This window comes from Nocardiopsis sp. N85, assembly GCF_028882275.1.
Classification (GTDB): Bacteria; Actinomycetota; Actinomycetes; order Streptosporangiales; family Streptosporangiaceae; genus Nocardiopsis; species Nocardiopsis lambiniae.
The window spans coordinates 213436-269651 of record NZ_JARBUT010000008.1 but is presented as its reverse complement, the minus strand read 5'-3'; the positions used below and the strand labels follow the sequence as shown (position 1 = coordinate 269651).

53 protein-coding genes and 1 riboswitch (2 of these 54 only partly in view) are annotated in these 56216 nt (G+C 72.3%); of the genes, 28 read left to right on the top strand and 25 right to left on the bottom strand.

What is annotated here, in order from left to right:
• From PWG71_RS14210 to PWG71_RS14185, 6 genes are all read left to right on the top strand, one after another.
• On the top strand, positions 1-1494 hold the 3' portion of the coding sequence (locus PWG71_RS14210; protein ID WP_274810162.1) for a protein phosphatase 2C domain-containing protein. The gene continues 105 nt to the left of window position 1, outside the view; only the last 1494 of its 1599 coding nucleotides appear in the window; its start codon lies off the left edge, out of view; it ends in the stop codon at positions 1492-1494.
• The gene (locus PWG71_RS14205; RefSeq protein ID WP_274810161.1) at positions 1478-2818 is read left to right on the top strand and encodes a vWA domain-containing protein; all 1341 of its coding nucleotides are present in this window, start codon (positions 1478-1480) and stop codon (positions 2816-2818) included. The genes PWG71_RS14210 and PWG71_RS14205 overlap by 17 nt, the downstream gene beginning before the upstream one ends.
• Before the next feature lie 9 nt (positions 2819-2827).
• Positions 2828-3562, top strand: a complete 735-nt coding sequence (locus PWG71_RS14200) for an FHA domain-containing protein (protein ID WP_274810160.1) — start codon at positions 2828-2830, stop codon at positions 3560-3562.
• A gap of 231 nt (positions 3563-3793) precedes the next feature.
• Positions 3794-5146 carry a hypothetical protein gene (locus PWG71_RS14195; RefSeq protein WP_274810187.1) on the top strand — a complete coding sequence of 451 codons (1353 nt, stop codon included), beginning with the start codon at positions 3794-3796 and terminating at the stop codon, positions 5144-5146.
• Between the two features lie 26 nt (positions 5147-5172).
• Positions 5173-6012: a glutamate ABC transporter substrate-binding protein gene (locus tag PWG71_RS14190; RefSeq protein WP_274810159.1), complete on the top strand. Its 840-nt coding sequence runs from the start codon at positions 5173-5175 to the stop codon at positions 6010-6012.
• 152 nt (positions 6013-6164) lie between these two features.
• Positions 6165-6479, top strand: a complete 315-nt coding sequence (locus PWG71_RS14185) for a DUF6221 family protein (RefSeq protein ID WP_274810158.1) — start codon at positions 6165-6167, stop codon at positions 6477-6479.
• A gap of 17 nt (positions 6480-6496) precedes the next feature.
• Here PWG71_RS14185 and PWG71_RS14180 read toward each other — a convergent pair whose 3' ends face one another.
• Positions 6497-7192, bottom strand: coding sequence for an HAD family hydrolase (locus PWG71_RS14180; protein WP_274810157.1), 696 nt, complete (start codon positions 7190-7192; stop codon positions 6497-6499).
• Positions 7193-7285: 93 nt separating this feature from the next.
• Entirely contained in the window at positions 7286-7828 is a 543-nt protein-coding gene (gene idi / locus PWG71_RS14175; RefSeq protein ID WP_274810156.1) for an isopentenyl-diphosphate Delta-isomerase, read from the bottom strand.
• Between the two features lie 142 nt (positions 7829-7970).
• Here idi and PWG71_RS14170 point away from each other — a divergent pair, with 142 nt between their 5' ends.
• Positions 7971-9434 (top strand): SDR family oxidoreductase, encoded by a 1464-nt coding sequence (locus PWG71_RS14170; RefSeq protein WP_274810155.1) that lies wholly within the window; start codon positions 7971-7973, stop codon positions 9432-9434.
• A 278-nt stretch (positions 9435-9712) separates the two neighbouring features.
• Here PWG71_RS14170 and PWG71_RS14165 read toward each other — a convergent pair whose 3' ends face one another.
• Positions 9713-10363 (bottom strand): response regulator, encoded by a 651-nt coding sequence (locus tag PWG71_RS14165; protein ID WP_274810154.1) that lies wholly within the window; start codon positions 10361-10363, stop codon positions 9713-9715.
• 52 nt (positions 10364-10415) lie between these two features.
• On the bottom strand, positions 10416-11606 hold the full coding sequence (locus PWG71_RS14160) for a sensor histidine kinase (RefSeq protein WP_274810153.1): 1191 nt from the start codon (positions 11604-11606) through the stop codon (positions 10416-10418).
• A gap of 167 nt (positions 11607-11773) precedes the next feature.
• On the opposite strand from PWG71_RS14160, the gene PWG71_RS14155 reads away from it, so the two are divergent.
• Complete coding sequence (locus tag PWG71_RS14155) at positions 11774-12937, top strand: DUF418 domain-containing protein (protein ID WP_274810152.1); 1164 nt, start codon at positions 11774-11776, stop codon at positions 12935-12937.
• Between the two features lie 329 nt (positions 12938-13266).
• Here the strand turns inward: PWG71_RS14155 and PWG71_RS14150 are convergent, their stop codons facing one another.
• Positions 13267-13551 (bottom strand): ubiquitin-like small modifier protein 1, encoded by a 285-nt coding sequence (locus PWG71_RS14150; RefSeq protein WP_274810151.1) that lies wholly within the window; start codon positions 13549-13551, stop codon positions 13267-13269.
• A gap of 1 nt (position 13552) precedes the next feature.
• A complete protein-coding gene (locus PWG71_RS14145; protein ID WP_274810150.1) occupies positions 13553-14653 on the bottom strand; it encodes a WD40/YVTN/BNR-like repeat-containing protein in 1101 nt (366 codons plus the stop codon).
• 449 nt (positions 14654-15102) lie between these two features.
• Between PWG71_RS14145 and PWG71_RS14140 the strand changes: the two genes are divergently transcribed.
• Positions 15103-15705 carry a TetR/AcrR family transcriptional regulator gene (locus tag PWG71_RS14140; RefSeq protein ID WP_274810149.1) on the top strand — a complete coding sequence of 201 codons (603 nt, stop codon included), beginning with the start codon at positions 15103-15105 and terminating at the stop codon, positions 15703-15705.
• Positions 15706-15949: 244 nt separating this feature from the next.
• Here PWG71_RS14140 and PWG71_RS14135 read toward each other — a convergent pair whose 3' ends face one another.
• The gene (locus PWG71_RS14135; RefSeq protein ID WP_342455974.1) at positions 15950-16879 is read right to left on the bottom strand and encodes an MFS transporter; all 930 of its coding nucleotides are present in this window, start codon (positions 16877-16879) and stop codon (positions 15950-15952) included.
• A gap of 205 nt (positions 16880-17084) precedes the next feature.
• A riboswitch (cobalamin riboswitch) is annotated at positions 17085-17269 on the top strand.
• Positions 17270-17475: 206 nt separating this feature from the next.
• Between PWG71_RS14135 and PWG71_RS14130 the strand changes: the two genes are divergently transcribed.
• From PWG71_RS14130 to mmsB, 4 genes are read left to right on the top strand one after another with little or no spacing between them, the layout of a single operon-like run.
• Complete coding sequence (locus PWG71_RS14130) at positions 17476-18975, top strand: CoA-acylating methylmalonate-semialdehyde dehydrogenase (RefSeq protein WP_274810148.1); 1500 nt, start codon at positions 17476-17478, stop codon at positions 18973-18975.
• 5 nt (positions 18976-18980) lie between these two features.
• On the top strand, positions 18981-20120 hold the full coding sequence (locus PWG71_RS14125) for an acyl-CoA dehydrogenase family protein (protein WP_274810147.1): 1140 nt from the start codon (positions 18981-18983) through the stop codon (positions 20118-20120).
• A complete protein-coding gene (locus PWG71_RS14120; protein ID WP_274810146.1) occupies positions 20120-21199 on the top strand; it encodes an enoyl-CoA hydratase/isomerase family protein in 1080 nt (359 codons plus the stop codon). The genes PWG71_RS14125 and PWG71_RS14120 overlap by 1 nt, the downstream gene beginning before the upstream one ends.
• Positions 21196-22113 carry a 3-hydroxyisobutyrate dehydrogenase gene (gene mmsB, locus PWG71_RS14115; protein ID WP_274810145.1) on the top strand — a complete coding sequence of 306 codons (918 nt, stop codon included), beginning with the start codon at positions 21196-21198 and terminating at the stop codon, positions 22111-22113. Before PWG71_RS14120 ends, mmsB begins: the two co-directional genes overlap by 4 nt.
• A gap of 101 nt (positions 22114-22214) precedes the next feature.
• Here the strand turns inward: mmsB and PWG71_RS14110 are convergent, their stop codons facing one another.
• Complete coding sequence (locus tag PWG71_RS14110; RefSeq protein ID WP_274810144.1) at positions 22215-23399, bottom strand: beta-1,3-glucanase family protein; 1185 nt, start codon at positions 23397-23399, stop codon at positions 22215-22217.
• A gap of 252 nt (positions 23400-23651) precedes the next feature.
• Between PWG71_RS14110 and PWG71_RS14105 the strand changes: the two genes are divergently transcribed.
• From PWG71_RS14105 to PWG71_RS14090, 4 genes are all read left to right on the top strand, one after another.
• Positions 23652-24395, top strand: coding sequence for a dienelactone hydrolase family protein (locus PWG71_RS14105; RefSeq protein ID WP_274810143.1), 744 nt, complete (start codon positions 23652-23654; stop codon positions 24393-24395).
• A gap of 131 nt (positions 24396-24526) precedes the next feature.
• Positions 24527-25210, top strand: a complete 684-nt coding sequence (locus tag PWG71_RS14100) for a hypothetical protein (protein WP_274810142.1) — start codon at positions 24527-24529, stop codon at positions 25208-25210.
• Positions 25211-25591: 381 nt separating this feature from the next.
• Complete coding sequence (locus PWG71_RS14095; protein ID WP_274810141.1) at positions 25592-26524, top strand: ABC transporter ATP-binding protein; 933 nt, start codon at positions 25592-25594, stop codon at positions 26522-26524.
• Positions 26521-27303: an ABC transporter gene (locus PWG71_RS14090; RefSeq protein WP_274810140.1), complete on the top strand. Its 783-nt coding sequence runs from the start codon at positions 26521-26523 to the stop codon at positions 27301-27303. Before PWG71_RS14095 ends, PWG71_RS14090 begins: the two co-directional genes overlap by 4 nt.
• A gap of 37 nt (positions 27304-27340) precedes the next feature.
• Here the strand turns inward: PWG71_RS14090 and PWG71_RS14085 are convergent, their stop codons facing one another.
• From PWG71_RS14085 to PWG71_RS14075, 3 genes are all read right to left on the bottom strand, one after another.
• Positions 27341-27949, bottom strand: a complete 609-nt coding sequence (locus PWG71_RS14085) for a response regulator transcription factor (protein ID WP_274810139.1) — start codon at positions 27947-27949, stop codon at positions 27341-27343.
• Positions 27946-29037, bottom strand: coding sequence for a sensor histidine kinase (locus tag PWG71_RS14080; RefSeq protein WP_274810138.1), 1092 nt, complete (start codon positions 29035-29037; stop codon positions 27946-27948). The genes PWG71_RS14085 and PWG71_RS14080 overlap by 4 nt, the downstream gene beginning before the upstream one ends.
• Before the next feature lie 257 nt (positions 29038-29294).
• The gene (locus PWG71_RS14075) at positions 29295-29783 is read right to left on the bottom strand and encodes a GreA/GreB family elongation factor (protein ID WP_274810137.1); all 489 of its coding nucleotides are present in this window, start codon (positions 29781-29783) and stop codon (positions 29295-29297) included.
• A gap of 189 nt (positions 29784-29972) precedes the next feature.
• Here PWG71_RS14075 and PWG71_RS14070 point away from each other — a divergent pair, with 189 nt between their 5' ends.
• The gene (locus PWG71_RS14070) at positions 29973-31499 is read left to right on the top strand and encodes a PucR family transcriptional regulator (RefSeq protein WP_274810136.1); all 1527 of its coding nucleotides are present in this window, start codon (positions 29973-29975) and stop codon (positions 31497-31499) included.
• Between the two features lie 18 nt (positions 31500-31517).
• Here PWG71_RS14070 and PWG71_RS14065 read toward each other — a convergent pair whose 3' ends face one another.
• The gene (locus tag PWG71_RS14065; protein ID WP_274810135.1) at positions 31518-32126 is read right to left on the bottom strand and encodes a hypothetical protein; all 609 of its coding nucleotides are present in this window, start codon (positions 32124-32126) and stop codon (positions 31518-31520) included.
• Positions 32127-32430: 304 nt separating this feature from the next.
• Here PWG71_RS14065 and PWG71_RS14060 point away from each other — a divergent pair, with 304 nt between their 5' ends.
• From PWG71_RS14060 to PWG71_RS14050, 3 genes are all read left to right on the top strand, one after another.
• On the top strand, positions 32431-33717 hold the full coding sequence (locus PWG71_RS14060) for a GAF domain-containing protein (protein WP_274810134.1): 1287 nt from the start codon (positions 32431-32433) through the stop codon (positions 33715-33717).
• 136 nt (positions 33718-33853) lie between these two features.
• Positions 33854-35377 carry an acetaldehyde dehydrogenase ExaC gene (exaC, locus tag PWG71_RS14055; RefSeq protein ID WP_274810133.1) on the top strand — a complete coding sequence of 508 codons (1524 nt, stop codon included), beginning with the start codon at positions 33854-33856 and terminating at the stop codon, positions 35375-35377.
• Positions 35377-35766, top strand: a complete 390-nt coding sequence (locus PWG71_RS14050) for a DUF779 domain-containing protein (RefSeq protein ID WP_274810132.1) — start codon at positions 35377-35379, stop codon at positions 35764-35766. Before exaC ends, PWG71_RS14050 begins: the two co-directional genes overlap by 1 nt.
• 119 nt (positions 35767-35885) lie before the next feature.
• Here the strand turns inward: PWG71_RS14050 and mnhG are convergent, their stop codons facing one another.
• Genes mnhG through PWG71_RS14020 form a run of 6 tightly spaced genes read right to left on the bottom strand, consistent with a single transcriptional unit; the run spans position 35886 to position 42642 of the window.
• On the bottom strand, positions 35886-36272 hold the full coding sequence (mnhG, locus tag PWG71_RS14045; protein WP_274810131.1) for a monovalent cation/H(+) antiporter subunit G: 387 nt from the start codon (positions 36270-36272) through the stop codon (positions 35886-35888).
• Entirely contained in the window at positions 36269-36604 is a 336-nt protein-coding gene (locus PWG71_RS14040) for a monovalent cation/H+ antiporter complex subunit F (protein WP_274810130.1), read from the bottom strand. Before PWG71_RS14040 ends, mnhG begins: the two co-directional genes overlap by 4 nt.
• Positions 36601-37209: a Na+/H+ antiporter subunit E gene (locus tag PWG71_RS14035; protein WP_274810129.1), complete on the bottom strand. Its 609-nt coding sequence runs from the start codon at positions 37207-37209 to the stop codon at positions 36601-36603. The genes PWG71_RS14040 and PWG71_RS14035 overlap by 4 nt, the downstream gene beginning before the upstream one ends.
• Positions 37206-38864 carry a Na+/H+ antiporter subunit D gene (locus PWG71_RS14030; RefSeq protein ID WP_274810128.1) on the bottom strand — a complete coding sequence of 553 codons (1659 nt, stop codon included), beginning with the start codon at positions 38862-38864 and terminating at the stop codon, positions 37206-37208. Before PWG71_RS14030 ends, PWG71_RS14035 begins: the two co-directional genes overlap by 4 nt.
• 2 nt (positions 38865-38866) lie before the next feature.
• A complete protein-coding gene (locus PWG71_RS14025; RefSeq protein WP_274810127.1) occupies positions 38867-39697 on the bottom strand; it encodes a Na(+)/H(+) antiporter subunit C in 831 nt (276 codons plus the stop codon).
• Positions 39694-42642 carry a Na+/H+ antiporter subunit A gene (locus PWG71_RS14020; RefSeq protein WP_274810186.1) on the bottom strand — a complete coding sequence of 983 codons (2949 nt, stop codon included), beginning with the start codon at positions 42640-42642 and terminating at the stop codon, positions 39694-39696. Before PWG71_RS14020 ends, PWG71_RS14025 begins: the two co-directional genes overlap by 4 nt.
• A gap of 252 nt (positions 42643-42894) precedes the next feature.
• Between PWG71_RS14020 and PWG71_RS14015 the strand changes: the two genes are divergently transcribed.
• The 3 genes from PWG71_RS14015 to PWG71_RS14005 all read left to right on the top strand — a co-directional run bounded on the left by PWG71_RS14015 (position 42895) and on the right by PWG71_RS14005 (position 44852).
• Complete coding sequence (locus PWG71_RS14015) at positions 42895-43386, top strand: MarR family winged helix-turn-helix transcriptional regulator (RefSeq protein ID WP_274810126.1); 492 nt, start codon at positions 42895-42897, stop codon at positions 43384-43386.
• Between the two features lie 201 nt (positions 43387-43587).
• On the top strand, positions 43588-44250 hold the full coding sequence (locus PWG71_RS14010; RefSeq protein ID WP_446725028.1) for a ClpP family protease: 663 nt from the start codon (positions 43588-43590) through the stop codon (positions 44248-44250).
• Positions 44247-44852, top strand: a complete 606-nt coding sequence (locus PWG71_RS14005) for an ATP-dependent Clp protease proteolytic subunit (protein WP_274810124.1) — start codon at positions 44247-44249, stop codon at positions 44850-44852. Before PWG71_RS14010 ends, PWG71_RS14005 begins: the two co-directional genes overlap by 4 nt.
• A 135-nt stretch (positions 44853-44987) precedes the next feature.
• On the opposite strand, the gene PWG71_RS14000 is transcribed toward PWG71_RS14005, so the two are convergent.
• The gene (locus PWG71_RS14000; RefSeq protein ID WP_274810123.1) at positions 44988-45377 is read right to left on the bottom strand and encodes a helix-turn-helix domain-containing protein; all 390 of its coding nucleotides are present in this window, start codon (positions 45375-45377) and stop codon (positions 44988-44990) included.
• Between the two features lie 224 nt (positions 45378-45601).
• Between PWG71_RS14000 and PWG71_RS13995 the strand changes: the two genes are divergently transcribed.
• Together PWG71_RS13995 and PWG71_RS13990 are read left to right on the top strand one after the other, a co-directional pair.
• Complete coding sequence (locus tag PWG71_RS13995; protein WP_274810122.1) at positions 45602-46240, top strand: hypothetical protein; 639 nt, start codon at positions 45602-45604, stop codon at positions 46238-46240.
• A 128-nt stretch (positions 46241-46368) separates the two neighbouring features.
• A complete protein-coding gene (locus PWG71_RS13990) occupies positions 46369-46635 on the top strand; it encodes a GlsB/YeaQ/YmgE family stress response membrane protein (protein ID WP_274810121.1) in 267 nt (88 codons plus the stop codon).
• 23 nt (positions 46636-46658) lie between these two features.
• Here the strand turns inward: PWG71_RS13990 and PWG71_RS13985 are convergent, their stop codons facing one another.
• The 4 genes from PWG71_RS13985 to PWG71_RS13970 all read right to left on the bottom strand — a co-directional run bounded on the left by PWG71_RS13985 (position 46659) and on the right by PWG71_RS13970 (position 50925).
• The gene (locus PWG71_RS13985; RefSeq protein WP_274810120.1) at positions 46659-47588 is read right to left on the bottom strand and encodes a Gfo/Idh/MocA family protein; all 930 of its coding nucleotides are present in this window, start codon (positions 47586-47588) and stop codon (positions 46659-46661) included.
• Between the two features lie 255 nt (positions 47589-47843).
• Positions 47844-48968 carry a galactokinase gene (galK, locus tag PWG71_RS13980; protein ID WP_274810185.1) on the bottom strand — a complete coding sequence of 375 codons (1125 nt, stop codon included), beginning with the start codon at positions 48966-48968 and terminating at the stop codon, positions 47844-47846.
• Between the two features lie 53 nt (positions 48969-49021).
• A complete protein-coding gene (gene galT / locus PWG71_RS13975; RefSeq protein WP_274810184.1) occupies positions 49022-50107 on the bottom strand; it encodes a galactose-1-phosphate uridylyltransferase in 1086 nt (361 codons plus the stop codon).
• 20 nt (positions 50108-50127) lie between these two features.
• Positions 50128-50925, bottom strand: a complete 798-nt coding sequence (locus tag PWG71_RS13970) for a DeoR/GlpR family DNA-binding transcription regulator (protein WP_274810119.1) — start codon at positions 50923-50925, stop codon at positions 50128-50130.
• A gap of 161 nt (positions 50926-51086) precedes the next feature.
• Here PWG71_RS13970 and PWG71_RS13965 point away from each other — a divergent pair, with 161 nt between their 5' ends.
• Entirely contained in the window at positions 51087-53306 is a 2220-nt protein-coding gene (locus tag PWG71_RS13965) for an alpha-galactosidase (protein WP_446725024.1), read from the top strand.
• Positions 53307-53343: 37 nt separating this feature from the next.
• On the opposite strand, the gene thiD is transcribed toward PWG71_RS13965, so the two are convergent.
• Together thiD and PWG71_RS13955 are read right to left on the bottom strand one after the other, a co-directional pair.
• Positions 53344-54144, bottom strand: a complete 801-nt coding sequence (gene thiD / locus PWG71_RS13960; protein ID WP_274810117.1) for a bifunctional hydroxymethylpyrimidine kinase/phosphomethylpyrimidine kinase — start codon at positions 54142-54144, stop codon at positions 53344-53346.
• Between the two features lie 136 nt (positions 54145-54280).
• Positions 54281-55540 carry a flavin monoamine oxidase family protein gene (locus PWG71_RS13955; RefSeq protein WP_274810116.1) on the bottom strand — a complete coding sequence of 420 codons (1260 nt, stop codon included), beginning with the start codon at positions 55538-55540 and terminating at the stop codon, positions 54281-54283.
• Positions 55541-55675: 135 nt separating this feature from the next.
• Here PWG71_RS13955 and PWG71_RS13950 point away from each other — a divergent pair, with 135 nt between their 5' ends.
• Positions 55676-56216 carry the start of a hypothetical protein gene (locus tag PWG71_RS13950; RefSeq protein WP_274810115.1) on the top strand. 629 nt of this gene lie beyond the right edge of the window, so only the first 541 of its 1170 coding nucleotides appear in the window; its start codon is at positions 55676-55678; its stop codon lies beyond the right edge, outside the window.

Here is a 56216-nt window from a genome sequence, read left to right as displayed (position 1 = left end):
CCGGCCGAACGCCCCGACACGGTGCCGACCACCCCTCAGGAGAGCCTGGCGTCCGAAGGGGCGCGGCCCGATCTGATCGCGCCCGACGGCGGGCCCACGGCACCCCAGGTGAGCCTGTACGGCACCGATCGGTACGGGGGGTCGTCCCGGGACGCGACATCGTCGGGGGCGACCGCGCGGGAGGAGAGCGATCCTCAGGGCGTCTACCGCACCGTGAACCCGGCCGACGTCACGGTCGCGGGGGTCATCCCCTCGGACGCCACCCCCCGCACGGGCACGCCTTCGGGCGAAGGTCGTACGGGTGCGCCTTCGGGTTCCACGGCGCCTGCCGGCTCGCGCACGGGCACGCCTTCCGGGGCCACCGCGCCCTCGGGGGCGCCCGTGCCGGGCGCGCCGCCCGCCGACGCCCCCCGGGCCGGCGGCCGCTCCCTCACCGAGAGCCTCGCCGTGGACGACGACTGGAACGTCATCGACTCGCTGGTCACCCAGCCCGTGCGCCGCGATCCACCGCCCCCCGCCCCCGCGCCGGGGCCCGCCCGCGAGAAGGTCGTCCCCGACTGGCCCCCGCCCTCCGGTGCCGGACCCGTCCAACCCACCAATCCCGACCTGTGCGTGTGGTGTCCGGGCCGGGTCCTGGACGGGTACTGCGAGAAGTGCGGTTTCCTCCAGCCCACCGGACGCGATCACGTCGAGGTGCGCGCCCGGACCGTCGTCGGGGTCAGCGACCGCGGCCTGAGACATCGGCGCAACGAGGACGCCATGGCCATCCGGGTCGTCCCCGACGACTCACCGCACGCCCCCGGCGTCGTGTGCGCCGTGGTCTGCGACGGCGTCTCCAGTTCGCCCCGCTCCGACGAGGCCTCCCGGATCACCGCCGAGACCGGCGCCACCGTCCTGGTCGAGCAGGTGCGGCGCGGCGTCGACGCCCGCGAGGCCACCGGCGTGGCCATGACCCGGGCCGCCGAGGCCGTCGCCGCCATCGCCGAGTCCCCGAGTTCGGCACCGGCGTGCACCTTCGTCTCCGCCGTGGTCGACCCCGTGGCGGGCACCGTCACCGTCGGCTGGGTCGGCGACAGCCGCGCCTACTGGCTCTCCGGTGGTCCCTCCTCCAGCGCCTCCGCCCTGCTCACACGGGACGACTCCTGGAGCGAGGCGATGGTGCAGATGGGCGCGCTGTCCCGGGAGGAGGCGATGCGCTCGGCCAACGCGCACGCCCTCATCGCGTGGATGGGCGCCGACTCCGGTGAGATCGACGCGCACATCTCCACCGTCACGCCCACCGGCCCCGGGACCGTCCTGCTGTGCAGCGACGGCCTGTGGAACTACTACCCCGAGGCGAGGGCCCTGACCGAGGTGGTGCCCGGGGCGGGCACCAGACCGCTGGAAGCGGCCCGTACCTACGTCCGCCTCGCCCTCGAAGGGGGCGGAAAGGACAACATCACCGTCGTCGTCGTTCCCGTGACAGCAGGGGGTCCCCGTGCCGGACAGGGCTGAGCACGTCGCAGAGCCGGAATTCCGGGTGGAGGTCGACCAGAACCGGTTCCTTCCCCTGGGCGGAAGAGAGGTGCACGCGGTCGTCGGTGTCACCTCCAGCGGCCCCGTGCTCGTCGGTTCGGACGTCCAGGCCTCCCAGGTGATCATCATCGACACCTCCGGCTCCATGTACGGGGAGAAGATCAACGCGGCCAAGAAGGCGGCCCGCGCGGCCATCGAGGCCCTGCGCGACGGCGTGCGCTTCGCGGTGATCGCCGGACACCGACAGGCCGAGATGATCTATCCCCCGGGGGACTTCCTGGCCACGGTCGACCCGACCACCCGCGCCGAGGCGCTGGACGCGGTCGGCCGGCTGCGCGCCGACGGCGGTACCCGGATGGGCGCCTGGCTCACCAGGGCCGCCGCACTGTTCGCCACCGTCGAAGGCGGTGTCAAACACGCCATCCTGCTCACCGACGGACAGAACAACGAGGTCGCCGCCGAATTCGAGCGGGTCCTGGCGGGCGTCTCGGGAAGGTTCGTCTGCGACTGCCGGGGTGTGGGCACCGACTGGAAGGTCGACGAACTGCGCAAGATCGACTCCGCCCTGCTCGGCGGTGGCCCCGGCATCATCGCCGACCCCGCCGACATGGTCGCGGACTTCCGGGAGATGACGCGGGCCTCCATGGGCAAGGCCGTGGCCGACGTGGCGCTGCGTCTGTGGACCCCGCAGAACGCCGTGGTGCGCTACGTCAAACAGGTCGCCCCCACCGTCCTGGACCTCACCGATCGCGGTGTGGAACGCGTGCCCCAGGCGAAGGATCACCCCACCGGCTCCTGGGGTACGGAGAGCCGCGACTACCACGTCTGCGTGGAGGTCTCCTCGGGCGATCCCGGACGCCAACTGCGCGCCGGCTGGGTGCGTGTGGTCCTCCCCGGCGTCGACGGGGCCCCGGACAGGGTCCTGGCCTCCGGTAACATCCTCGCGGAGTGGACCTCGGACGAGAACCGGGCCACGGAGATCAACCCTCGCGTGGCCCACTACACGGGTCAGGTGGAACTGGCCCGGGCCATCCAGGACGGGCTGGAGGCCCGTCGCGCGGGTGACGAGGACACCGCGACGACGCGGTTGGGCCGCGCCGTGGCGCTCGCCGACGAGTCGGGCAACGAGGAGACCGCGAAACTTCTGAGGAAGGTGGTCGACGTCCTCGATCCGGTCACCGGTACCGTTCGGCTCAAGCCCGGGGTCGACAAGATCGACGAGATGACACTGGACACCAACTCGACCCGAACCGTGCGGACCCGGCCCTCGGGGCCGGACGACGGCGCCCCCGGACCCGGGTAGGAGGGAACCATGCCGAGTTGCCCTTCCGGGCACCATTCCGTGGCGATCGATTTCTGTGACGTCTGCGGGCTGCGCCTCCAGGTGTACGAACCCGCACCGCCACCCTGGTCGCAGCGGCCGTCGACTTCGCACACGCCGCCGACGGCCGACATCCCCCAGCCGAACCGGCCGCCGCGGCAGGCCCCTCCACCGCCGCCGCGCCGGTCCTCCGGCGCGCCCAGGGGAGGACCGTGCCCGGAGTGCTCGACCCCCAGGACCGGGCGGTTCTGTGAGGAGTGCGGATACGATTTCGCCTCCCATCAGCGCCAGGACCCCGCGAGCGGGCCGGCGGCGATCAGGGTGGGCTGGCGGGCCACCGTCACGGCCGACCCCGCGTACTACCAGTACATGGTGAACCAGGGCATGCTCGATCCCACCCGGATCCCCTTCCCCTCCAGTATCCGACCGCGCAGGGTGGACCTCCGAGGAGAACGGGTGCACATCGGGCGGGCCAGCGCCTCCCGCGGGTTCACCCCCGAGATCGACCTGGGCGGCCCCGGCGGGGACCCCGCGATCTCCCACGTCCACGCGATCCTGGTCTCCCGCCCCGGCGGCTCCTGGGTGCTGGTCGACCCGGGGTCGACCAACGGGACCACGGTCAACGGGACCGACAACCCCGTCGCCCCCAACGTGGAGGTCCCGCTCAACGACAACGATCGGATCTATGTCGGTGCATGGACCGTCATCATCCTCCAGAAGGGGTGAGCCCCGTTGATTCCCTCCCATCCCGACCGGGCCCGGCGCGGACCCGGCACGCCGCCGGGACCGAGCACCGGGCCGGTCGCACCGGGCGACGGCACCGGACCGCCCCGGGGTGTCCCCGCCGGCAAGGGCGGTCGCACCGGCACCTACGCCCGCGACGGGTGGTCCCGGCTTCGCCGCTGGTCGACCACCACCCCCGCGCGGGTGTGGACTTTGAGCGTCCTGTGCGCCGCGATGATCGTCGGACTGTTCGCCTCGGCCACCTCGACCCTCGACCAGGCCCGTAACGGCTTGGACGTGCTCGGACGCGGGGCCGGCCCCCAGGCGATGGCGACCACCGAGCTGTACCTGGCTCTGGCCGACATGGACGCGCGCGTCGCCGACGTACTCCTCATGGGCACCGACCACGACCTCGGGTCGGGTCGTGAGGACGCACTCGCCCAGTACGAGGCCAGCCGGGAACAGGCCAACGAGGTGCTTTTGCAGGCGGCGTCGCTCACCGAGGGCGACACCGTGGAAGAGCGCAACGTCCAGGAGGTCCTGGACGGCCTGGGAGTCTACGAACGGCTCGTCACCGAGGCCCTGTTGCGCAACGACGAGGCCCAGGCCCCGCCCGGTGAGGCGGACGAGCGGGCGCTGGGGTCGTACCGGTCGGCGACCCTGATGATGCACACCGAACTGCTGCCCAAGGCGTTCAACCTCGGGTTGGACTCCTCGGCGATCGTGCGCGCCAACCACGAGGACGGCCAGGCGTCCGTCGCCCTGGGCCTGGCGTGGGTCGGCGGTGTCGGGGTGGCCGTGCTCGTGGCGCTGTTCGCCTTGCAGGTGTACCTGCGGGTGCGGTTCCGCCGCCGGTTCAACCTGCCCCTGATCGGCGCCTCGGTGCTCACCGTGGGACTCACCCTCGGGGTCGTCCTGGCGCTGGTCAGCAGTGGCGGGCACCAGCGGGACGCCAAGGAGGAGGGGCTGGACGCGGCGATGTCGCTGGCGCGGGGCGGGGCCATCGCCACCGACATGCAGGCCGACCAGAGCCGCTACCTGCTCGACCCGGAGCAGGCCGACAACCACCAGCAGGTGTACCTGGAGCGGGCACAGCAGGTCCTGTTCCGCCCGGTGAACAACCTGGCCGACTACTACGAGGCCATCGACGGGGTCACCGCCGCCTATCCCGAACTCCCCGGTGCGGACGGCTCGGACCCCGACGACCCCGGCACCCTCGGCTACCTGGGGGAGCGGGCGCACGACGCCCTGTTGCCCGGGCAGGAGGACCGGTTGGCGCAGGTGCTGACGGCCTACAACGAGCTCCAGGCCCAGGACCGGGAACTGCGCGAGGCGGTGCGGGAGGGCGACGTCGAGGCCGCGATCTCGATCCGTATGAACATCGCCCACTCCGAGGACGGCGCCTTCGTCACCTATGAGCGGGCGCTCGACGGTCTCACCGAGGACCACGAGGAGGAGTTCACCCGGGGCATCGGGCGCGGTGACGCGGTCCTGGCCCCGTGGACGTGGCTGCTGCCGGTCGGTTCGCTCCTGCTGCTCCTGCTCGTCGCGCTCGGGGTGCGTCCCCGGCTGGCCGAGTACCGCTGATCCCCCGAGAGACAAGGAACAGGTCGATGAGGTTTCGACACCGTCGCGTCGCCGCGGCGGCGGCCCTGGCCACCGCCGCGGTGGTCGGGTTGCCCGCCTGTTCGGCGGTGCTGGACGGAGAGGAATCGCTGGTCGACGCCGACTCGCTCGTCGTGGGCGTCAAGGCGGACCAGCCCGGGTTGGGGCTGGAGACGGAGAACGGCGGGTTCGAGGGCTTCGACGTCGACGTGGCCCTGTACATCGCCGACCGTCTCGGCATCCCCGGGGAGAACGTGGAGTTCGTGGGGGTCACCTCCGCCGAACGCGAGGAGAAACTGCTGAACGGCGAGGTGGACATGGTCGTGGCGACCTACTCCATCACCCCGGGGCGCAAGACCCAGGTGACCTTCGGCGGCCCCTACTACGTCGCCAAACAGGACGTTCTGGTGCGCGCGGAGGACACCGACATCCAAGGCGTGCGCGACCTGGACGGGATGTCGGTGTGCCAGGGCGCCGGATCCAACTCGGCGGCGCGCATCACCGAGGGCCTGGGCATTCCGGTGGAGCGGGTGGAGGGGGAGACCTACAGCGACTGCATCGCGCAGTTGCGCGACGGACGGGTGGACGCGGTCTCCACCGACAACCTCATCCTGGCCGGCTTCCTCGCCGAGGACCCCGGCGCGTTCCGGTTCGTCAACAACCCCTTCACCGACGAGAAGTACGGCGTCGGTCTCCCCTACGGGGACATCGAGGCCTGTGAGGCGGTCAACAAGGCCATCAGCCGCATGTACCAGGAGGGGGAGGCGACAGGGATGCTGGACCGCTGGTTCGGCAACACCGACCTGGAGATGGTGCACAGCGTCCCCCAGTTCGAGGGGTGCGACTGATCCCCGGTGCGTTCGGTGGGAGCGGGTGGTGCCGCTCCCACCGGTGTGTTCGGCGTGACCGAGGGCGGCCCGCATGCGGTGGCCCGCGCGGGGGATATGGCAGATACTGAACCTTGTGTAAGGCTTTGGGGGCCCAGGATGGGAGTTGTCCGTTGACCATCGTCGAGTTCCTGAGCGCGCGCCTGGACGAGGACGAACGCGCGTCGAAGGCCGTACCCGTGGGAGCACGCGGCCGGGACCGGGCGTTGGCCGAGGTCGCCGCCAAGCGCAAGATCGTCGGAGGGTATCTGCGCGCCCACCACGCCAGCATGCGCAGCCTCCAGCCGACGCTCGCCGGGGCGCCCTCCGTCCCCCCGCGCCAGGGGGAGGACCCCTGGTCCGAGCTGCTGGCCTGGCGGTTGGCCGTGAAGTATCTGGCCGCCGTCTATCGCGCTCACCCCCAGTACGACCACTCCTGGGAGGAATGAGGGCGAGGGGCGGGGGCTCAGGGACCCGGGGTCGCCAGCAGCGCCGCCACGGTCTCGGCCAGATCGCCTCCGGTCGCGTCCGGGGCGCCGAACACCGCCGGGAACCTTCCCTCCAGGTGCGCCGACCAGCCCGTGACCCACCCCGCGCGGGCCGCCCCGGCCACATCCCACCCGTGCGCCGTCACCAGCGCGATCCGTCCCGGGGCCACGCCCAGGGAACGCGTCGCCCCGAGATAGGCCTCCGGGGCGGGCTTCCAGACCCGGTCCGGGCCGCCGTCCCCGAGGTGCTCCAACAGCCCCTCCAGGCCGGCCCGATCCACCAACGCGGCGGTCGTGGCCGGATCCGTGTTGCCGAGGGCCACCGCCCGCGGCCCCGCCTCGCGCACCGCCGTCAACGCCGCCGCGGCCTCCCGACGCGGCTCCAACGAGGACAGCCCGTCGAAGATCGCGTCCTCCGCGCCCGGGGCGATCTGATGACCGGTGATGTCGCGCAAGGATCCCCGCACCACGTCCTCGAACGACCGGTCGCCCCCGACCAGGGCCAGGGCGAACACGTCGCGGCTCAGATGATCGGCCCACCGGCCCATCAGGACCCGGGGGATGCCCGCCTCACGGAACCGCCACTCCAACGGGGCCAAGGGGAAAAGGGTGTCGAGGACATCGAAGACGACGACGGCCGGACGCGCGGACCGACCCGGGGGGTGAGTGGACATCGGGGCGACTCCAGGGGGAGGCGGAACCAGGGACAGGGGGCCTGTCGCCCGGATTCCTACCCCGATCCGGCGGTCACCCCGCCCCTGGCCGGGTCACGTCGACAACCGGGCCAGCAGGGGGATCTGCTCCACCGCCCACGGGCTGAACGCCCACGGGGTGTGTTCGGCGGCCACCACCAGATCGGACCACTCCGCCCACACGAACTGGGCCACCTCGGCCGGGTCCGGGTCCGGGACGTCGTCGGTGCGCGCCCAGAACACCGGGCAGAACTCGTTCTCCACGAGCCCCTCGGCCGACACCGCGCGGTACCGGAAGTCCGGCAGGGCGGGCAGCACCTCCGTGAGGGTCAGCCCCAACTCCTGGCCCACCCGGCGGCGCACCGCCTCCTCCAACCCCTCACCCGGGGCCGGGTGTCCGCAACAACTGTTGGTCCACACCCCCGGCCAGGTGGTCTTGTCCAAGGCCCGGCGGGTCATCAGGACCCGCCCGGCACCGTCCCGGACGTAGCAGGAGAACGCCAGGTGGAGCGGGGTGTCGGCGGTGTGCACGGTCGCCTTGTCCGCCGAACCCACCGGGCGGTGGTCGTCGTCGAGCAGGACCACGAACTCGCGCTCCGCGGTCGTCGGTCGGGTCACCGGTCATCCCCCTTGGCGCGGCAGGGCCCGCGCGTCGTATGTCTCCCCGGCGTTCACCGTACCCGGGTACCGGGCCGGTGCGCATAAGGTTCCTGTTGGCCGAGAGTCGGGCCGACGGGACATCTCAGTGGAGTGAACGGTGATGACGGAGACGAACACGGCGACCGCCCCGGAGGAGGCGGGCGCGATCGATGTCGAGGACATGCGCGTGTGCCTGGAGGTGATCGCCCGGGTCGGCTCCCTGCCCAGTGACCACCCCGACTCCCTCAACCTCCAGCGGGCCTGCTCCAAGCTCTTCAAGGCGGTCAAGGAGAACCGCCGCAGAGAGCGCCGGAAGGCCCGCAAGGACCACGACGAAGCCGTGTTCGCCGCGACCGCGACCGCCGCCCCCGACCGCATCGACGACGAGACCAACGGGCGGGCCCTCACCGGCGGTGGCGCCCCCGGGGAACTCGCCGGTGTGCTGCGCAAGGCGCGCGCCTGCTACGTCTGCAAGCAGAGGTACCGCGAGGTCGACTCCTTCTATCACCAGCTGTGCCCGACCTGCGCCGCCTTCAACAGGGAACGCCGTCACGCCCGCACCGACCTCACCGGCCGGCGGGCCCTGCTCACCGGCGGGCGCGCCAAGATCGGCATGTACATCGCGCTGCGTCTGCTGCGCGACGGGGCGCACACCACCATCACGACCCGGTTCCCCAACGACGCCGTCCGGCGCTTCTCCGCGATGCCCGACAGCGACCGGTGGTTGCACCGACTCCGGGTCGTCGGCATCGACCTGCGCGACCCCGCCCAGGTCCTGCGCTTGGCCGATGAGGTGACCGCCCAGGGGCCGCTCGACATCCTCATCAACAACGCCGCCCAGACGGTGCGGCGCTCACCGGCCTCCTACGGGCCGCTCATCGAGGCGGAATCGCACCCGCTCGTCGGGGACCACCTCCCGAGCCCTCTCGTCCTGGGCGGGGTGAGCCCGCGCGCCCTGGAGACCGCCGACGCGCTCGACCGCAACGTCCTCACGCCGGAGATGCTCACCTCTCTGGCGCTCACCACCGGTTCGGCTTCGCTGGACCGGGTGCGCGCCGGCACCGCGATCGACGCCGGCGGGCTGCTCCCCGACCTGGCCCCGGAGAACAGCTGGACCGACCGGATCGGCGACATCGAACCCGTCGAGATGCTCGAAGTGCAGCTCTGCAACGTGACCGCCCCGTTCCTCCTCGTGGACCGGCTGCGCCCGGCGTTGGCCGCCTCGCCCGCGCGGCGCACCTACATCGTCAACGTGTCCGCGATGGAAGGGGTGTTCGGCCGCGGTTACAAGGGGCCGGGCCACCCGCACACCAACATGGCCAAGGCCGCGCTCAACATGCTCACCCGCACCAGCGCACAGGAGATGCTGGAGGCCGACGGCATCCTCATGACCAGTGTCGACACCGGGTGGATCACCGATGAGCGACCCCACCCCGACAAGGAGCGGATGGCCGAGGCCGGGTTCCACGCGCCCCTGGACCTGGAGGACGGGGCCGCGCGCGTGTACGACCCCATCGTCCGCGGTGAGGGCGGCGAGGACCTGCACGGGTGCTTCCTCAAGGACTACGCCCCCGCCAACTGGTGACCGGGTCGGACCAGGCCCGGAGCACGGGGCGGACCGGGGAACCGATCCGCCCCGCCGACCGCTCCACGGCCTGGAAGCCCCCTCCCGGGTGAAGCCGCCGGTGACCGAGGCGGAGGGGTCCCGTCGGCCCGCCCGGGCCGGGTCCACCCGAACGAAGGTGCCGGTCGCGCCGTGCGCGGGCGGTGAGGGCGGCCTTCCGGGACGGTCGTGCATCGGGGGAACGCGGTGACGGGGCGGTTCGGGCGGGGATGCGCCCGACATCGGCATGAGGGCGTCGCTCACTCCGCGTGTCCGTTGCGGAAGGCCCAGGCCACCAGTTCGGCCCGGTTGCGGGTGCCCAGCTTGCCCTGGATGCTCGCCAGGTGGGTCTTCACCGTGCTCACCGTGACCCGCAGCCGTGCGGCGATCTCGGTGTTGGTCCGGCCCCGCGCCACGACCCGGGCGATCTCCAGCTCCCGTGGGGTGAGGCCGCCGTCGTCACGGATCCGCGCAGGCCGGTCGGGGGCGGTGAAGTGCCGGATCAGCCGGACCGTGATCTCCGGTGAGATCAGCGCGTCCCCGCGGACCGCGGCCCGTACCGCCTCCACCAGCAAGGCCGCCCCGGCGTCCTTGAGCAGGAAGCCGACGGCGCCCGCCGACAGCGCGGCGTGCACGTACTCGTCCAGGTCGAAGGTGGTCACCACGACCACCTTCACCGGATCCTCCACTCCTGGACCGGCCAGTCGGCGGGTGGCCTCCAGGCCGTCGATGCCCGGCATGCGGATGTCCATGAGGACGACGTCGGGGCGTGACTCCCGGGCGAGCCGGACCGCCTCCAGTCCGTCGCCGGCCTCGCCGACCACCTCGATGCCGTCCTCGGCCTCCAACATGTAGCGGAACCCCGTCCGCACCATCTGCTGGTCGTCGGCCAGCAACACCCGAATGCCCATTCCGTGCCCCCGTTCTGCTTACACTCTGCCCTGCGCGGGGTCGCCGCGGAGGTTATCCACAGGGCCTTCGCGGGAGCAGCGCGCTCACCTCCCAGCCGTGTTCCGCCGGGCCCGCGGTCAGCTCCCCGCCGAGCAGACGGGCCCGCTCGGCCATGCCCACCAGACCGAAACCACCGCCGCCACCGCCGCCGGTGGCGCGTCCGTCGTCGCGTACCGTGATCCGCACCCGCTCCCCGGTCGCGGTCACCGCCACCTCCACCCGGGTGGCGCCGCGCGCGTGCCGCCGGGCGTTGGTGACCGATTCCTGTGCGATCCGCAGGAGCGCGGTACCGATCTCCGGGGACAGCTCGCTCAGAGGAGCCTCGACCCGTACGGTGACCCCGGGACCGCCCGGGGCCTGCGCCAGCCGGGCCAGCCCGTCCGCGACATCGGACATCAGGGGGACCTCGTCGGGCCCCCGGAGCCGGGACACCATGGCGCGCATGGAGTCCAGGGCGCGTATCCCGGCCGCCTCGATGTCCGGCAGCGCCCGCACCACGGTCTCCGGACGGTCGGCGGAGATCCGGCGCAGCGCCTGGGCCTGGACGACGATCCCGGTGACCTCGTGGGCCACCACGTCGTGCAGGTCGCGGGCGACCGCCAGCCGTTCCTGGGACCGGGCCCGCTCGACGTGGTACTCCCGCTGGTGTCCGCGCCACCGCAGGTACAGGCCGGGCGCCAGCCCCACCAGGACCATCAGCAGGGCCGTGGTGACCGTGTCGCCCGCCCCCTCCCGCAGCTGATCGGAGGAGGCGGCCAGGAAGGCGGTCACCGCCACCGCGCCGATCCACCGGGGACCGCAGCGCAGGCCCACCACGGCCAACGCCAGGAACAGGGCGAAGGCCTCCGAGACGGCGATGGGGTACCCGAACATCCCCTTGGGCAGGGGCCACAGAGCCACCGACGTCGCCGTCACGACCAGTGCGGCGGCCAGTGCGGCCGTGCCCACCGCCGTCGCCCCGGCCCGGGGCCGCAGCGCCGTCAGCGCCAGCGCCCCGCCCACCGCCCCGGAGATCGCGGGCGCCAGGTCCCAGGGGCCCCGCGGCGGCCCCGGCCAGGCGGTCGCGTTCCGGTTGTCGTACACCATGAGCAGGTCCCCGACCACGGCCAGGAGGAGCAGCCCGGCCGTGATCCCCACGAGGGCCCGGGCGGGCCATCCTTCCCGAGGTGCGCCGAGCACGGCGACGATCCTGTTCAGCGGCATGGCCTCAGCCTAGATCGACGCCCCTCGCCCGACCTCCGCCGAAAGGACGAGACGGGACCCCGCTCTTTCGGCCGATGCGCGGAGCGGGGGCGCGGGCGAGTCTGGAAGGGTCGTCCGGTCCGTGCCGGGCGACGGACGCGAACGACGCGGATGGAACGGGGGGTTCGATGACGGAGACGATCGGGGTGGTGCGGCCGCCGACGGCGGAGGGGACGCGGGTGGCGTTCCTCGACATCGCGCGGGCGCTGGCGATGATCGGCGTGGTCATGATGAACGTGACCGTCGTCGTCTTCTCGGCGGAGAGCGCGGGGGGCCGGCCGATGGACACCCTCACCTCCGTGGTGAACGGCGCGCTGTCCCTGCTCATGTCGGGCAAGGCGCGGGCGATGCTCATGGTGCTGCTCGGCATCGGCGCGGTGCTGGCCTGGCGGGCGGCGGAGCGGCGCGGGGACCGACCGATGGTGGTGATGCTGCGTCGTTACGCGGTGCTCGGGCTGCTGTTCGGCGTTCCGCACCTGCTGGTGTTCTCCGGGGACATCCTCACCCACTACTCCGTCACCGCGCTGGTCCTGGCGCCGTTGATGCCCCTGCTGCTCGCGGGCGGCCGGACCCGGCCGCTGATCGCGGCGCTGTTCGCCCTCGCGATCGCGCCGTTCGTCGAGCACGCGGTCCCCCTGTCCGGCGAATGGGCGGTGCTGCTCCCGCTGGTGCCGCAGACCCTCGGCTTCTTCTGTGTCGGCGTGTGGCTGGCCCGCAGACCCGAACTGGACCCGGCGACGGCGGAGGAGCCCTCCCGGCTGCCCGCGGGCATGGTGTGGACCGGCCTGGCCGGGCAGATCCTCGGGATCGCCGTGATGTTCGGTTCCGACCTGTTGTTCCCCATGGAGTTCGACGCCGACGGCGTGCCGGTGCTCGGTCCCGAAGGGATGCCCGTGGTGGACCCCGCCGCGGGGCTGCTCACCTCGGTCGCCGGAACCCTGATGGGCCTGGGCGGCGCCCTGTTCTACCTGGGGCTCGTGTGGTGGTCGGTGCGCAGGCGCGGGGCGGCGGCCCGCGCGCTGGGGGTCCTGGCCCCACTGGGACGCATGACGCTCACCGTGTACCTGGGCGGCACGGCCGTCTTCCTCCTGGTGATGGGCCCCTGGGAGACACGGATCCCCATGCTCGCCCAGTACGCCCTGGCCGCCGGGTACTTCGCCGTGATGCTGGTCTTCGCCCACCTGTGGTCGGCCCGGTTCCGGTACGGCCCCCTGGAGTGGCTGTGGCGCCTGCTCACCCACCTGCGCCCCCTGCCGATGCGCCGCCGACCACGGACGTCCCGCGCGTACTGACCACCGGGGTCGGCCACGGTCACGGCCACCGCGATCGGAGGGACGCGAGAGGGGCTTCGAGGTCCGTGCCGACCGCGGCGTCCTCGGGACCGGGCCCTCGACGCCGTGCGGCCGCCCATGTCGACGTCCGGCCGCGCCGTCACCCGGGGGACGGCGCGGCCGCCGCGCCGAGCGGCCCGACGCCGTGCGGCCGACCATGTCACCACCGGGCGGAGGTACGGCCGCCGCCGGACCGTGGCCCCCGCTCACCGCCCACGGTCGGCAACGGACCGGCGGTTCGCGGTCGACGGTGCTTCTCCTCACGGTGCCCGGGGGCCGCGCCAGGCGCCCTAACCGCCGGCGACGGAGGGCAGGACACGGATGTCGGCGCCCTCCGGGACCGGTGTGTCCAACCCCCCGAGCGCGCGGCACTCGTCGGTGTTCACGAACACGTTGACGTAACGACGCAACCGCCCCTGCTCATCGCGGATGCGCCGGTCCAGGCCGGGGTGCTCCGCCACCAGCGTGTCCAGCACATCGCGCAGCACCGCCGGTGGGCCGACGTCCACGGGCAGGTGGGCGGCGCCCCCGGCGTCCGCCCGCAACAATCCGGGAAGGTGGACCGTCACGCCCATCTCACACCTCCACCGCGCGCACGCAGAGCACGTCCGGCAGGTGGGCGGCCACCCGGTGCCAGGGCCCGCCGTCGTCGGCCGCGTACACGTCCCCGGTGCGGGTGCCGAAGTAGAAGCCGGGAGCCTCGGCCCCGTCGGTACAGGCCGCGTCGCGCAGCACGATGCCGAAGTACGGTTCCTCCGGCAGACCCTCGACGGCCGGCGACCAGCGCTCGCCCGCGTCCTCGGTCCGGTACACGCCCAGTCGGTGGTCCGGCGGCAGGTGGACCTCCTGGCTGATCACGGGGAAGTTCAAAGCCGTCCCCGGCCTGTGGGGGTGGGCGACCATCGCGAACCCGAAGTCGACGGGCAGGCCCTTCTCGACGGCCCGCCACCCTTCTTCGGCGGGCCGGTCGGACCGGTAGACCCCGTGGTGGTTCTGGGCGTACATCGACCCATCGGCGGCCAGGGCCACCTTGTGCACGCACTGGCCGTACTCCGGTTCCTCCTCGGGCAGGAAGCCCGCGGAGATGCCCCGGTTGGCCGGCGCCCAGCTCGTCCCGCCGTCCCGGGTCTGATAGACCCCGCCGGTGGACATGGCCACGGTCATCGCCTCGGGTGAGCGTTCGCCGACGCCCACCACCCCGGGCAGGACCGTGTGCACCGCCCCACCGCCGGCACCGGGGAACCAGTCGGCGCGGTGCGGGTGGTCCCACAGGGCGCGGACGAGCTCGAAGCTCAGGCCGCCGTCGGTGGAACGGAACAGCGCGTGCGGTTCCACTCCGGCGTAGACGGTGCCGGGGGTGTCGCCGAAGGCGAACTGCCAGACCCGGGTGAGCGAGGCGTCGGTGTCCTCGGGGAAGACGATGGGCGCGGACTCGGGTTCGTGCCAGCTCGCGCCTCCGTCGTCGCTGTACCAGACGCTCGGGCCGAAGTGCGAGCTCTCCGCTCCGGCCAGGACGCGTCCGGTGTGCGGGTCGATCCCCACCGCGTACACCGCGCTCATGCTCGCGTGATCGGCGCTGTCGAGCCGGTGCGGCCCGGTCATCCTCCAATCGCGACGATTCTCGCCGGAGGCCGTGAACAACCCCTTGCGCGTGCCGATGACCAGTGAATACGCCATGTTCAGCTCCACTCGGTGAAAGAGGTCACATCACTGTCGCACGGCGAGGGGACATTCCGGGGCCCATGACCGAACGGGAGGTTCCGGTCATCGATGAGACTTCAATAGTTAGGAACCCGAACGATTTACCTTGGGTGGTGAATTGGTGGCACCCGGAAAAACCATCGTGGGGGAGTCATAACCTCCAGGTGGTAGGAAACCTTATGCGCCAGGCGGATTCATGTATCGGGGTACAGCGGTTGTCAGACCAGGGTCGCTCTGCAATAAAATTCCGCCCCAACCGGCATCACCGTACGGGACGGGGCCTGAGCCCGTGCGGATGCGTTCCGAAACCCGAATCAGGCAAGACGACTTCCCGCTCTCCCGGTCCTCAGGGGGCGTTTCAGGACTACCGTCCCAATGGTCCTGCGTCCCCGGCAGAACCGGGTCCACTCGATAGGGTCCGCCTCATGCATCACCCCCCCGACACACTTCACGCTCGCAAACGTCGCAAGGCCCGGGCCATGATCGTGTCAGCGGCGTTCCAGCTCTTCGCCGAGCACGGATTCGACAACGTCACGGTCGCGGCCATCGCCGAACGTGCCGAGGTCGGCCGCACGACCTTCTTCCGCTACTTCGGCGACAAACAACAGGTGTTGTTCGCCGAGGAGGGGGCCGAGGTCGAACGCCTGTGCTCCTACGTGCGGGACAAGGCCCCCAGCCCCCTGGGCGACGACCTGGGTGCCGCCATCGAACTGCTCCGAGAGGCGTGCGTCGCCACCCGCCCCCACTCCTCGCTGTCCCCGGCCCATTCGGCCGTCCTGGTCCGCCTGCTCCGTGAGAGCACCGACCTGCGCTCCCGTTATCTGCTCACCCGTCAGCAACGGGCCACCCGTCTGGCGGGGGCGTTGATGGAGGTGGGCGCCCCTGAGAACGTGGCGGTCCTGGCCTCGCACATCGCGATGGCCTGCGAGCTGACCGCGATGCGGCTGGCCCAGAGCCCGGACGTCTTCCCCGACCGTATGGACGAGGCCTACACGCTCCTGGGGCCGCTGAGCGGCGGGGCCCGCTAGGCCGTGTTCCGTGGATGCCGCCCGTCGCGAAAGGAAGGTCGTCCGCCGCGGGCCGTCCTTCGCGGACCTTCCGAGGGTGGACGGGCGGGGGTTCCGGTGCGTTCATCGCAAGGCCGAGGAAGGAGTCGGCTCTCCCGTCGACCGATGAGAACGCCGCGAGAGAAGGTGCCGTCGGGTGACGGGCGGGCGAGCCGGTGCGTCGCGCAGCAGGGCGGGCATCCGCGGAACAGGCCGGAGGAGGGGTTCACACGTCGTATTCGCGTATCAGGCGGGTGAGCCTGCGGCCGAAGAACACGACGACGACCAGACCGACCGCACCGAGGAGGACATAGGGGGCGCGTAACGCGCCCTCGTGTCCCGTCAGCGGGGTGAGGACGGCGACCATCACCCCGCCCGCCGCCATGCCCAGGGCGCTGACACCCCGGCTCACCGTGTGCATGGCGGCGTTGACCCTCCCGAGAAGCCGGTCGGGGGTGATCCGCTGGCGGATGGAGACCATCGCCACCGCGTAGTCGAGGATGAGCCCGCTGGTCACGAGGTGGCCGACGGCGACCACCGGGGTCAGGGGAAGCGCCGCGACCACGCAGTGGACCAGGCTCGTCGCGGTCAGACAGACCACCGGCAGGGTTCCGGGCGCAAGCACCGACCGCGGGAAGGACACCGACTGCCCGCCGATGACCCCGCCGACCGCGGCGAACGCCATGAGCAGGCCGAACCCGGCCGGCCCCGGGTCGAGCACGTCCCGGACGAACAGCACCTGGGTGGACGGGGCGGTGGCGTGGCACCCGTTGACGAACAGGGCGATGCCCGCGACCGGTCGCAGCAGCGGCTGCTCCAGGATGGCCCGTACCCCTTCGGTGAGGTCGGCGTCGACGCCTCGCGACCCTCGTCGTTCGCGGGTCGGGGCCTCCCCGTTCGGGTCCACCACGCGCACCCGGGCCAAGGCCAGGACCGATATGAGCAGCGCGGCGACGTTGAGCACGAACGGCGCGAACAGGCCGATGGATATGAGCAGGCCGCCCACGGGCCGACCGTTGAACTCCTGGACGACGAGGGCCCCGGTGCGCAGATCGCCGTTGGCGCGCTCCAGCCGCTCCCGGGGACCAACGACGCGACGACCGTCTCCGAGGCGGTGTCGTAGCAGATCCCACGGCCACGGTCGCGGCGCCGGCATCCGGATCGGCGGCGCGCGGGGTGCCCCGGGCGTCGGCCGGACGGAACGCCCTGCCGTGCGCCTCCTGCCCCGGCGTACCTCTCGGTTCCAGCAACGGGAGGCGGAGCCGGCCCGGCTCGACGACCTCCCGGACCGCTTCCGGGAGGACGGCCGGCGCCCCGCGCCGCAGGGCTCGGAAATTCCGACGGCACGACCCTGGATTTACTTGGACGTCCAACTATATGGTGGGGGCGCAAGGCCGCGGTGTCAGGGAAGCCGGTGAGAATCCGGCACGGTCCCGCCACTGTGACCGGGGAGCGATCCCTCACGACGCCACTGGTGCGAACCGGGAAGGCGGGGGAGGCGCGCAGAACCGGGAGTCAGGATACCGGCCGCGGTTTTCGAGTACGTGCGGTCCACGAGGATGGAGCGAACACGCATGACGACGCACCGCGCCCGGACGACCCGCCCATGGCGGGCGACGCGACGGCATCACTGAACCCACCACCCCACCACCCTCGGGGTGGCGGTCGGCCGTACCACCGCACACGGCCCCCGTTCCGCATGCCTCCTCCCATGCCTCGCCTCCATGACCTCCACAAGAGAGCCGGTGTCCCATGGTCCGTGTCCTGACGCACTTCGTTCACGGGGAACGTTCCCCCGGTCGTTCGACGACCTTCGGGGACGTCTTCGACCCCAATACCGGGAAGGTCCAGGCCAGGGTCCCCCTGGCCGACCGGGCCGAGACGGAGTCGGTCATCGCCGACGCGGTCGCCGCCCAGGTCGAGTGGGGTTCCTGGAACCCGCAGCGCCGCGCCCGGGTCCTCCTCCGGTTCCTCCAGCTGGTCGAGTCCGAGCGGGACGAGATCGCCCGCCTGCTGTCGGCCGAGCACGGCAAGACCGTCCCCGACGCCCACGGCGACCTCCAGCGCGGACTGGAGGTGGTCGAGTTCGCGGCGGGCATCCCGCACCTGATCAAGGGCGAGTTCAGCGATGACGCCGGAACCGGCATCGACGTCCACTCGCTCCGGCAGCCGCTGGGCGTCGTCGCGGGCATCACCCCCTTCAACTTTCCGGCGATGATCCCGCTCTGGCAGGCGGCCCCCTCGCTGGCCTGCGGTAACGCCTTCATCCTCAAGCCCTCCGAACGCGACCCGTCCGTGCCGTTGCGCCTGGCCGAGCTGTTCGCCGAGGCGGGGCTGCCGCCGGGCGTCCTCAACGTCGTCAACGGCGGCAAGGAGACGGTGGACACCCTGCTCACCGACCCGCGCGTGGCCGCGGTCGGATTCGTGGGCTCCACCCCGATCGCCGAGTACGTGTACTCCACCGCAACCGCGCACGGCAAGCGCGCCCAGTGCTTCGGCGGTGCCAAGAACCACATGGTGGTCATGCCCGACGCCGACCTCGACCAGGCGGTGGACGCCCTGATCGGCGCCGGGTACGGTTCGGCCGGCGAACGTTGCATGGCGGTATCGGTGGCGGTCCCCGTCGGCGAGGAGACCGCCGACGCCCTGGTCTCCCGGCTCAAGGAGCGCATCGCCGACCTCCGGGTGGGCCCCTCGCACGACCCGCGGGCGGACTTCGGCCCCCTGGTGAGCGCGGACGCCCGCGACCGGGTCACCGGCTACGTCGACCTCGGTGTCGAGGAGGGCGCCGAGCTGGTCGTGGACGGTCGCGGTCACACCGTTCCCGGGTTCGAGGACGGCTACTTCGTCGGGGCCACCCTGTTCGACCGGGTCACCCCGGACATGCGGATCCACCGTGAGGAGATCTTCGGCCCGGTGCTGTCGGTGGTGCGCGCCGCCGACTACGAGGAGGCGCTGGCACTGGTCAACGGTCATGAGTACGGCAACGGCGTCGCCATCTTCACCCGCGACGGCGATACCGCCCGCGACTTCTCGCACCGCGTGGACACCGGCATGGTCGGCGTCAACGTGCCCATCCCGGTACCGGTCGCCTACCACACCTTCGGCGGCTGGAAGCGGTCCGCGTTCGGCGACCTCAACCAGCACGGACCCGACTCCATCCGGTTCCACACCCGCACGAAGACCGTCACCTCGCGCTGGCCTTCGGGGATCCGCGAAGGCGCGTCCTTCACCATCCCCGTGATGCGGTGACGGTCGTGACGACGCTCACCGAGGACCAGACGGCCCTGGTCGAGGCGGCCCGCGACTTCGCCCGCGAGCACCTGGCCCCGTACGCCGTCGAGTGGGACCAGGCCAAGCACTTCCCCGTGGACGTGCTCCGCAAGGCCGCCGGCATGGGCATGGGCGGGGTCTACGTCCGCGAGGACGCGGGCGGGTCGGGCCTGAGCAGGCTCGACGGCGTCCTCGTCTTCGAGGCGCTGGCCACGGGCTGCCCGTCCGTGGCCGCCTACCTGTCCATTCACAACATGGTCGCCTGGATGATCGACCGCTACGGCGACGCCGCCCAGCGAGCACGCCTGCTGCCGGGCCTGTGCTCCATGGACGTGCTGGGCAGCTACTGCCTGACCGAACCGGGCGCGGGCTCCGACGCGGCCGCCCTGAGCACCCGGGCGGTACCCGACGGCGGGGACCACGTGCTCACCGGCACCAAGCAGTTCATCTCCGGCGCCGGGGTGTCCGGCCTCTACATCGTCATGGCCCGTACCGGGGGTCCCGGCCCCTCGGGGGTGTCGGCGTTCATCGTGGACCGCGACGATCCCGGGCTGTCCTTCGGCGGCAACGAGGCCAAGATGGGCTGGAACGCCCAGCCCACCCGGCAGGTCGTCCTCGACGGCGTGCGGTCGCCCGCCGACCGCCTCCTCGGCGCGGAGGGCGACGGCTTCCGGATCGCCATGAACGGACTCAACGGCGGCCGGTTGGGCATCGCGGCCTGCTCCCTGGGCGGTGCCACCGCCGCGTTGGAGGCCGCCACCGCCTACCTGGGCGACCGGCGGGCGTTCGGCGGGCCGCTCATCAACGCCCAGGCCCTGCGGTTCCGGTTGGCCGAGATGGCCACCGAACTGGAGGCCGCCCGCTCCCTGGTGTGGCGGGCCGCCCGGGCCCTGGACGACGGCGATCCCGACGCCGCGCACCTGTGCGCGATGGCCAAGCGGTTCGCCACCGACGTCGGGTTCACCGTGGCCGACCAGGCGTTGCAGCTGCACGGGGGCTACGGATACCTCACGGAATACGGCATTGAGAAGATCGTGCGCGACCTGAGGGTGCACCGAATCCTGGAAGGGACCAACGAGATCATGAGCCTGATCATCGCTCGCGGACTGACCGGGGCCGCCTGATGTCCACCACCGAGGAGAAGGTCCTGGTCCGGGTCGAGGGACGACTCGGCCGCATCACCCTGAACCGTCCGCGGGCCATCAACGCCCTGGACCACGACATGGTCACAGCCCTGCGCACGGCCCTCACCGCCTGGGCGGACGACGACGCCGTCGTCGCCGTGCTCATCGACGGCGCGGGGGAGCGCGGCCTGTGCGCCGGCGGCGACATCCGCGCCATCTCCGCCAGTGCCCGCGAGGGCGACCGGGCGGCCGCCGCGTTCTGGCGCGACGAGTACCTGCTCAACGCGCAAATCTCGCGTTACCCCAAGCCGTACGTGGCGTTCATGGACGGTGTGGTCATGGGCGGCGGGGTCGGCGTGTCCGCGCACGGTTCGGTCCGTATCGTCACCGAGCGCTCGGTCGTGGGCATGCCGGAGACCACCATCGGGTTCGTGCCCGACGTGGGCGGCACCTACCTGTTGTCCCGGGCGCCCAGGGAATCGGGCACCCACCTGGCGCTCACGGCGGGTTCGGCGGACGCGGGCGACGCCATCGCCCTCGGCCTGGCCGACCACTTCGTGCCCGCCGATCGCCTGTCCGACCTGGCCGTCGCCCTCACCGAGGTCGTCTCGGCGGCCGACGTGGCGGACGCGGTGGGCCGGTTCGCCGAGACCGCGCCCGCACCGACCCTGCCCGGCCTCCGGTGGGTCGACGCCTGTTACACCGCCGACACCGCCGAGGAGATCGTGGCGCGGCTGCGCGACCACGGCGACCCGGCGGCGGCCACGGCCGCGGCCACGATCCTCGCGAAGTCGCCGACCTCGGTGAAGACCACCCTGGCGGCGTTGCGGCGGGCCCGGGGGCTCCCCGACCTGGAGACGGTCCTGGAACAGGAGTACCGGGTCTCCTTCGCGACGCTGTCCTCACCCGACCTGGTCGAGGGGATCCGCGCCCAGGTCATCGACAAGGACCGGAACCCCAAGTGGGTGCCGGACACCCTGGAGGGGGTCACCGACGAGGACGTGGCCCGCCACTTCCTCCCGGCCCCCGACGGCCCCCTGGGCCTGGCCGACCTCTTCGACGACGGAGGCACGCGATGACCCTGATCGGATTCGTCGGGCTCGGGAACATGGGCGGCCCCATGGCGGTCAACCTGGTCCGGGCCGGGCACGAGGTGACCGGGTTCGACCTGTCGGCCGAAGCGCTCGCCAAGGCCGTGGCCTCCGGGGTGCGCCCTGCGGGGTCGGCGGCCGAGGCGGTCGCCGGCGCCGACGTCGTCATCACCATGCTGCCGAGCGGACGCCACCTGCTGGCCGCCTACCGGGGCGTCGCCGACGCCCCCGGCCTGATCTCCTCCGCCCGGCCCGGGACCCTGTTCGTCGACTGCTCCACCGTGGACGTGGCCGACGCCCGCACGGCCGCCGACGAGGCGGAGGCCGCCGGGCACCGGGCGGTCGACGCCCCGGTGTCCGGCGGGGTGGTGGGCGCGACCGCCGGGACCCTCACCTTCATGGTCGGCGCACGGGACGAGGTGTTCGCCGAGGCCGAACCGGTCCTGGCGGTCATGGGCGGCCGGATCGTGCACTGCGGTGGGGCGGGGGGCGGCCAGGCCGCCAAGGTCTGCAACAACATGGTGCTGGCGTCGTCGATGATCGCGGTGAGCGAGGCGTTCGTGCTCGGCGAGCGGCTCGGTCTGACCCACGAGGCGCTGTACGACGTGATGTCCACGGCGTCGGCGCAGTGCTGGTCGCTCACCACCTACTGCCCGGTCCCCGGGCCGGTGCCGACCAGCCCGGCCAACGACGACTACCGGCCCGGCTTCGCGGCGTCACTGATGGCCAAGGACCTGGGGCTGGCGGTCAACGCGCTGCGCGACACCGGGACGGTGGCCGAGATCGGCTCCCGTGCGGCCGAGGTGTACGCGGGGTTCGCCGAGAACGGCGGGGCCGGGCGCGACTTCTCCGCGATCGTGGAGGTCGTCCGCGCCCGTTCCGAGCGGGACGCGCAAGACTGAGCCCGGTGCCCGCCGCGATGCCGGTCGCGGCGGGCACCGGCGGTCCCGGACCGGCGCGACCGGCATGGGAGCCCCGGGGATCCCTCGGCGCGGAGGGCCCCTCAGAAGGCGGTCAGGGTGACCTCCAGTCGCTGCGGCCCGTGGTCCTGGATGTAGGAGGCGAAGTCCGCCACGTCGTCGAAGGCGAACCCGTAGGCCCTACCGTCCACGGTGTTCTCGTGGAAGACCGCCGCGTACCGGTTGGCGACCTCGTCCCGGTAGAAACCGGCGGGGTCGGTGGTGGGCTGGCTCGCCGAGGTCAACAGCGTGGACCGGTTGAGCGCGGCCCCCAGGATCGCGGCGACGGGACCGCCGATCCCGTCGTTGGGGGCGTTCAGCGAGCCGTCGCAGAAGAACACGTCACGGGTCGAGGGGCGGTCGAAGGCGCGCACCCCGCCGTCGAACACGAACCGGTCCCCCTGGACCCGGCCGGTGAACGTCCCGGCGTTGGTGGTCACGGTGAGGTCGGTACCGGCGTAGTGCGACCACACCCGGTCGATGTAGGGGTCGTAGAAATCGGCGGGGAACAGCCCCGCGTCCAAGCCGTGACCGGGGGAGATGATCCGCAGGTCGTCGTACACCAGGGACGAGAACACGGGGTCGGCCGACAGGGCCCGGAACACGGCCTCGCGACCGCCGGGGCGGAACGTGCCGGTGGTCTGGTCGGCATCGCCGACCAGGCGGATGCCGATCGGCACGCTGAACTGGTCGACCATGCTGGTGTTGCAGAACATCCCGGCGTCGTTGTGGGTGAACTCGACGGTGTCGTGCAGGACGTCGAACCCGGGGGAGCCCTCCACCCAGCCGGCGGGGAGCTGCGGGGCCGGGTTGCCGTCACCGTCGACGACGATGCGGATGTGGAGCCTGCCGCCGAGGGCGAGGTAGATCCGCCCGGACATGTACGGCAGCGTCATCCCGGCCAGGTCGGGCAGCGGGATCCCGTAGTCGGCGTAGCCGTCGTCGCCGTTGTCGTCGAGGCTCACGGGGTGGGGTACCCCGTTGGCGTCGACCCGGCTGTGCCGTCCGGTGGTCAGGTCGGTGCCGATCACGTAGGCGAGGACCTCGCCGTCGGAGAACCGTCCGGTCTCGTTCCGAACGCTCACTGGGAGCGCTCCCGGGTTGGCTGTGGCGGAGGACGAGGTCAGGTCCGCCGTCGATGCCCGGGGCGCGCAGCCGAGCGTGCCCAGGAGGAGCGGGGCGCCGGCGGCCGCGGAGAGGCCGCCGAGGAAGTGCCTGCGGTCGATCATCGGGTGTCTCCTCAGAGGTAGCGGGTGTGGAGAACTGGCACTAAACGATCATTGAGCAACGGATCGGTCAACCCCGGTAACGCAGGGTGCTCTCACTCGCAGGGGGTGGGGCGGGTGTTCCCCGTGGTGAGGGAGGGGTTACGTGATCCAGATCACTTTCCGCCCGAGCGGCGGGACGACCCCGACCGTGGTCGGGGAGGCCCGGACACCCTAGGGTGTAGGCGATTCCGGGGGCAGTACCGAGGAGGCACCGTGCCGGACATCGATCTCGGCGAGTACACCCGGGACACACCGGGCTCGCCCCACCTGCGCGCCTACATCGCCGTTCCCGAGGGAGAGGGCCCCTGGCCCGGCGTCGTCGTCACCCACGAGGCCTGGGGCGTCGACGACCAGATGCGCGCACACGCCGACCGGCTGGCCCGGCTCGGCTACCTCACCATCGTCCCGGACCTGTACAGCGAGGGCGGCATGGCCCGCTGTGTCCTCAAGGTGGTGCTGGCCATGCGTTCCGGGCGCGGACGCGCCATCGTGGACATCGCGGCCGCCCGTCGTTGGCTCCTCGACCGCGACGACTGCACCGGCCGGGTCGGCGTGGTCGGGTTCTGCATGGGCGGCGGGTTCGCCCTCGCGACCGTCGCCGACTTCGACGCCTCCGCCGTCAACTACGGGTTCACCCCCCGGAACCTCGACCGCGTCGTGGACCGTGCCTGTCCGGTCGTCGGCAGTTTCGGCGCCCTCGACGGCGGTCTGCGCGGAGCCGCCGACCGGCTGCGCACCACCCTGGACGCCGCCGGGATCGTCAACGACGTCAAGGAGTACCCCGACGCGGGCCACTCCTTCCTCAACGAGGCGCCCAACGGGCCGCGGATCATGCGGGCCGTGTTCCGCGCGCAGAAGACCGGTCCGCACCCGGAGTCGGCCGTCGACGCCTGGCGGCGCATCGATGCCTTCCTCACCGAGCACCTGGCGGCCGCAGGACGGTCCGAGGCCTCCTGATGTGAGCGATGTGAGGGGAAAGGGGAACCGGGTGTCATCCGGGCGCGTCCCATGTGCGTGATGACCCCGTCACCTGATGAACACGACGGCTCGCGGCGGGGCACGGACACACCCTTGAACGAGGAGTTCTTGTGACCCCCTATCCCCCGGCGCCCTCCTACGGTCCGCCGCCGATGCCGACCTCCCTCAAAGCCGTACGGATCATCCTGATCATTCGGGCGGTCCTGGCCGTCATCGTCTACGGGATCGCCTTCCTCGGTATCACCGCGATCGGTGCCCTGGGCGCCGGTGACCCGGAGCTCCAGGCCCAAGCCCAGGCGGAGATGGGCATGGGCCTCGGCGTGATCGTGGCGGTCCTCCTCCTCGGGCTGGCGATCACCGCCTTCGAGATCTACGTGATCACCCAGATGGGCAAGGGCGGGACCCGGGCCCAGACCCTGCTGCGGATCGTGGCGGGCATCGCGCTGGTCAACGGCGCCATCGGCTACTTCACCGACTCCGGCAACCCGTTCCTCGGCATCGTGCTGGTCATCATCGTCATCGTCTTCGTGGAGGGAGTGCCGGCCAAGGAGTGGTTCGCGCAGACGGACCCCGGATACGTGCCGCCGCAGCCTCCGTACGGCGGCCCGCAGCACCCGGCCCTCGGTCAGATCCCCGGCCAGTACCCGCCGGCGCCCGGCCAGGGCCTCGGTCAGATCCCCGGCCAGTACCCGCCGGCGCCCGGCCAGGGCCCCGGTCAGGGCCCCGGGTACCCGCCGGCGCCCGGCCAGGGGCCCGGGTACCCGACCGTTCCCGGTCAGGGCCCCGGGTACTGACCCCTTCCCCGAACGACCCGAACGAGCCGAGGGCCCGTGCGCGTGCGCGCACGGGCCCTCGGCTCGGAAACGGACGTCGCCCACCCGTCCCCCCGCCGAGGGCGGCGAGACGGGGATCCGTGGACGCCCTCGCGCCGCGACATCGTCCGGTCGGGAGACCTTCTCCACTCGGGAGGGCGGGGGCCGCGTCCGCCCCGGGGCGACCGCGGCCGGCCGACCCTCCGCACCGTCCGAGCCGGTGCCGCCTCCGGGCGGTGCCGGCGTTCCGGTGTTCCGGGACACCCGTGACGGCTGTCATGGACGGGTCCTGACGGACGGACCATGTTCCCCGCCCGCTTCCGGGACAGGCTGGAGAGGACCGACCGACGGAAGGGGGAAGCGATGATCGTCGCGCGGGAACTCGTGAAACGGTACGGGGACACCGTCGCCGTGGACGGACTGTCCTTCAGGGTGGAGCCCGGCAGGGTGACCGGATTCCTGGGACCGAACGGGGCGGGCAAGAGCACCACCCTGCGGATGCTCCTGGGACTGGACGCCCCGACGTCCGGGGCCGCCCTCATCGACGGGGTCGCCTACCGGGATCTCCCGGCGCCCACCCGACGGGTCGGGGCGCTGCTCGATCCCGGCGCGGTCGACCTCGGGCTCACCGCCGCCGGGCACCTGCTCTGGCAGGCCCGCGCCGCCGGGATCGGCCGTGCCCGGGTGACCGAGGTACTGGGCCTGGTGGGGCTGGAGGGTCTGGGCGGACGCCGCATCCGCCACCTGTCCCTGGGGATGCGTCAGCGGTTGGGGATCGCCGCCGCGCTGCTGGGCGACCCCGGGATCCTGGTGCTGGACGAACCCCTCAACGGGCTGGACCCGGAGGGCATCGTCTGGGTGCGCCGACTCCTGCGCGGCTTCGCCGACGAGGGGCGCACCGTGCTGCTGTCCAGCCACCTGATGAACGAGATGGAGGCGACCGCCGATCACGTGCTGGTCATCGCGAAGGGCCGTCCGGTCGCCGACATCGGCGTCGCCGAGCTGGCCGCCGGAGCACGGGAGCGGGTCGAGGTGGCCACACCGCGTCCCTCCGAGCTCGCCGCCCTACTGCTCGACGCGGGTTCCACCGTGGTGCCGGGTGAGACGGGCCGCCTGGTCGTGACCGGCCCGGACGCCGCCCGGGTGGGCGAGCTGGCCGCCGCGCACGGGATCGTCCTGCACGCGCTGATCCCGGTCCGGGCCCGGCTGGAGGACGCCTTCATGTCCCTCACCGGAGAGGGCACGGGGAAGACGACGCCCGATCGTGAGGTCGGAGAAGGGGAGCCGGCGCGATGATCACCGCCGAACACCGAACCGGAACACGTGCCGCCGTGGCCGCCGAGTGGACGAAGGCGACCGGGTCGGCGCGCAACCGTCGGACGGCCCTGGCCGCCGTCGGACTGGCGCTCGTGGTCGCCGCCCTGTTCTGCCTGACGATGGGACCCACCACCGGGGTCCCTCTGACCGAACAGCCCGCGTTCGACGTGCTGACCTCCGCGCTGTTGGGCGTGGACGCCGCCGCGTTGGTACTGACCGTCCTGGCCGCCGCCGTCGTGGGCGGTGAGTACGCCACCGGCATGATCCGCACGACGTTCACCGTCACCCCGAGGCGCGGGCGGGTCCTGGTCGCCCGTGCGGCCACCGTGGTCGCGATCACCGGGATGGTCGCCCTGGTCGCGGCGGTCGGCTCCGCGCTGGTCTCCTGGGTCGTCCTGGCCGTGGCGGGGCTGCCCTCGTGGGACGTCGCGGATCCGGCGGTCCGGCGCGTGGTGGGCGGGGCCGCTCTGATGGCGCCGTTCCACGCCCTGGTGGCGACGGCCGGGGCGCTGTGGTCCCGCTCGACTGCGGGCGGTGTGACGGTGGCCCTGGCACTGATGGCGGCGCCCACCCTGGCCGGGTGGATCCCCGGGGGCGGCGCGCTCCTGCCGTTCCTGCCAGGGGAGGCCCTGCACGCCGTCGCCGGTATCGCCGGCCCGCACGGGCCCCACCCGGTGGCCGCCGCGGCGGTCCTGGTCGTCTGGAGCGCGGCGGCCCTGTTCGCCGCCGACCGCGCGGTCCGCCGACGGGACGTCTGACCGGCGAGCCGTCGACGAGTGCGCCCGGGTGAGGCGGTCAGAGCCAGCCATGCTCCTCCGCCACCCGGGCCGCCTCGGCCCGGGTGCGCGTACCCGTCTTCCCGATGGCCGACGACAGGTGGTTGCGCAGTGTCCCCTGGCTCATGCCGAGGGATCCGGCCAGGGACGCCACGTCGTCACCGCCGTGCAGAACGGCGGCCAGCACCTCGCGCTCGCGCGGGGTCAACGGGCTGGTCCCGTGCGTCAGCGAGGCCACGGCCAGATCCGGGTCGACCACCCGCAGTCCCCGGTGCACCCTGCGGACGGCGTCCACCAGATCCTCGGGCGAGGCGTCCTTGACCACGAAGCCGCCCGCCCCCGCGCGCAGCGCCCGGGTCAGGTAACCGGGGCGGCCGAACGTCGTGCACATCAGTACCCGACACCCCGGCAGGGTCCGGACCAGTTCGGCGCACACCTCGATACCGTCGCCACCGGGCATCCGCACGTCCAACAACGCGACGTCGGGGAGCGTCCGGCGGGCCTCGGCCAGCGCGCCGGCCCCGTCACCGACCCGGGCCACCACCTCGATGTCGGGCTCCAGGTCGAGCACGGTGGCCAGGGCTCCGCGCACCATCGCCTGGTCGTCGGCGACCAGCACCCGGATCATGTCCGTTCTCCGCTCTCGTCGACGGGCACCTCGGCGCGGACGGTGAGGCCGCCGCCCGGGGTGGGGGAGAGGGTGAGCGCGCCGCCCCGTTCGGCCAGTCGGCGTTCCAGCCCCGACAGTCCGCCGCCCGGGACGACCCGGTCGGCGTGCCCGTCGTCACGGACGCGCACCCACCCGGGCCCGGTGGTGATCTCCACGCGGGAGGCGCGGGAGTGACGGACCACGTTGGTGATCGCCTCGCGCACCGCGTAGCCGAGCGCCTCGTCGTTCCCGGTCTCGGCCACGGCGGGGGCGCGCAGTTCGATGTCGGCTGCGGCCAGGACCGCCTCGGCGCGCAGCAGCTCCCCGGCCAGGCCCACCCTCCGAACTCCGGAGACGGCCTCGCGGACCTCGGTCAGCGACCGCCGGCCCAGGTCCTCCAGATCGCGCAGTTCGGCGACCGCCCGCGCGGTGTCGCCGGTGGTCTCCAGGATCCGACGGCCCGCCCCGGCCTTGACCACGATGGTGGTGAGGCTGTGGCCCAACAGGTCGTGCAGGTCGCGGGAGAGGCGTTCGCGTTCGCGCAGCACCGCGAGCTGGGCGGCCTGGTCGCGGCCGCGCCGCAGTTCGGCGTTGGCCTCCACCAGCCGCACGGCCAGGGCGGTGGCCACGGACACCGACGCGATGATGACCAGGTCTCCCACCCGCGCCTCGGCCCCTCCGGTGGCCGACGAGGCCGCGCCGACACCGGCCAGGACCAGGGCGGTGGCGCCCAGGGAGAGGGGCAGGGGCAGGACGGCCGCGCAGGCGGCCAGGCCGAACATGGTGATCCACGCGTGTTCGGGTCCGACCGCGGCGACCAGGCCGCACCCGAGCGCGATGAGCAGGGCGCACACGGCGATCCGCGCCGTCCATCGGAGCAGGGGCGCGGCGGGGGCGAGGGCGGCGCAGCCGAGCAGGTAACCGCAGGCCGCGATCAGTGTGACGCCCCGGGGCAGGGCGGAGTCCTCGATCGCCCACGCCCATTCCCGCCACAGGAGCGCGGTGAACAACGAGGTCAGCCCGAAGGAGAGCAACGCGGTGCGCGCCGTCCCCTGCTCCTGACCCATGCGTCGCATCCTATGGGCCGGTGCCCGGAAAGGGGGCGTGGGACGGGGATCGAGCCGGTTCGCGCGTCCGCGTGTACGGGTCGAGGGGCCGCCGGTCGACGGAGGGGACGGTCCCGGTCGGTTCGAGCGGGCTCCGAAGGAGACCGCGATCCGGGGGCGGATCGGCGCGCTCCGCTCGTGCCCGTGGACGCGGACGCACGCGCAGGAGGGCCCGGTGCCGTCCGGGGCGGTCGCGTGGTCGACCGCCCCGGACGGGGTCAGCGCGTCGAACGGTACGGGGCCGCGTCCACGAGCGTCACCCCGATCACCGCGCCGCGCGGAGAGGCGAAGGTGCGCCGCTCGCCTCGCGCGGCCCCCAGCAGTGAGGCGCCCAGCGGCGACTGGGGCGAGTACACCGTCATCGCGTCCGCGACCGAGGCGTCCCGCACGCCGAGCAGGAACTCCTCGATGTCCTCCTCGCCGTCGTAGCGGATCGTCAGCACCTTGCCGGGCGCGGCGATCCCGTCGTCGGGCGCCGCCTCCTCCACCACGGCCTCGCGCAGCAGCCGTTCGATCGTCTGCACCCGAGCCCGGCGCACGGCCGGGTCGTGAATGTAGCGGGGCGCGGGGATGGTGCCCCCCGCGCCCCCGTCCGCCCCGGAACCCGGTCCGGGGCCGTCGTCGGGGAGGGCGCTCAGCACCCGGAGCTCCTCCTTGAGCCGCTCGTACGCCTCCCGGGTCAGCCATGGGTCGGTGGTCTTGTGCATGGGACGTTCCTTGTCTTCACGAACACGCGCCACGGACCTGGCGTCCGTGGCGCGGATGAGAGCACGCGAGGGCCGGGGGTGCTGTCCCTCGATCAGAGTGTGTCCACCGGCGATCGCCGAACGGCTATCGTGAAACGACAATCACGATGTTCGTTCTTGTCGCCTCTCGACAATGGGGAAGGCGGGGCGATGATCAACCTCGACCGGCTCGTCAACGTCCTGGGCGGCTACGGCGCCCATCTGATCGGCAGCGGTGACCTGCGACGAAGGGAACTGCGCAGCGTCGCCATGCACGATCCCACCGATGACGCCCCGCCCCTGGGCGACGTCTTCCTCGCGGTGGGCGTCGACTCCGCCGACACCGCCCTGCGCCTGGCCGGACAGGCCCGCGCGGTCGTCGTCATCGTCCGCTCCGCGATCGGTCCCGAGGCCGGCGTGCGAGCCGCTCTGCGCGACCACGACATCGCCATGGTCGTGGTCGAACCGGCCGTCTCCTGGAGCCAGATCTCGGGCATCGTCTACGGCCTGGTCCTGGAGGGCCGCGAGACCGAGTCCGGGCGCGGCCCCAGCGACCTGTTCGCCCTCGCCGACACCATCGCGGCCGAGGTCGGCGCGCCCGTCACGATCGAGGACCGGGCCGCCCGGGTGATCGCCTACTCCACGGACCAGGCCGACACCGACCGGGCCCGCCGCGACACCGTCATCGCCCGCCGGGTACCCGCCGAGATCCGCGCCCGGCTGGAGGCCGACGGGGTGGCCGCCCGCCTGGTCGCGGCCGACGGCCCACTCCACGTGCCCGCGCTGCCGGAGTTCGGCATGGGCGGACGCACGGTAGCGCCCGTCCGGGTGGGGCGCGAACTCCTCGGCTCGCTGTGGGCGGTGGGCGACGCGCCCCTGGACCCCGAACGCGCGCGGGCGCTCAACGAGGGCGCCCGCACGGTGGGTCTGCACATGTTGCGGGCCCGGGTGAGCAGCGACCTGGAACGCCAGGTGGAGTCGGAATCGGTCATCGACCTCCTGGAGGGGGCGGGCGATCCGGAGCGGGCCGTCGGTCGGATCGGCCTGCCCGTCGAAGGGCTGCGGGTCATCGCCCTGCACGCTCGGGCCCAGGCGCCCGACGCCGCCGTCCTGCACCTGTTCGAGCAGGTCACCACCGGATTCGGGTGGTCACGGCCGGGCCGCAGCACCCTGCTGGGGACCACCGTCTACACGGTGCTGCCGTGCGGCGGGGAGATCGCCCCGGCCCTGGAGTGGGTCCGCGCCACCGTGCGCGGGTTGCCCGGACACCCGGGGGTGACCGCGGGGGTGGGCGGCGCGGCCGACGCCGGCGACCTGCCCGACAGCCGTCGGGAGGCCGACGAGTGCCTGACCCTGGCCGGGGACGGCGCTCCGGTGGTGTACGACGACGCCTGGGACGCCGTCCTGCTGCGCCGCCTGCGCCTGGTGGCCGAGGCCGGCCGGTTGCCGGGCCGCAACCCGGTGGCGGTGCTGGCCCGCCACGACTCCGACCACGGGACCGACTACACCCGCACCCTGCGGGCCTGGCTGTACGCCCACGGGGACCTGGGCGCCGCGGCCGAACTGCTCGGCGTGCACCCCAACACGGTCCGCTACCGGCTGCGCCGCCTGCGCGGCGTCACCGATCTGCGATTGCACGAACCGCGGGCGAGGGTCGCCCTCACCGTCGCCTTGGCCACCCTCCCCGAGGATCCCTGACCGCCGGCCCGGGACCGCTCATCCCCGGTAGGGGTGACCGGCGCGTTCGGCGAGCAGGCGCTTCTTGTGGCGGCCGCGGCGCACCGCCGTGGAGACGATGAGCGCCGGCCCGGTCACCAGACCGGCCAGCGGGAACAGGAACAAGGAGGCCAGGGTGCCCACCACGTCCTCGATCACGCCGAAGTCCTCCGGTACCGGTGCCACGGCGTAGGCGTGGTCCGGATGGTCCTCGCACACCAGGGTGTACTCGCCCGCCTCCTGTGGGGAGGCCACGCCGACCAGCATCCACTCCGAGTCCTCCTGGTGGAACTCCGGGTCCGTGAATGCGGTGGGCTCGCCGCTGGGCGTGAACAGTTCGCATTCGTAGGGCCCGTTCACGGGGGAGGTGGAGTACAGCGCGATGTCCGCCGCCTCCTCGTCCGGTGTGTGGGAGAAGACCGCCTCGCCGTCTCCCGGCAGCCGTGCCGTGAAGTCCGGGAGGGCCACCGCCTGGAGCAGGAACACGACGAAGGCGACCACTCCTGCGATGCCGCCGAGCACGATGACGACGCCCCCCGCCCAGTAGCCGAACCGGCCGGGGCGCAGTTCCGAGGGCGAGACCCGTGGCGGTGGCTGCTGCGCGTACATGTCGTCCTCCGGCTCTCTCCGCGCCCGTCCCGTTCCGGTGACGGGACGCGGGCCCCGGCGGGCGCTCACCGTGGTGGGATGGGGACCGGGGCGCTCCGGTTCCGCCGAGTGCGGAGGATCACCGCCCCACCCGTGTTCCTGACACCCGGGTATGTAGCGGGACGATCCACCGCCGGTTGCGCGGAACCCCTTGTCAGAAGCCCTGCGCCCGGCTTGAATCATGAGATCCCCACCTCATCGGGGCAGAGCCGGGGCGGACCGCGTCACGGACCGCCGCCGTCTCGCGGACAGGGGGAGGTAGCGCATGACCGGGACGTGGAACGCCTGGCCGTGGGAGGCCGATCCCGACGCCGTGCGCAAGGACGTCGCCCGCGCCCATGAGGACTTCACCGGTTCGGGGCGGGTCCGGGACACCGTCCGCTCGGTCGTGATCGAATCCTGGAGGCGCAGCGCCCGCCTCGGAATCGACCCGGACGGCGTCGCCCCGCGCATCGAACTCTCCGGTGACTCCCTCACCGACTACCGGGACGCCCACCCGCTGGCCGTCGCCATGCCGCTGCTGCGCCGGCTCCTCCTGGACACCGCTCCGGGACCGCAGATCGTCGCGCTCGGTGACGCCTCCGGTCGACTGTTGTGGGTGGAGGGCGATCACCGGCTGCGCACCCGGGCCGAGGACATGCGCTTCGTCGAGGGTGCCAACTGGCACGAGCGCTCCGCCGGCACCAACGCGCCCGGCGTGGCCCTCGCCCTCGACCACGAGGTGCAGGTGTTCGCCAGCGAGCACTTCGCCCGCAGCGTGCAGCCGTGGAGCTGCTCGGCCGCGCCCCTGCACGACCCCGACACCGGAGCGCTCCTGGGCGTCCTGGACATCACCGGCGAGGACGGGGTGGCCTCGCCGCAGGCCCTGGCCCTGGTGCGCGTCGCCGCCGCGGCGGTGGAGATGGAGCTGCGCGCCCGCCGCATCGCCGGTCTGATCCCCGATCCGCGTCGGATCCCGCAGGAGTCGGATCCGATCCCCGACCACCTCCTGTTGGAGGTGCTCGGCCGCGACGGTGCCCGGCTCAACCTGGGCGAACGCGTCGTCGAACTCAGCGCCCGCCACTCGGAGATCCTCCTGCTGCTGTCGTCGGCGCCGCGCGGTCTCACCGGTGCGGCCCTGGGGGTCCGACTGAACGAACGCGACGCCTCCCCGGTGACGGTCCGCGCGGAGATGTCCCGATTGCGCCGCCTGGTGGGTCCGGGCCTGGTGGCCTCCCGCCCCTACCGGCTGCTCCGTCGCCTGCCCACCGACGTCGACACCGTGCGCGAACGGCTGACCGGTGGCGACCACCTCGGCGCCCTGCGGGCCTACCGGGGCCCGGTGCTGCCCGTGTCGGAGGCGCCGGGGGTGATCGAGATCCGCGAGGGTCTGGACGCCGAACTGTGCGGTGCGCTCGGTGCCGAGAACGACCCCCGCACCCTGCTGGCCTGGGCCGAGCACCCCGAGTGGCGCGACGACCCCCGGGTCCTGGGCGTCGTTCTGCGCTCCCTCGATCCCGCCTCCGCGCGCCACGCCGCCCTGCGCGGCCGGCTGCGCTGGCTGGGGGAGTGACGGCGGTCGACGGGTCCGCGCCCGAGGCGCGGCGACGCGGGCGCAACGTGCTCGCAACGTCTCTGTGACTAGCGTCACCGCCATAGACCCCGTTGGCATCGGTCGGGTGATTCCCGACGATCGAAGGAGGCCCACCATGGCCGTGTACGCCGCCCCCGGACAGCCGGGAAGCATCGTCGAGTTCGCCCCGCGCTACGAGAACTGGATCGGTGGTGAGTGGGTCGCGCCGGTCAGGGGCGGCTACTTCGAGAACCCCACCCCGGTCACCGGACGGACCTTCACCGAGATCGCCCGCGGCACCGCCGAGGACATCGACCTCGCCCTCGACGCGGCACACGGGGCCGCCCCCGCCTGGGGACGCACCTCCCCCGCCGAGCGCGCCGTGATCCTCAACCGGATCGCCGACCGCGTGGAGGAGAACCTGGAACGGCTCGCCGTGGCCGAATCCTGGGAGAACGGCAAGCCCGTCCGCGAGTGCCTCGCCGCCGACCTGCCGCTGGCCGTCGACCACTTCCGCTACTTCGCCGGGGCGATCCGCGCCCAAGAGGGCCACAGCTCCCAGCTCGACGAGAACACCGTGGCCTACCACTTCCAGGAGCCGCTGGGCGTCGTCGCCCAGATCATTCCGTGGAACTTCCCGCTGCTCATGGCCACCTGGAAGCTGGCCCCCGCCCTCGCCGCGGGCAACGCGGTCGTCCTCAAGCCCGCCGAGCAGACCCCCACCTCGATCCTGCTCCTCATGGAGCTCATCGCCGACCTGCTCCCGCCCGGTGTGGTCAACGTCGTCAACGGGTTCGGGGTGGAGGCGGGCAAGCCCCTGGCGAGCAGCCCCCGGGTGCGCAAGGTCGCCTTCACCGGCGAGACCACCACCGGCCGCCTCATCATGCAGTACGCCTCGGAGAACCTCATCCCGGTCACCCTGGAACTGGGCGGCAAGAGCCCCAACGTCTTCTTCGCGGACGTCGCCGCGGCTCAGGACGCCTTCTACGACAAGGCCCTGGAGGGCTTCACCCTCTTCGCCCTCAACCAGGGCGAGGTGTGCACCTGCCCCTCCCGGGCACTGATCCAGGACTCCGTCTACGACCGGTTCCTCGGCGACGCCCTGGAGCGGGTCGGTCGGGTCCGTCAGGGGAACCCCCTGGACACCGAGACCATGCTCGGCGCGCAGGCGAGTAACGATCAGCTGGAGAAGATCCTGTCCTACATCGACATCGGTCGGCAGGAGGGCGCCGAGGTCCTCGCCGGCGGTGAGCGCGTGGACCTCGGCGGCGACCTGTCCGGCGGCTACTACGTCGCCCCGACGGTGTTCCAGGGCGACAACTCCATGCGCGTCTTCCAGGAGGAGATCTTCGGCCCCGTGGTGTCGGTGGCCCGCTTCGACGACTACGCCGACGCCATCAAGACCGCCAACGACACCCTTTACGGGCTCGGCGCGGGCGTGTGGTCGCGCGACGGGAACACCGCCTACCGGGCCGGCCGCGACATCCAGGCGGGCCGGGTGTGGGTGAACAACTACCACGCCTACCCGGCGCACGCCGCGTTCGGCGGCTACAAGCAGTCCGGCATCGGCCGCGAGAACCACAAGATGATGCTCGACCACTACCAGCAGACCAAGAACCTGCTGGTCAGCTACTCCGACGAGGCGCTGGGGCTGTTCTGATGGGCACCGGGGCCGACGCGCCGGTGGAGCGGGTGGCCGTGACCGACGCGGCCGCCGCCCTGCTCCGCGAACTGCGCGCCGAACACGGGCCGCTCATGTTCCACCAGTCCGGCGGTTGCTGCGACGGGAGTTCGCCCATGTGCTACCCGGCCGGGGGGTTCCGCACCGGAGCCGTGGACGTCCACCTGGGCGACCTGGAGCCGGGCACCCCCGAACCGGTGCCGGTGTGGATGTCCCGCTCGCAGTTCGAACTGTGGAGCCACACCCACCTGACCATCGACGTCGTCCCCGGACGCGGAGCCGGGTTCTCCCTGGAGGCACCGACCGGGAACCGGTTCCTCATCCGCTCCCGGCTGATGACCGACGGGGAGGCCGAGCGTCTCCCGTGACCGACCACGGGGCCCGACCCGGGTGCGCGCGGCCCTCACGGCGAGGTCGATCCCGCGAGGGGGCGGGCCCGGGTACGCGTACCCGGGCCCGCCGTCCTTCGTTCTCCGTCGGTGGTCGCTCAGGCGTCGCCGCCGTCGCGCCTGCTCGCCAACCGGTCGGCGAGTTCGTCACGGAAGAGCAGGTCCTGGCGGATGCGCCCGGTCCGGTACCCGACGCGGGCGGCGATGTGCCCGGCGACGGGGATCGTCACGACCTGGAACAGACCCACCAGCAGCAGCGTGCCGACGTTGAAGACGTTGGTGTCCTCCACCGGAGCCAGGCGCAGGCCGATCCCGACGAGCACCAGCAACATCCCCAGCACCTGCGGCTTGGCCGCGGTGTGCATACGGGAGAGCAGGTCCGGGAAGCGGATCAGGCCCACCGCGGCGACCACCGACAACAGGGCGCCGGCCAGCAGGCACAGGATCGCGATCCAGTCCAGGACGGTGATGAGTTCCTCGCTCACGAACGCCCCTCTTCCTCGGCGGAGGGCGTCCCCGGTGCCGGTGAGATCACGTCGGTCGGCGTCGCCACGTGCTCTTCCGGTCGCCGGGCGACGAACTTCGCGATGCTGATCGTCGCCACGAAGCCCACCAGGGACAGCACCATCAGGGTCGGCAGGACGGTGGGGTCGCGGTGGAAGGCGGCGTAGGCGCCCAGACCGACCAGGGCGGAGGCGAGCAGCACGTCCACCGACAGCGCCCGGTCCAGAATGCTCGGTCCCAGCAGCAGCCGCCCCACGCCCAGCAGCGCCGCGACGGCGAGCAGGACGGTGATGACGATCCACAGGGTGTTCATCCGCGCTCCTTCCCGGAGGGGTGCGCCGCCTCCAGCATGTCGATGTCCTCCCGGGTGCCCAGGGCACGGACGATGAGCCGTTCCAGGCGCATGACGTCCGCCCGCGCCTCCTCGATGCCCTTCTCGTCGGAGGCGCCGAGCACGTGCAGGTACAGCATCCACTCGTCACGGGTCACCTCGACGACGACCGTTCCCGGGATGATCGAACTGGCGATGGCGGTGCACACCATCATGAGGTCCGACTGCGTGCGCATCCGCAGGCCGATGACCGAGCTGTGCACCTCGCCGGGGGAGAGGGTCCACGCCGTGACCCGGAAGCTCGCCGTGAACATCTTCCCGAGGATGTGCACGAGCATGTGCGCCAGCGACAGGGGGTGGAACCGGAACCCCGGCACGATCGGCGGCAGCGGGAAGACCAGCATGATCGTCACCGACACCAGGAAGCCGAGCACGAACAGGCCCAGGGACTCCCACCGCCACTGGAACCCGTTGAACAGCAGCATCCACACCAGGGTCATGCCCAGCGCGATGGGGACCTGGACCTTGCCCAGCCGCCGACGGAACGCGGCGACCCTGGCCTTCTTCTCAGCGGACGGGTCGATCATCGGTCACCTCCCAGGACCGCCTCGATGTAGGGGGTGCGGGCCAGTAGTTCGGTGGCCGCGTCCGAGGAGTAGGTGATGAGCGGTCCGGCGAACACCGTCAGGGCCAGACCGAACGCGACCAGCGCGATCGTGGCCCCCACCATGGTCTTGGGCAGGGCCACCGACGTGATCATCGGGGTCGAGAGCGTGGTCGTGTCGCCCAGCCGGGAGGACGGGCCGACCGCCTCGCCCGGCCCCAGGGCCGCGGTCGAGGTGTCGTCGGCCTCGGTCTCCTCCAGCACGGTGCCGGGGTCGGCGACCTTGCCCTCGGCGGGGGCCCGCCAGAACGCGTAGTTCCACACGCGGGCGATCACGTAGAGGGTGAGCAGGCTGGTCAGCACCGACGTGCCCACCAGGAGGTAGGCCAGCGGGGTGCCCGCCTGGACACCGGCCTGGAGCAGCCCGATCTTGCCGAGGAACCCGGACAGGGGAGGGATCCCGCCCAGGTTCATCGCCGGGATGAAGAACAGCACGGCCAGCAGGGGCGCGATGCGGATCAGTCCGCCCAGGTCGTCCAGGGACGTGGAGCCGCCACGACGTTCGATCAGACCCGTGATGAGGAACAGCGTGGTCTGCACCGTGATGTGGTGGGCGATGTAGAACACCGCGCCGGCCAGCCCCAGCTGGCTGCCCAGGGCCACACCGAACACCATGTACCCGATATGGCTGATGAGGGTGAACGACAGCAGACGTTTGATGTCGGTCTGCGCGACGGCGCCCAGGATGCCCATGACCATGGTCGCCAGCGCCACCCACATGAGCAGGTTGTTCAGCGCCTCTCCGGGGAAGAAGAGCGTGTGCGCGCGGATGATCGCGTACACGCCGACCTTCGTGAGCAGACCCGCGAACACCGCCGTGACCGGGGCCGGCGCGGTCGGGTAGGAGTCGGGGAGCCAGGCGGCCAGCGGGAACACCGCCGCCTTGATGCCGAACGCGAAGAGCAGCATCACCTGGAGCACGATCTTCAGGTGCCCGTCCAGCTCCGGCAGCCGTTCGGCGAGCTGGGCCATGTTCACCGTGCCGGTCGCGCCGAAGATCAGCGCGATCGCGATGAGGAACAGCACCGACGACAACAGCGACACCACCACGTAGATGGCGCCCGCCCGGATGCGCGACTGCGTGCCGCCCAGGGTCAGCAGCACGTAGCTGGCGGTCAGCAGGATCTCGAACCCGACGTACAGGTTGAACAGGTCGCCGGCGAGGAAGGCGTTGGAGACGCCCGCGACCAGGATCAGGTAGGTGGGCTGGTACACCGACAGCGGCGCGACCTCGGCCCGGCTGGCCATGCCCTGACCGATCGAGTACACCAGCACGGCCAGGGTGATCGCCGACGACACCGTCACCATGAGGGCGGACAACCGGTCCGCCACCAGGGTGATGCCGATGGGCGCCTCCCAACCGCCGACCTGGACCACCTGCGGGCCGAACTGATGGGCCCCCATCATGAGCGCCAGGCCCACGAACAGGACGAAGGTCAGGGCGGCGATGCTCAGCCACTGCTGGACCTTGGGCCAGCGGCTGCCCATGGCCAGTTTCACCCCGGCCGCGAACAGCGGAACGACGACCGGGAGCGGGATGAGGTAGTGGAGGAGACCCGCCAAGTAGTCCCAGCTCATGCTCAGTCACTCCCCTGCAGGTCGCTGTCCTCGGCGCGGGCGAGCCGCTCGCGTTCGGCCCGCATGCTCTGGCGGGTCTGGCGGCGCTGGGCGCGCACCCTGCGGCGCAACTCGCGCCACAGTTCGCGCTCGGCGGCCCGGTCGGCCCGGCGGTGCTCGCGCAGCCGCCTGCGGCCCAGGCGGATGCGTCCGCGCAACTCCTGCACCTGGGCGGTCATGGTCTCCGCGCGATCACTGAGCCTGCGCATCGTCTCCTGTGACTGCTCGTCGACACCGCTCTCCTCGGCCTCTGCCTCGTAGCGGGCCAGTTCGGCCTGGGCGCGCGCGATCTCCGCCTTGATGCGGGCCTGCTCGGCCAGCTCCTGGGCGTCGGCCGCGGCGATGGTCGCCTGGAGTTCGGCTCGTTGGCGTCGGATGTCGGCCTGGAGGCGCCGCCGTTCGCGGACGAACCGGCGGCGCAGCGCGCGGCGGCCCTCGCCTTGGACGATCCGAAGGTCCTCGGCGTCGTCCTGGACCTCGTCGTTGCCCTCCAGCTGCCAGCTCCGGTAGGCCATGGCGAGGAGGAAGGCGGTCACGCCGAGGGTGATGACGATGGCGGTCAGGACCATCGCCTGGGGCAACGGGTCGGTCATCCGCTCCGGTTCCGTGAACCACAGGATCGGCGGGCCGCCCATGGTCCCGGCCATGGCCAGGATCATGAGGTTCACGCCGTTGCTCAGCATGATGAACCCGAGCAGGACACGGCTGAGGCTGCGCTCCAGCAGGAGCACCACACCGACCGCGACGAGCACCCCGATCAGCAGGACGAGGGTCAGGCTGGGTGCATCGTTCACGAGATGACCTCCTCGGCGGGCTCGGGGGCACCGGGCCCGGCGGCCGCCCGTGCCCGGGCGGCGTCCCGTTCGATCTGTTCGTCGATACGGGCGCCGAGGCTGCGCAGGATGTCCAGGATCAGACCGATGACCAGCAGGTACACCCCGATGTCGAAGAAGAGCGACACGGTCAGGTGCGGCTCGCCCAGGATCCAGAGGTCCAGGTGGACGTCGCCGCCGGCCAGGACCTCGCTCCCGAAGATCGCCCCGCCCAGGGCGATACCGGTGGAGATCGCCAGGCCCGCGCCGATGAGAACGCCCGGTTGCACCCAGGCGGTGTTGTAGAGCTCGAAGCGGCCGCCCGCCAGGTAGCGGACGATGAACGCCAGACCCGCGACGATGCCGGCCGCGAAGCCGCCGCCGACCGCGCCGTGGCCGGTCAGCAGCAGGTACACCGAGATGATCATGACCACCGGGAACAGGAACCGCGAGACGACCTCGAAGATGACCGACCGCCGCTCGGTGGGCAGCGCGTCGGCGCCCGGCAGCCAGGCGTGGTTCCACTGGGGCCTGATGTGCAGGTCGCTCGGGGCCATGGTCAGCCCGCCCAGGTCGATCCGGGCCTGCCCGCCGGAGGGCTGGGGGGACGAGGTGACCGAGACGGCCATCACCCCGCCGGGGGCCTTGCGAGGCTGGGTGCGGCGCACGAACATCAGGCTGGCCACGCCGGCCGCCGCGGCGGCCAGCACCGAGATCTCGCCCATCGTGTCCCACGCGCGCACGTCCACCAGCAGCACGGAGACGATGTTGTAACCGCCGGCCTCCTCGGCCGCCGCCGGGTAGAGCTCGGCGATGGAGGGCTCCTTGCGCCCGGCGAGGGCGAACCAGCTCATGGTCGCCACCAGCACGCCCAGGGCGCCGCCGATCGCCAGGTTCCACACCCGCCGTCCGCGGAGCGCCGGTGACGAGAAGTGGGACGGGAAGCGCCGCAACACCAGGACGAACACCACCAGGCTGACCGTCTCGACCAGGAACTGGGTGAGTGCGAGGTCCGGTGAGCCCAGGATGTAGAAGAGCGCCCCCACGCCGTACCCGCCGGTGCCCACGAGGATCACCGCGAACAGGCGGCGTCGCACGAACAGGGTCAACAGGGCGGTCCCCGCGATGATGACCGCCGGGATGACCTCGACGGGGGTGTCCCACAGGCGTACCGGCGGGTAGTCCCCGTCCCAGAGGGGTTCGGAGACGACCCACCAACCGGCCGCCACCACCAGGCTGACCAGGATGGTGCCGAGGTAGACCGGCAGCGAACCGCGCTGGGTGCCACCGGTGACCTGGAGGGCCAGGTTCTCCAGGGAGGCGAGCATGCGCCGGTAGACGCGCTCCGGCTCGACGAACGACGTCCTGGCCCCCAGCCACACGACGGCGCCGCGGACCCGGAACAGGATCAGACCGCCGATGACGCACACCGCCGACAACAGCAACGGGAGTTCGAAGCCGTGCCACAGCGCCAGGTGCGTCTCGTAGGAGCCGGGCGCGAGCGGCACGGTGTCGGCGTAACGGGCCAGGAGCGGGTCGACCAGGTGTGACAGGGGGCCGCCGATCAGGCTCAGCCCCGCCATGAGCGCGGCCGGGGCCAGGAACAGCGGACCGGGGGCGTGTACCGGGGTGGGCGTCACCTCGGGCTTGTCGAAGAACGCCCCCCACAGGAAGCGCAGGCTGTAGGCGACCGTCAGGGTCGAGCCGACGACCATGCCGACGAGCACGAGGACGTCGGTCGTGCCGCCGTGGGTGTAGGCGCCGAAGGCCAGTTCCTTGGTGGCGAACCCGAGCATGGGCGGCAGGCCGGCCATGGAGGCCAGGGCGATGATCGTCGTCCAGAAGGTGCCGGGCATGGACCTGCGCAGCCCCGAGAGCTCTCGCACGTCCCGGGTGCCCGTGCTGTGGTCGATGACGCCGACCACGAGGAACAGGGGGGCCTTGAACAGCGAGTGCCCGATGAGCATGGCGATGCCGGCCAGGGCGGCGGCCCGGGTGCCGGTGCCCAGCAGGGCGATGAGGAAGCCGAGCTGGCTGATGGTGCCGTAGGCCAGGACCAGCTTGAGGTCGTACTGGCGCAGCGCCTTCCATCCGCCGAGGATCATCGTGAGCACGCCGAAGAGCAGCGCCATCGAGGTCCACACGGCGGAGTCGGGGAACGCCGGGGTGAGGCGGGCGACCAGGTAGACGCCCGCCTTGACCATCGCCGCCGCGTGCAGGTAGCCGGAGACCGGCGTGGGCGCGCGCATGGCGGCGGGCAGCCACAGGCTGAAGGGGAACAGCGCGGACTTGGACATCGCGCCGATCATGATCAGGCCCAGCGACACCTCGACGATGAGACCGCCCGGGGGAGCGGCGACGATCTCGGAGATGACGTAGGTCCCGGCGGCCTCGCCGAGCACGATCATGCCGACGAGCATGGTCAGCCCGCCGAACGTGGTCACGGTCAGGGCCGTCATGGCCGCGCGGCGGCTCTCCTTCAGCTCCGTGCTGTGCCCGATGAGCAGGTAGGAGAAGACCGTGGTCAGCTCCCAGTACACGAACAGCTGGATGAGGTCGTCGGCCAGGACGAGACCGAGCATGGCCCCGGCGAAGGCGACGAACACGCCGGCGAACCGGCCGAGGCCGGGTTCGGAGTCGCTGAAGTAGCGGGCGCAGTAGACCAGGATCAGGGTGCCCACACCGGCGGCGATGAGCGTCATCACCAGGCCGAGGGCGTCCATGTACAGGCCCAGGCGCAGGGAGAACGCGGGGGCCCATTCCACGGAACCGGAGAGCGCGCCGCCGTTGAGGATCGTGGGGATCTGGAAGAGGGCCCAGACGGTGGAGACACCGGGCACGACGGCGAGTGCGAGGAACGCGTTACGGCCCCAGAGGCGGACCAGTAAGGGCGCGATCGCCGCCACGATGAAATGCGCGATCAGCACTGTTGTCAATGCGCCCCTCCCGGATCGGTCCGGGCCCGCCCTTGGTTTCGGGCGGACGTCCGCTGCCCCCAGCAGCAGACCGTTTCGCCCACAACCGGATGCGTGGACGGGGTGTCACTACGGTGTGAGGGGGCAAGGATCTACGTAATTTGTGTGCACAAGCTATTTAATAGTTAGACTACACAAACGTCAAACCACCGCGCGGACCCGACCCGGGTCCGTGACGCCCGCCCAGCCTGCAAGGAACGTTTCGTGTTCGACGAGACCACCGAGTCCAGCGCCGAGCGACTCCGTGCCGACGACCGCGGTGTCGAGCTCGAAGAGTTCCAGCGCGCGTGGACGGAACTGATCAACGCGGCGATCCACGTCCGTTCCCGGGGTGGTCACGGGCACCGGGGCGCGGAGGACCTCACCCTCACGCAGGCCCTGCTCATGGAGGCCGTTCGCGGGATGAACAGCCCCAGCGTGGGCGCGGTCGCCCAGGTGGTCGGGGTCTCCTCGCCCTCCGCCACTCGCATGATCCAACAGCTCGAACGCAAGGGCATGATGGCGCGCCGTCGCTCCGAGCGCGATGAGCGCAGCACGGTGGTGACCATCACGGAGGAGGGTGAGAGAACGCTCGCCCTGCACCGCCGCGACATGGAGGCCAAGCAGCGGCGTGTGTTCGAGGCCATACGGCCGTCGCTGCGCCCCGTGGTGCTGGAACTCCTGCGCGACCTGCGCGACGCCATGGACGACACCTGAGAGACACCCTGGAATCGGGCCGGCTTTTCGGACCGGTTTCCTCCGCCTCTTTTCCGAGCCGTTCCGGTCTGCCCTGGGCAGATCTGCCCCAGGCCGAAACAGTGGTCCGGACGAGTGCCCGGGGCGCAGTGTGGGGACACGGCCGACGCGGACGAGGGATCCGCGTCACGGGCCGGAACACGGAGGGAAGCCCCCATGCCGATGATCCACACCAGGGCCTCGGCCTCACACGAGGCCGAAGGCGGAGCGTTCGACGACCGGTTGTCCGCCCGCCTACTGCGCAGTCGCGTCGTGATGCTCGGCACCCAGGTCGACGAGACCAGCGCGAACCGGGTCTGCGCGCAGATCCTGCTGCTCGCCGACGAGGACCCGCGCAAGGACATCACCCTGGCCGTCAACAGTCCCGGCGGCGTGGTCTCCGCGGGCCTGGCCATCTACGACGTCATGAACTTCGTGCCCAACGACGTGTCCACCCTCGTCATGGGGTTCGCGGCGAGCATGGGCCAGTTCCTGGCCTGCACGGGGGCGCCCGGCAAGCGCTACAGCCTGCCGAACGCGCGCATCATGATGCACCAGCCCTCCGGGGGACTCGGCGGTACCGCCGCCGACATCGCCATCCAGGCGGAGAACCTGGCGCACACCAAGCGGACCATGATCCGGCTCATCGCGCGGCACACCGGGCAGAGCGAGGAGACGATCGCCCGAGACCAGCACCGGGACGCCTGGTTCACCGCCGAGGAGGCCAAGGACTACGGGTTCGTCGACCACGTCGTCACGTCCGTCTCGGAGCTCAACGGATCCGGGATCCGCCTGGGCGCGGGCGCGCCCGGGTTCGTGCGACGCGATGCGGAGGTCGTGCGATGAGCGGCCGCTACACGGTCCCGATGGTGGTGGAGCGCACCCCTCGGGGCGAACGCTCCTTCGACGTGTTCAGCCGGCTGTTGTCGGAACGGATCATCTTCCTGGGCACGCCCATCGACGATGACGTCGCCAATGTCGTGATGGCGCAGATGCTGCACCTGGACCACGAGTCCGCCGACACCGACATCCAGCTCTACATCAACTCGCCGGGCGGCTCCAACACCGCCCTGACCGCCATCTACGACACCATGCGCTTCGTTCGCGCCGACGTCGCCACGGTGTGCATGGGGCAGGCCGCCTCCGCCGCCGCGGTGCTGCTCGCCGCGGGCGCGCCCGGCAAGCGCCGGGCCTTGGAGCACGCCCGGGTCCTGCTGCACCAGCCCTCCGGAGAGGGGCAGGGCGTGGCCGCCGACCTGGAGATCCAGGCGGCGGAGATCCTGAGGGTCCGCTCCCAGGTGGAGGAGATCCTGGCCCGGCACACCGGGCAGACGGTCGAGCGGCTGCGGGCCGACACCGACCGGGACAAGATCTTCACCGCGCGGCAGGCCGAGGAGTACGGCCTGGTGGACACCGTCATCACCACGCGGGAGGTGGCGCCGGCCTGATCCGGGGTCGCTCGGGGACCGGGTCCCGGTGGTGGCCGCGGCACCCCGGGCGAGGCGCTCGGCCGGGACGACCCGGCCGGGCACCCGGCCGGGTCGCGACGGTCCCTGGAATCCGTCGGGCCCCGACCGGTCGGGTCAGGCGGCCAGGGAGACCGAGAGCGCGGAGACCCGCGCGGTCACCCGTGGCGCGGCGGCCGGGGCGTGGGAACCGAGGCGGTTCCCGAGCGGGCGTGGAGCCGCGATGATCGTGTCCCGGTACAGCTCGGCGAGCACGTCGGTGATGCTCAGCCCCAGGGAGCGGTAGACGGCCGCCAGGACCTCGGAGGAGGCCTCCTTGCGGCCGCGCTCGATCTCCGACAGGTAGGGGAGCGAGACCTGGGCGTCCTCGGCCACCTGGCGCAGGGTGCGGCCCTGTTCGACACGGGTCCGGCGCAGCAGGTCGCCGATGAGGTCGCGCATGAGGGGCTCGGGCGTCCGGTCGGCGCCACGGCGGGCCTCGTCCAAGGAGCGCAGGACATCGGTCATCGGGGCCTCCGGTCTGGTGCTCTGGGCGCACACGGTTCTGTTCCGAGCCTACGTCTCCCGGTTCCTCTCGGGGGAGGCCTGTGGAGGGGCTTCTGCGGACGGCAGAACCGGTGGAACGCGATCGTGTGGTCGGACCGTTACCGGATTCGCGCTTCTCGGGCTTTCGGTCCGCTCGTTACCCTGGGGGTGGTCCGCGCCGTGGGCCGTCACCGAGGAGGTCCCGGATGAGTGCGAGCGGTAGTGCCGATCAGCGACGGAGACCGTTCGAACCGGAGTACGTCGGCGGGCTCGGCACCCGGTGGCGCGGGTGGATCTCCCTCGCGGTGTACACCCTGTGCTGGATCGTGCTCGCGCTCCTACTGACGGTGGGGCTGTTCACCGGCGGTCTCGACATGACCTTCGTCGGTCTGTCGGGCTTCGTCGGCCTGTGCCTGCTCCTGGGTCCCGTGCTGCTGTGGGCGATCGTCAAGCCGCTGAGCGCGCTGGGGCGCGGACTGTCCGAGTGGGGCGGACACCGCGTCCTGTGGGCGGTGCTCCTCGGCGTGATCCCGGTGGCGGCCCTCGCCGGAGTGCTCTGGTCCGCACGCGACGCGAACGCGGGGCTGGGCGCCGCGGTGATCGGAGCGGTGACGTTCCTGCCGATGCTCACCGCCTACGCGGCCCTGCGCCCGGAGGGCGAGGTGCGCCGCAGCCGGTCGGGACGCCTGCTGTGGGCGATCCTCCTCGCCGCCACCGGACTGGGCGACGTTCCGGCCGGGGGCGGTCCACGGCCCACGCACCGGCGCGCCGACCTCGACGAGCACGGGGAGTACCGGGGGTCCCGGGCCGACCACGACGCCTCGTGGCCGCACCGTCGGGGCTGACCCCGGGTTCACGGAGGAGGACTATTACCTCCAAGCGGTCACAAAAGGTTCTTTCTGTGCTGTTGTGACGATGATTCGACACTCCGTTATGGGGAAGGGGTGAGAACGTCCGACCGTAGGGGGGAATCTTGGAGATCACCGGAATCATCAGCGCGATCATCGTCGGTCTGATCATCGGCGCGCTCGGCCGTCTCGTCGTGCCCGGGAAACAGCACCTGCCGATCTGGCTGACCCTGCTCCTGGGTATCGTGGCGGCCTTTCTCGGAGGCTGGATCGCGAGCTTCTTCACCACCATGTGGCTGATCATCCTGATCGTTCAGGTTCTGGTCGCCGCAGCGATCATCTACCTCGCCGACGGGATGTACGCCAGGAACGCCAGGGGGGCCGCCACCTAGGCGACGGCCCACCGCCTTTCCGCTCAGGCCACCGGGGACGCCCCGGTGGCCTTCCCCACGTCCACGGTGCGCCCCTCGCGCAGGGCGACCTCGGCGGTCTCCAACACCGCCACCACCTCACGTCCGAACCGCACGTCGAGGGGGTCGCCGGGGGTGCCCGCCACCTGTGCGAGCAACCGGTCGATCGCCACCTGGAAGGCCGACACCGCCGTCCGATCCCCGTCGGGCACCGACACCCGGCCCGCCTCGCCGTACAGGACCACCTCGAAACCCCGCGCCCGCTCCGGTGCGTCCAGGGTCACCGCGAACGTGCCGACGGCACCGCCCCGGTGCCGGGTGAGCAGGTGCACGGTGTCGTTCGGCCCGGCCATCGCCGCCACCGCCTCGACCGGGCCCAGCACCGGCAGTACCACCGACAACACGTGCGGGCCCACGTCCCACAGGCCGCCCTTCTCCCTGCGCCACGGGGAGGCGCCGTAGGGGTTCCCCGGTGTGAAGATCGACGCGAACAGGGTCGCCCGCACCCCCTGCCAGCCGCCCTCGGCGGCGGACTCGCGCACGAAGGCGTCGATCCCGTCGGAGAACCGGTTGGTGAAGAACACCATCGACGCCAGCCCGCGCGCCTCGACCTCGGCGACGACCGCGTCGGCCGCGGCGGTCGTCAGCGCCAGGGGCTTGTCCAGCAACAGGTGCCTTCCGGCGCGCGCCGCCCGCAGCGCCAGCTCCGCCTGCACGTCCGGTGGCAGGGCGACGGCCACCGCGTCCACGTCCGCGAGGAGCGCGTCGACATCGGTGTAGGTCCGCGCCCCGAACCGGTCGGCCACCGCCCCGGCCTTCCCCGCGTCGCGCCCCCACACCCCGACCAGTTCCGCGTCGGGGTGGGCGGCCAACGCCGCCCCCTGCGTCTCGGCGGCCCAGTGGCCGGTGCCCAGTAGCCCGAACTTCAGACCCATGCGCGCTCCCTCGTCTCGTGATCGGTCCCATTCTCCATGGAAGCGCTCCCAGCGAGAGGGGGAGGGCCGCCCCACGGGAGGGCGGAGGGGCGGAACGGGGCACTCCTTCGCGCTCGTGGCGGAACCCGCGCGTGCCCCGCCGTGTCCACCGGGCGCGGGCGACGAGGGAGCGCCCGCCCCGAACGAGCCGACGAGGACGACGTGGCGTCGGTGATCCCGGTGTCCGCTTCACCGAGGGGTCACCGACCACCATGATCAGTGCGCCCCGCGCAGCCGCCGGGCTCCGGCGGAGGGGACGGTGGCGAAGAACGCGGGTTCGGCGAACCCCCGGTCCGCGTAGACCGCCCGGACGGCGTCGGCGCACCCGTCGGCCCGGTCGGCCTCGACGAGGGCGATCGCGCACCCCCCGAACCCGCCTCCGGTGATGCGCGCGCCCAGGGCCCCGGCGGCGAGGGCGGTGTCCACGGCGGCGTCCACCTCCGGAACGCTCACCTCGTAGTCGTCGCGCAGGGACACGTGCGAGGCGGTGAGCAGCGGTCCGAGCGCGGACACCTCGCCCGCCCGCAGCAGCACCACCGCTTCGAGGACCCGGGCGTTCTCCGTCACCACGTGGCGCACCCGGCGCCGGGTCCGCTCGTCGGGCAGGGCGGCCAGCGCTCCGGGCAGGTCGGTGACGTCGCGCAGGGCGGTCGTCCCCAGCAGACGGGCGGCCTCCTCACAGGTACGACGCCGTTCGGCGTAGGCACCGTCCACCAACCGGTGCGGGGCGCGGGTGTCCACCACCATCAGCGTGAGCCCGTGCGCGGCGGGGTCGAAGGGCACGTGTTCGGCGATCAGGGTGCGAACGTCCAGGAACAGGGCGTGCCCCTCGCGGGCCAGCATCGACGCCGACTGGTCCATGATCCCGCAGGGCATGCCCACGAAGTCGTTCTCGGCCCGCTGGGCCAGGCCGGCCGCCTCCTCCCGGGCCGGGGGAGTGTCACCGCAGGCGGCGAGCAGGGTGGCGCACACCAGGGCCGCGGAGGAGGACAGGCCCGCGCCGGCCGGGATGGTCCCGTCCACGTACAGGTCCAGGCCGCCCACGGTGCGTCCGGAGTCGGCCAGCGCCCACAGCGCGCCCGCCGGGTAGGCGGCCCAGCCGGTCACCGTGCCGGGGGCCGGGAGGGCGTCGGCGTCGAAGAGCCGGTCGGTCTGACCGGAACGGAACCGCAGGCGGCCGTCGTCGCGGGGCGCGGCCGCGGCGGTCACGGCGTGGGGGAGCGCGACGGGCAGTACGAACCCGTCGTTGTAGTCGGTGTGCTCGCCGACGACGTTGATCCGCCCGGGTGCCCGCCACACTCCGGCCGGAGCGTACCCGAACGCCTCGCGGAACCCCCGCACCGCGGTGGCCGCCCCGCTTCCCGCGTACCCGGTGGCACCGGCGCCGGGCGGCTTCACGGCGCGGACTCCCGGAGCCGACGGGCGATGGTCTCGGGTGTGACGTCGTTGATGAAGACGCCCATGCCGGATTCGGCCCCGGCCAGGTACTTGAGCTTTCCGGGGGCGCGCCGTACCGAGAACAGCTCCAGACGCAGCCGGGACAGGTCGCGGCCCTCGCGTACCGGGGCCTGGTGCCAGGCCGCGATGTACGGCAGCGGCATTCCGAAGAGCGCGTCCATGCGGCGCAGCACGTCCAGGTACAGCGGTGCGAAGTCGTCGCGTTCGGCCTCGGTGAGGGCGGGCAGGTCGGGGACCGGCCGGTGCGGGTACAGGTGCACCTCCACCGGCCAGCGGGCGGCCGCCGGGACGAACGCGGTCCAGTGCTCACCACGGGCCACCACCCGCGGCGCGGCCTCGCGTTCGGCGCGCAGCACGTCGGCGAACAGGTCGCCGCCGGTGCGTTCGCGGTGGGCCCGCGCCGAGTCGAGGATCCTGCGGGTGCGCGGGGTGACGAACGGGAGCGCGTAGATCTGTCCGTGCGGGTGGGAGAGGGTCACCCCGATCTCCGGCCCCCGGTTCTCGAAGCAGAAGACCTGTTCGACCCCCGGCCGCGCGGACAGCGCCCGGGTGCGCTCCGTCCACGCCTCCAGGACGGTCCGCGCCCTCCGGGGGGTGAGATCGGCGAAGGAGGCGCGGTGGTCGGGGCCGAACACCACCACCTCGCAGCGACCCGCGCCCACCCGTCGGGAGCGCTCGACCTCGCCGACCGCGTCCAGGATCCGACCGTCATCGGCCACCAGGGACGCGAAGCGGTTCTCGAACACCACCACGTCGTAGTCGTCGGCGGGGATCTCGGTGGCGCGGTCGGCCGTCGAGGGACACAGCGGGCAGGCGTCGTCGGCGGGCAGGTGGGTGCGGTCCTGCCGGTGGGAGGCGATGACGACCCATTCGCGCAGCAGCGGGTCGAAGCGCATCTCCGATGAGGCGGTGACCGGGGGCAGGGCGCGTCGATCCGGCGCGGGGACGCGGGGCGGGGCGTCGCCCTCGTCGAAGTAGACGATCTCCCGGCCGTCGGCCAATCGTGCCGAGGTGGTGCGGATCCGGTCCGCGGCGGTCCGGCTCACGACCCGTTCCCCTCTCCGGGGCGGGCCCGGGCGACCACGAGGCGGTCCACGTGGTCGGCGAGCACGGCGCGGGAGCCCGGGTCCAGTCCGTCGTCGGTGACGAGCACGTCGCAGCGGTCCAGGGGGGCGATGGTGCTGATCCCGACGGTGCCCCATTTGCTGTGGTCGGCGGCCACCACGAGGGTGGCGGACGCCTCCACCAGGGCCCGGTCGGTCTCGGCCTCCATGAGGTTGGGGGTGGTGAACCCGGCGCGCTCCTGCATGCCGTGCACGCCCAGGACGAGGACGTCCAGGTTCAGTCCGCGGATCGAGGCGAGCGCGAGCGGTCCCACGAGCGCGTCGGAGGGGGTGCGGAAACCACCGGTCAGCGCGACCGTCCGGTCGGGGCGTTCGGCGCGGTGGAACACCTCGGCCGCGCGCAGGGAGTTGGTGACGACCGTCAGACCGGGGACGTCCACCAGGTACTCGGCGACGAGGGCGGTGGTGGTCCCGGCCGACAGCCCCACGGCTCCGTGCGGGGGGACGAGCTCGGCCGCGGCACGGGCGATGGCGTGCTTCTCGTCCGCCTGACGGGTGGCCTTGGCGGCGAACCCGGGTTCCTCGGTGCGGACCCCGTCGGGGGCCATGGCCCCGCCGTGCACCTTGCGCAGGGCGCCCCGGGCCTCCAGGACGTCGAGGTCGCGGCGGACGGTCATGTCCGATACGGCGAGGCTCTCGACCAGGTCGGCGACCCGGACGCCGCCGGTACGCCGGATCCGGTCGAGGATCAGCTCCTGTCGTTGGGCGGCGAGCATTCGCTCTCCCGAGGTGGATGATGGAAAATGTTGTTTCCTGTGGGAAACGGTGCACCATGGGTCGGCCCGGTGTCAACATCCCCGGAGAGATCGCTTCCACAGGGGCGGTCATGTCGGAAAAAGTTCGGATCCGTTGACAGGGAACGAGGTGCGCCCGGAGCATGGGGGACGTGATCGCCCCCCACGAGTCCGGAGGACACTCCGTGCCGCACGACCTCCCGCGCCCGCCGGACCGCACACCCCGGGCCATCGCCCTGCGCGCGGCCGGGACCGCCCTGGTGCTCGGCGTGCCCGACACGGGGCTCCCGTACGTCCTGCACTGGGGCGCGGACCTGCCCGACGTCGAAGGGTTGGCCGCGACCGCCGTGCCGACCGTCCCGCACAACAGGATCGACGAGCCCCTCCCGTTCTCCCTGCTCCCCGGTCAGGGGGAGGGTTGGGCGGGACACCCCGGCCTCTCCGGGGACCGGGACGGCCGTGCCTCCCATCCCCGCTGGCGGGTCGAGGAGGTCGTCGTCGACCCGCTGCCGGACACCCCGGTCGGCGGCCGCCTGACCTTCACGGCCGCGGCCGAGGCCGCCGGACTCGCGCTGCGCGGCGAACTGCGCGTGGAGGCCGACGGGCTGGTCAGGATCCGTCACGAGGTGACCAACACCGGAGAGGGCGTGTGGAACCCGGCCGCGCTCCACGTGTTCCTGCCCCTGCCCCGGGAGGCGGGCGAGGTGCTCGACCTCACCGGGCGATGGTGTCGCGAACGCTCCCCGCAGCGCAGGGAGTTCGCCCAGGGCACGCTGATGCGGGCCGCCCGCCGCGGCCGCACCGGCCACGACGCCACCCTGTTCCTGGTCGCGGGGACACCCGGGTTCGGATTCCGGCGGGGCGAGGTGTGGGGCGTACACGTCGCCTGGAGCGGCGATCACGTCCATCTGGCCGAACGACTGCCCGAGGGCGCCGGACAGGCCGACGCCGCACTCGGCGGCGGTGAACTCCTCCACCCCGGCGAGGCGCGCCTGGGACCCGGAGAGTCCCACCGCACCCCGTGGGTGTGCTTCTCCTGGTCGGACGAAGGACTGGACGGGATGTCGGCGCGCGTCCACCGGTGGCTGCGCGCCCGCCCCCACCACCCGTCGTCACCGCGACCGGTGGTGCTCAACACCTGGGAGGCGGTCTACTTCGACCACGATCTCGACGCCCTGAGACGGCTCGCCGACACCGCCGCCCGCATCGGGGTGGAGCGCTTCGTGCTCGACGACGGGTGGTTCCGCGGCCGCCGCGACGACACCGCCGGCCTGGGCGACTGGACCGTGGACCCGGGGGTGTGGCCCGACGGGCTGCACCCGCTGTTCGACCACGTGCGCTCTCTGGGCATGCAGGTGGGGCTGTGGGTGGAGCCGGAGATGGTCAACCCCGACTCCGACCTGTTCCGAGCGCACCCCGAATGGGTCCTGGCCCCCTCGGATCATCTGCCCCGGGCCTCCCGCCACCAGCAGGTCCTCGATCTGGGGCGCCCCGAGGTCGCCGCACACCTGCTGGAGCGGTTGGACGCGCTCGTCACCGAGTACCGGCCGCACCACCTGAAGTGGGACCACAACCGCGACCTGCTGGAGGCCGTCCACGGACCCACCGGCGGAGCGGGCGTGCATCGACAGACCACGGCCGTCCACGACCTGCTGCGCCGGTTGCGGGACCGCCATCCCGGACTGGAGATCGAGTCGTGCTCCTCCGGCGGAGGCCGTGTGGACCTGAGCGTGCTGGAACACACCGACCGGGTGTGGGCCTCCGACGTCAACGACCCGCTGGAACGATTGTCGATCCAACGCTGGACGGGCCTGCTGCTGCCGCCCGAACTGGTGGGCGGGCACGTCGGCGGACCGGTGTCGCACACCACCGGACGCGTCACCGACCTCACGACGCGCTGCCTGACCGCGCTCATCGGCCACCCGGGGATCGAATGGGACATCACCGGATGCACCGAGGCGGAGCTGGGAGCACTGACCCGCTGGATCGCCCTCTACCGAGAACTGCGGCCCCTGCTGCACTCCGGCGACCCGGTGCACGCCGACGACCCGGATCCCGCCGAACAACTGGACGGCGTCGTCGCCCGTGACGGCACGGAGGCCGTCTACCGCTACGCTCGCCCGACCTCCTCGGTCCGCACCCACCCGGGCCGGGTCCGTCTGCCCGGATTGCACCCGGGCCGGCGCTATCGCCTGCGGTGGCGCCAGGACGTCGGCCGGCCCACCGCCACGCAGCAGTCGCCACCGGAGTGGTTCGTCAAGGGGGAGTCGATCGCCTCCGGTCACGTGCTGACCGGGGTCGGCGTCCACCTCCCCAACCTCGACCCCGGCCAGATGCTCCTGCTCCACCTCACCTCCGCCTGACGCCGGCCGGCCCGGGGGGTGGGGCCGACGGTGCGGGTCAGGCGCCTGGGGAGCGCGTGGTGATCGAGGCGAAGGGCGCGTGGGTGGTGAGGCGGTGCTCGATGCCCTCGCGGACCATCCGCTTGGCGGTCGCGGCGGCCGCGCCCACCTCGGCGCCCTTGGCCAGTTCCGCCGTGATCGCCGCCGCGAAGGTGCACCCCGCGCCGCTCACCCGCTCCTCGCCGATCTTGGGAGCGCGCAGCACGGTCACCTCCTCGCCGTCGAAGTGCACGTCCACCGCGTCCGTCCCGGGCAGCTCCACGCCGCCCTTGGCGATCACGTGCGAGGGCCCCAGGTCGTGGATGCGCCGAGCCGCCTCGATGAGGTCGTCGACGGTCTCGATGGTCTCCATCCCCGCCAGGGTCATGGCCTCGAAGTGGTTGGGCGTGATCACCGTCGCGAGCGGCAGGATCTTCTCGGTGAGCGCCTTGTCGGTGTCCAGTGCCGCACCCGGCTCCTGGCCCTTGCAGATCAGTACCGGGTCCAGCACCACGTGGCGCCACTCCCGCGCCCGCAGGCCCTCGGCGACCACGTCGATGGTGTCGGGCGTGCCGAGCATCCCGATCTTCACCACGTCGAGGTCGTGGCAGGCCGTGGCCGCCTCGATCTGGTCGGCGATGACCTGTGGGGCGATCGGCACGAAACGGTGCCCCCACCCCTCCTTCGGATCGAAGGAGACGATGCAGGTGATCGTCCCCGTGCCGTAGACGCCCAGTTCCTGGAAGGCCCTCAGATCGGCCTGGATGCCGGCGCCCCCCGTGGCCTCCGAGCCCGCGATCACGTACGCGCGATCGGTCATCGGGCACCACCCCCCTCGTGTTCGTCGTGTTCTGGTCGACGCCGGGGACCCTCGGACGAGGAGACGATCCCGCGGCCTCTGGACAATTGCACCACGAACCGCGGTCGAAGGGACGTCGTCCACAGGCCGGGGTGGATCAGAGGTCGGCGAGGAGGTCGTCACCGACCGCGTACCCGCTGTCGTAGGCCCCGTCCACGGTGTTCTCCCCGGTGACCGCCTCGCCCGCGAAGAACAGCGTCCGGTCCACCGACGCGGCCAGCGTCGCGGGCGCGTCGTGCGCCCCCGGCGGAACGTGCAGGTAGGCGCCCCGGCTGAACACGTCGGCCGTCCAGTCGTGGGTGGTGCGCCCCACCGGCGCGGGCGGTGGCCCGCCCAGTGCTCCGGACAACGCCCGCAGCCCCTCGGCGAACCGGTCGGCCGGCTCCCGGGCGAGCAGGTCGCGGGCACCGTCCCCGGCCGTCCACACCGTGACCACCTCCGGCTCCCGGGACACGCTCCAGAACACGAAGCCGTCCCCGCCCAGGCTGTCCCGGTCGGTGGGCATGACCGGCCGGTCGAACCGGTACAGCAGCTTGACCGCGTCGGTGGCCGTCAACGCGGCCACGGCCTCCCGGTGTCCGGGGGGCAGGCCGGGCTCGAACCGCACCGTCCCCGAGCGGAGCACCCCGATGGGCAGCGCCACCACGCACCGACGCGCCCGCACCGGCGTGCTCCGCCCGGCCACCCCGATCTCCACCCCGGCCGGACCGCGTCGGATCATCCGGGCCGGGCTGCGCAGCATGATCCGCGGCCCCGCCGCCAGCGGTTCCAACAGCCGGTCGTACCCGTCCACCACCCGGAAGTCCTCCCGAGGAGCGCTCCACCAGTCGAACACCCCGGTGGCGTGGATCCACCGCGCGCTCCACCGCTCCAAGGGCTCCCCGTCGATGGCCACCGGCGGCCAATCCTCCTCGGGCACGCCCAGCCCGCGCAGGTACGTCGCGGCGTCCTCGTCACCCCGGGGAGCCCGTGACACGTCGATGGCCGGCGCTTCCGACCAGTCGGCGCGCATCCGCTCCGTCCGCGCCCCCGTCTCCTCCACCAGTTCCCACGTGGACACGTCCGCCCCGTGGATCAGACCGGCGCCCGACTCCACCGGCACGGGTGCGAAGGTCCGATCGGTGAACACCTGCCCGCCCACCCGGTCGCGCGCCTCCAGCACCACCACCCGCAGACCGTGATCGAACAGATTGCGCGCGGCGGCCAGACCGGCCGGCCCCGCCCCGACCACCGCCACGTCCCACTCCGGTGGCGTGTCGGGGTACGACGTCGAGGCGGACAACAGCGCGCCGCCGCCCAACGCCAGGAAGGCGCGGCGGCTCCACCGGGGTTCGCCCGTGGCGGGGGAGAAGGGCATAACGGATATGAGAGCACGCCCATCGTCCGCGCGCGCACGGGGTTCACGCGTTCGGAGTCGGCCATGGTCCAGACTCGGGCACGAGAGCACGTCGATACCCCGAACCACACCGGTTCACGAGGAGTCACACAGCGCATGTCCGAGACACAGACCCCTGATCGTCCCCGTCCCGACATCGTCGAACTCATCCTGGAGGCGTTCGCCCGGGTGGACATCACCGCCGAGCGCCGGTCGCCCACCCTGGTGCTGATCCACCTCCCCGGCGCCGAGCCCTTCACCAAGGACTTCTCCGACGCCGTCGAGCAGGCCCGCTCCTACCCGGTCGAGCAGTATCCGGACATGGCCGAGCAGGTCGCACTGGCCATGATGCGGGCCTTCCGCGAACGCGACATCCCGCTGGGCACCCACTACCCGCCCCGTTCCGACGATCACGGGCGCGCCGCCCTCGTCGCGGTGCTCCGACAGTTGGGGCTCGACGCCCGGTTCGAGACCCCGAAGGTCCTGAGCCTGCCGCTGCCGGACGGACAGCGGGTCACCAGCGACGTCAGCGACTACCTGGCGACCGTCGAGGGTGTCCCGATCGATGACGCCTTCGACAAGGCCGGCCCCTTCGCGGAGGCCGTCGCGGACCAGATCCGGCGGATCGTCCCCCAGGACGAGAGCTCCGAGGCGCGGT

Bases quoted from the DNA above. Each gene is read 5' to 3' on its own strand.
- PWG71_RS14200 (WP_274810160.1), top strand. From the start codon at position 2,828: ATGCCGAGTTGCCCTTCCGGGCACCATTCCGTGGCGATCGATTTCTGT.
- PWG71_RS14195 (WP_274810187.1), top strand. From the start codon at position 3,794: ATGATCGTCGGACTGTTCGCCTCGGCCACCTCGACCCTCGACCAGGCC.
- PWG71_RS14190 (WP_274810159.1), top strand. From the start codon at position 5,173: ATGAGGTTTCGACACCGTCGCGTCGCCGCGGCGGCGGCCCTGGCCACC.
- PWG71_RS14180 (WP_274810157.1), bottom strand. From the start codon at position 7,192: ATGTCCACTCACCCCCCGGGTCGGTCCGCGCGTCCGGCCGTCGTCGTC.
- PWG71_RS14170 (WP_274810155.1), top strand. From the start codon at position 7,971: ATGACGGAGACGAACACGGCGACCGCCCCGGAGGAGGCGGGCGCGATC.
- PWG71_RS14165 (WP_274810154.1), bottom strand. From the start codon at position 10,363: ATGGGCATTCGGGTGTTGCTGGCCGACGACCAGCAGATGGTGCGGACG.
- PWG71_RS14160 (WP_274810153.1), bottom strand. From the start codon at position 11,606: ATGCCGCTGAACAGGATCGTCGCCGTGCTCGGCGCACCTCGGGAAGGA.
- PWG71_RS14155 (WP_274810152.1), top strand. From the start codon at position 11,774: ATGACGGAGACGATCGGGGTGGTGCGGCCGCCGACGGCGGAGGGGACG.
- PWG71_RS14150 (WP_274810151.1), bottom strand. From the start codon at position 13,551: ATGGGCGTGACGGTCCACCTTCCCGGATTGTTGCGGGCGGACGCCGGG.
- PWG71_RS14145 (WP_274810150.1), bottom strand. From the start codon at position 14,653: ATGGCGTATTCACTGGTCATCGGCACGCGCAAGGGGTTGTTCACGGCC.
- PWG71_RS14140 (WP_274810149.1), top strand. From the start codon at position 15,103: ATGCATCACCCCCCCGACACACTTCACGCTCGCAAACGTCGCAAGGCC.
- PWG71_RS14135 (WP_342455974.1), bottom strand. From the start codon at position 16,879: ATGCCGGCGCCGCGACCGTGGCCGTGGGATCTGCTACGACACCGCCTC.
- PWG71_RS14130 (WP_274810148.1), top strand. From the start codon at position 17,476: ATGGTCCGTGTCCTGACGCACTTCGTTCACGGGGAACGTTCCCCCGGT.
- PWG71_RS14120 (WP_274810146.1), top strand. From the start codon at position 20,120: ATGTCCACCACCGAGGAGAAGGTCCTGGTCCGGGTCGAGGGACGACTC.
- mmsB (WP_274810145.1), top strand. From the start codon at position 21,196: ATGACCCTGATCGGATTCGTCGGGCTCGGGAACATGGGCGGCCCCATG.
- PWG71_RS14110 (WP_274810144.1), bottom strand. From the start codon at position 23,399: ATGATCGACCGCAGGCACTTCCTCGGCGGCCTCTCCGCGGCCGCCGGC.
- PWG71_RS14095 (WP_274810141.1), top strand. From the start codon at position 25,592: ATGATCGTCGCGCGGGAACTCGTGAAACGGTACGGGGACACCGTCGCC.
- PWG71_RS14090 (WP_274810140.1), top strand. From the start codon at position 26,521: ATGATCACCGCCGAACACCGAACCGGAACACGTGCCGCCGTGGCCGCC.
- PWG71_RS14085 (WP_274810139.1), bottom strand. From the start codon at position 27,949: ATGATCCGGGTGCTGGTCGCCGACGACCAGGCGATGGTGCGCGGAGCC.
- PWG71_RS14080 (WP_274810138.1), bottom strand. From the start codon at position 29,037: ATGGGTCAGGAGCAGGGGACGGCGCGCACCGCGTTGCTCTCCTTCGGG.
- PWG71_RS14075 (WP_274810137.1), bottom strand. From the start codon at position 29,783: ATGCACAAGACCACCGACCCATGGCTGACCCGGGAGGCGTACGAGCGG.
- PWG71_RS14070 (WP_274810136.1), top strand. From the start codon at position 29,973: ATGATCAACCTCGACCGGCTCGTCAACGTCCTGGGCGGCTACGGCGCC.
- PWG71_RS14065 (WP_274810135.1), bottom strand. From the start codon at position 32,126: ATGTACGCGCAGCAGCCACCGCCACGGGTCTCGCCCTCGGAACTGCGC.
- PWG71_RS14060 (WP_274810134.1), top strand. From the start codon at position 32,431: ATGACCGGGACGTGGAACGCCTGGCCGTGGGAGGCCGATCCCGACGCC.
- exaC (WP_274810133.1), top strand. From the start codon at position 33,854: ATGGCCGTGTACGCCGCCCCCGGACAGCCGGGAAGCATCGTCGAGTTC.
- PWG71_RS14050 (WP_274810132.1), top strand. From the start codon at position 35,377: ATGGGCACCGGGGCCGACGCGCCGGTGGAGCGGGTGGCCGTGACCGAC.
- PWG71_RS14040 (WP_274810130.1), bottom strand. From the start codon at position 36,604: ATGAACACCCTGTGGATCGTCATCACCGTCCTGCTCGCCGTCGCGGCG.
- PWG71_RS14035 (WP_274810129.1), bottom strand. From the start codon at position 37,209: ATGATCGACCCGTCCGCTGAGAAGAAGGCCAGGGTCGCCGCGTTCCGT.
- PWG71_RS14030 (WP_274810128.1), bottom strand. From the start codon at position 38,864: ATGAGCTGGGACTACTTGGCGGGTCTCCTCCACTACCTCATCCCGCTC.
- PWG71_RS14010 (WP_446725028.1), top strand. From the start codon at position 43,588: ATGATCCACACCAGGGCCTCGGCCTCACACGAGGCCGAAGGCGGAGCG.
- PWG71_RS14005 (WP_274810124.1), top strand. From the start codon at position 44,247: ATGAGCGGCCGCTACACGGTCCCGATGGTGGTGGAGCGCACCCCTCGG.
- PWG71_RS14000 (WP_274810123.1), bottom strand. From the start codon at position 45,377: ATGACCGATGTCCTGCGCTCCTTGGACGAGGCCCGCCGTGGCGCCGAC.
- PWG71_RS13995 (WP_274810122.1), top strand. From the start codon at position 45,602: ATGAGTGCGAGCGGTAGTGCCGATCAGCGACGGAGACCGTTCGAACCG.
- PWG71_RS13985 (WP_274810120.1), bottom strand. From the start codon at position 47,588: ATGGGTCTGAAGTTCGGGCTACTGGGCACCGGCCACTGGGCCGCCGAG.
- PWG71_RS13970 (WP_274810119.1), bottom strand. From the start codon at position 50,925: ATGCTCGCCGCCCAACGACAGGAGCTGATCCTCGACCGGATCCGGCGT.
- PWG71_RS13965 (WP_446725024.1), top strand. From the start codon at position 51,087: ATGGGGGACGTGATCGCCCCCCACGAGTCCGGAGGACACTCCGTGCCG.
- thiD (WP_274810117.1), bottom strand. From the start codon at position 54,144: ATGACCGATCGCGCGTACGTGATCGCGGGCTCGGAGGCCACGGGGGGC.
- PWG71_RS13955 (WP_274810116.1), bottom strand. From the start codon at position 55,540: ATGCCCTTCTCCCCCGCCACGGGCGAACCCCGGTGGAGCCGCCGCGCC.